The organism is Phycisphaerae bacterium (genome assembly GCA_028714855.1).
In the GTDB taxonomy this organism is placed as follows: Bacteria; Planctomycetota; Phycisphaerae; order Sedimentisphaerales; family Anaerobacaceae; genus CAIYOL01.
On sequence record JAQTLP010000002.1, the window covers coordinates 115,344 to 173,014 of the forward strand.

A 57,671-nucleotide genomic window follows, 5' to 3' on the forward strand; every position below is an offset into this window, starting at 1 on the left:
CACCCAAATATATGGTTTCAGCAAAGACAGTTTTGAGGCGAAGACAACGCCCCGGCGGGAGGCGTTTTGGCGTTTCGGGGCAACAGGTCGAAAATAGAGAAAGGAACTGAAAAATGAAAGTTCTGCTTTTGTATGATTACCCCCCTTCTCCAGCAGGTCTTGCCACTCAAGGGCAACTGTTACACAAGGGGCTCGAAGAGCTTGGGGTCGAGGTTTTTTCTGTTAATTTCGAATCGGCGCAGGAGAAGGAGTGGTATTACCGCTGGTTCGCACCTGATATTGTCGTAGGCGTCGGCTACTGGGGACATACGTCTCATTTAGTTCTCCACCCGCAAAGATACGGGGTAACGGCGATACCGTGGCTTGTGGCGGACGGTTATATGGCGAACTACGGGGAGATACTGGACAGACTGCCCTTGATACTGGTGACTTCGAACTGGGTAAAGAAGATATATATGCGTGACGGTCTGCACGGGAAGAATATAGAAGTTTTGCACGTCGGGTGTGATACAGACTCATTCAGGCCTCGTGACAGGAAAGACCCTAAAGTTTCGACGGTTCGTGAGGCATTGGGAGTATCTGAGGAGCAGATAATGATTTTGACTGTCGGCGGTGACGCGGCATCGAAAGGCGCGCAGGAGGTTATGCAGGCGCTGGCGATAAACGACCCGGAGGCGCCGGACTGGAAGTATGTTTGCAAGGTCTGGCCCCAGCCAAGAACGGAACAACAGAACATGGCAGATATGCAACTGGCCACACACTTGGGAATAGAAAAAAATGTAGTTTATACGAGCAGCAGGGTTTCGCGAAATTTCATGCCTTACTTATTGGCAGCGTGTGATATTTATGCGGCGCCATCCCGATTAGAGGGCTTCGGAATGATTCAGGTTGAGGCAAACGCGTGTGAAAAGCCGGTAATAGGAATAAAGGCGATGGGGATGCTTGATACGCTGGTGCACGGCAAGACGGCTTTTTTAGCGGATGTTGCCCAGGAAATTCGCCTTCGAGAGATGATTCTCGGAGACGAGTCCGGCTATGAAACAGGTCACAGGCACAGCTTTAAGAAGCCGAGGACAGTGGATTACCGGGCGAGCGTTCATGATATCGCCAATTATCTTATGCAGCTAATGAAAGACTCGGGCTTGAGAGAAAAAATGGGCAAAGAAGGAAGAAAACGAGTTGTCGAGAATTTCGACTATCGTGTTATAGCGAAGAAATTCGTCAAAATCGTTTCGAAGCGTTTGGGCATATCATAAATGGACAGACGTGAAAGAGAGCTAATAAACAGGGCCAGGGAAGCTGCGTTAGGAGTTCTGCTTCACAATAATCACGGTCCTTGCCGGGGTTTACCCCGAACCGCCGGCTGGGGGTATCCTGAGCCGTATACGAGGGACTTAATGATATGCTCGCTCGGGGTATTGACCACGGGGAACGAGAAACTACTTGAATCGCTGCGAAGAGTTCTTGAGACGCTGGCGAAGAACCAAACCGAACTGGGACATATTCCATCTTTAGTAAACGATCCTGATGACAGGGGCGCCAGTGATACGACGCCTTTGTTTCTTATGGCTGTAGGGCTTTACCGAAGGGTAATGGGAGAAAGGAAATTTCTCGAGGAAGCGGTCCAGAAATCCTTGACGTGGCTGAGATATCAAAGTCCGCCGAACCGATGCCTCGTAGCGCAGCAGCCGACAAGCGACTGGCGCGACGAGCAGTGGGTACTCGGATATGGTTTGTATGTTAATACTATTGTCTATACCTGCCTGTGCCTTTTCGGGCAGCACAAGCGTGCGACAGAGGCGAAGGAGGCAATGGAAAGGTTTACTGTTAAAGGCGAAAGGCAGAATCGGCACGTCCACGAAGGTTTGGTGCTGAGGCGGAAACCTTATTATGCTATGTGGTCATACAAGGTTTACCTGAGCGAGCGATTCGACCTCCTGGGCAACAGCATAGCAATTCTTAGCGGGATAGCATCGCCATCGAGGGCGAGGAAACTTGTTTCGTGGATAGAAAAGGAATGTGAAGCATTCAGGACAACCGGGGATCTTGTTGTAGATTTACCGCCGAACTTTTTCCCTTATATCTGGCCAAGTGACCCGGACTGGATGCCGCGTTATGAGAAATACAATCAGCCCGGGGAGTATCACAACGGGGGGATTTGGCCTTTTGTTTGCGGCTTTTATATAGCGGCGTTAGTAGCAGCCGGGAAATACAGGCTTGCTGAAAGAAAACTCATTGCTTTGACTGAACTTGTTCGAGCGGCGCGCGAAGCGGAGGTGGAATTCGGGTTTAATGAGTGGCACCGCGCTCAGGACGGCAAGCCGAGGGGGGAAGACTGGCAAAGCTGGTCTGCCGCGATGTATCTTTATGCCGCCGAATGCGTAGAACAAAAAAAGACGCCTTTTTTCGAAGAAATCAGGTAGAGCATAAAAGGGGGCTGGTAAATCCGCCATAGGCGGACAAGTTTTGCAGAAAACAAGGGGGTGTAGCCGATATAAAACTTGTAAGCAGGGGCGAGTGTCTAGATTGATAATAGTTTTTTTATCGGACATATGCGATTGAAAGAGAAGAAAAATTCATATGGCTCGACAAGGCTCACTACAGGCGAGGCTGCCTTAGAATGTCTTGGTATCGCCGTGGCGCTGGTGCTACTTTGTAGTTGTATTAGTTTCAATATTGGTGATTGGCCGAGCAGGTACGTATGGCCCACTAACACCCCTCCGGCCAACTGGTGCGGGATGATAGGAGCTTTTTGCGCGTATTATTTGTTGTATTACGTCGGGCCCGGGGTGTTCGTAATATTAATATCGGCGATATGCCTTTTGGGAGCGAGGCTGGCACGCCGAACCGTCGACCAAGGCATTTTGCGAACGATAGGCCTGCTGCTGGTGACCGCGGCGGCATCGAGCAGTTTTTATCTTCTTCTACCTCACGGAGTTTTTAGTTTTCCGATGGGTTCCGGCGGAGTTCTCGGGGTTGGAGCGGCGGAATTTTTGCGGAGCCATTTCGCCCTGCTCGGAACATTCATACTGATCACGGCAACGTGGGTTGTCGGGGTAGTTCTGTTAGCAGACACTTTTTTAACGGCGATATTCGGCGGGGTCGGTTTCGTATTCGGAAGGATGATCGGCGTAGCGTCTCCAATGTTGTCGATGGCTAGACACCAATCGCAGGCATTAGGCGAGATATGGCAGAAATTAAGCGAGCGGCAAAGACAGCTTTCAGAAGAAGCCGAGGAGGAAACGTCATTTGAGAGTTATATCGAAGAGGAAGAGGCGGAGGAAACAACGGCTGCTGTCGAGACAAGGGAGCCGAAACAATTAAGGCTGTCTCTTCCGGTGACGCACAAGCCGGCCAAGGCATACGTGCCAACGAGCTATGATGATTATAGACTGCCGCCAATGGAGCTACTGTGTGAGCCAGAGCGGACGTTCGCATCGATTCAGGAGAAGGTAATAAAGGCCAAGGCGAGTGCGCTGGAGAAACTGCTGACGGAATTCAATGTTAACGCACACGTGGTAGCGGCCGATACCGGGCCTGTTATAACGATGTTCGAGCTGGAGCTCGCGGCGGGCGTGAAGGTCAGCCAAATCAGTAATCTTTCCAATGATATGGCGAGGGCACTGGGAGTCGGCGCGGTCCGCGTAGTGGCGCCGCTTCCGGGCAAGCATACGATAGGAATTGAGGTTCCGAACAACGAGAAAGAAAAAGTCCGCATTAAAGACCTGATGCAATCGGCTGGGGACAGGCCGAGAGATATGGAGATACCGCTATTCCTGGGCAAGGATTCATCCGGAGAAGCGCTTGTTTCAGACCTGACGAGTATGCCACATCTGCTTATCGCGGGGACAACAGGCTCGGGCAAAAGCGTATGCATCAACAGCATTATCGCAGGGATACTGCTGACGAAACGGCCTGACGAAGTGAAGATGATATTGATAGACCCGAAGATGGTCGAGATGACGGCGTTTAATACTATACCGCATTTGATGAGCCCGATAGTGATTGAGACACAGCGCGCGGTGCAGATACTCGAATGGGCGACGGTGAAGATGGACGAGAGGTATGCGCTTTTCGCCGAGGCGAGGGTGAAGAACATCGCAGAGTATAACCGCCTCGGGGCCGAGGAGATTAACAAGCGATTCATGCCTGACAGCACCGAAGAGGAAGAGAAGATTGCAAAGAAGCTGCCTTATATCGTGATAATAATCGACGAGCTCGCGGATTTGATGATGACCGCCGCCAAGGAGATAGAAGCATATATAGTCCGTCTTGCACAGAAGAGCCGGGCGGTCGGCATTCATATCGTATTGGCGACGCAGCGTCCACAGGCGACGGTGGTGACAGGTTTGATAAAATCGAATATGCCAACGAGGATAGGATTCCGAGTCGCGGCGAGATTGGACAGCCGAATAGTGCTGGACCAAAACGGCGCGGAGGCGCTGCTCGGCCAAGGCGATATGCTGTTTTTGAAGCCCGGCTCAAGCGAGCTGGTGCGTGCGCAGGGGACGTTTATGGACGATGCGGAAATTCAGCGTATCGTCAAGTACCTAAAGGAAGTAGCTGAACCGCAGTTCCATCCGGAGCTTACGGAGCTAGGGCGGATAGATACTTCGGAGATGGCCAGAGATGAGCTGTTTGACGAGGCGGTACGGATTATTTTAGAGAGCCATCGCGGGAGTGTGTCACTGCTGCAGCGCAAACTCAGCATCGGCTACGCGCGTGCTTCGCGGATTATAGAGATGATGGCGAGCGCGGGCATCCTGGGCGAATACAAAGGCAGCCAGGCGAGAGAAGTACTGATGACGCTGAAAGATTATGAGAGGCTGCGAGAGAAGATGGAGGCGGAAGCAGAGGAAGCGGAGGACAGCGACGATGAGGATGAGGATTCATCCGGGCCGAATTATGTAAGCGAAGGCCAACGCGGCTACGTGGCGATTGACAATGATGCTGAATAAAACGATAGCAGTTATGTAGTTTCAGTCTTGTCTTTGCATTGCTGCAGAATCTTTTTTACGTGCCAACGGACGAAATGAGGGGCTCCACAGAGGAGGTAAACACCGCATATAAGCATAATTATCCAGGGCAACAAGTCTCGGGAGTTGAAGTGAGCATGGCTATAGATGGTGTGGGCATTCTCTTGAGCCTTGAAAAAGGCGAGTTGGTTTATGACGTAAGTTATATGCCACAGGACATTAGTAATGAAGTAGAGTCCAGCGGCGATACAGACGAGCCTCAGCGCCACTGGCAGCCATTGAATTTGTGAGTCGGGCTCGGGCAATTGTTCTGAGCCGACGATTATTCTTGCCAAGTTTTCATTCTTATAAAAGAAAAGGTACAACAACAGTGCAATAAGTCCTGCAGTCAGCAACAAAGAAAAGAGCGAAGACCCTGCGGTTTTCCAAGAGGGGTTTGAATAAAACCAAAAAATTGCAAGCGGCGATTGAGACAGCAAGCGAATGGAGAAAAAGATTCCTATTGCTGCGAGAGCGATTTTGGCAAGAGTGTGCATTTTATTCATTTTTAATTCCTTCTGTGTTTAATTTTTTGTCGAGGGAAGATTTTGATTTCCGGAGATTTAACTGGTAGCGGATAAACTGCGGCCAGCCGTAAAGCAAGTAAACTGCCAAGATTGCTTTGAGGAAATTGTATATCATAGAGGACCATTGGTAAGAGGTGAAAACAAGTGATTTAGGAAAGGCCCTAAAAGTGAATATCTCGTTTACCAGAGAACATATATACAGAGGCGAGACAAGTATATTAAGTATCGTTGGAATTGAAGTTGGGAGCAGTAGCAGGCCGTAGAAAATCGCAACCATCCGGAGCGAGCAAGCCAGCCAAATAGCTTCGCTTTCGGGGTCCAATTTTTCACCTGTCCCCGCTATTTTACAGGCCAGCCAATCATTTTTAAAGATAAGCAAATATACAATCGCTGTTAGTAAAATTATGACAACAGGCAAGGATAAGATGAACCTGAGGATGGATATATCCTGAGTCAGCGTCTCGGGTATTAGTATGCTGAACGGGGAACAGAAGTTTACTAATGCGCTTATTCCGAGGAAAGTGAGGAAGGCCTTGGCTATTATCTGCATTTTGGTCACGAAACTCCCTTTCACGCAACAAACCGACAGTTCTTATTATATTTATGAAGTTTGTGATGTCCAGCGGAATCAAAAAAGGCGGTTTTTAGTACTGAAAAGGGCGTTTTTAAGAAAAAAGGGAAAAAGATTGATTAGTAATTGCGAATAAGGTATATTTCCCCTTTTGAAAATGCCCTGTCGCATGGGGTAGCTAAGGCCGTGAAAACGGCCAATGGGGTCAGCAGTTTTCACGGCATGGCTGACTCAAGCCTCCGACAGGGCCAAATCGGCCGGGACAAGACGGTCTCCGTGACAAGACAAAGAGCACGAGTGGCAAGAGCAAAAGATATTTGCGATTTACGTACCTTTGGGTTTTTACGTGATTTACCCGGTGGTGTAATTGGCAACACATGGGCTTTTGGTGCCTACATTCTAGGTTCGAGTCCTAGCCGGGTAGTTTAAGAAAGTTAAAAGTTAAAGTTCAAAATTAAAAGTTAAGGAAGTATGGCAAAAAGAGCAGCGATAATTCTGGCAGCAGGGGTCAGCAGCAGGATGAAGACAAATACGCCGAAGGTTCTGCACGAGGTGTGTGGTCGGCCTATGCTGGCATACGTATTGAACGCCTGCAGGGGGGCGGGCGTCGAGAAGATATACGTCGTAGTGGGTTTCGGCGCCGAACTGGTAAAAAAGAGGTTCGAGGCTGATGAAGACGTAGTATGGGTCCGGCAGGAGCAGCAGAAAGGGACAGCACACGCGGTTTTGTGCTGCAAGGAACATCTTAACGGGTTTGACGGCGAGACGCTGGTGCTTTGCGGGGACGGGCCTTTGACTCGAGCCGAGACGCTAAGTAAAATCATAAAAAAGCACGAGGCTGAGAAAGCGGCGGCGACGCTGGCAACGGCAATCTTAGACGACCCGACTGGCTATGGGCGGGTATGCAGGGGCGCGGACGGCAATATCGCAGCGATAGTAGAGCATAACGACTGCACGAGCGAGCAGCTGAAGATTAAAGAGGTCAATCCAAGCTATTACGTGTTTGACAACCAGCTGCTCTTCGAAGCCGCGGTAAAGGTTCAGCCGAACAACGCCAAGAAAGAATACTATCTAACGGACGCGATTTCGATTCTCCTCGCGGGCGGACACAAGGTCGCTGCGATTGCAGCGTTGAGTCCTGAGGAGGCAATGAGCGTCAACACAATGGAACAGCTTCAGGCAGTAAGCAGGATTATGGAAAGCAGGCTCTCAAAAAAGGTAAACAAGGACGTTAAAGTAAAGGCGGGAAAACAATGCCACTAAATAATACTTTGAAGGTATTTTCCGGCAGCAGCAACCCGGCGTTAACAACGGCGGTTTGCAAGTATCTCGGGATTTCTCTCGGCCAGGCAAAGATAGACAGGTTTCCCGATGGCGAAAAAGTCATCCGGGTAGAGGATGATGTTCGCGGCAAGGATTGTTTTGTCGTGCAATCGACGTGCAAGCCGGTTGACGAACATTTAGTCGAGCTTTTAATCTATTTAGACTGCCTGCGAAGGGCCAGCGCCAGCCGAATTACCGCGGTCATACCTTACTTCGGTTACGCGCGGCAGGACAGAAAAGACGAAGGCCGAGTGCCAATTACCGCAAAACTGGCGGCCAATCTTATAACTTGCGCCGGGGCCAACAGGGTGCTGGCGATAGATTTACACGCACAGCAGCTTCAGGGTTTTTTTGATATACCTGTGGACCACCTGACGGGGGAACTGGTGCTGAGCAAGTATTTCAAGAAGAAGAAAATCAGCAATCTAACGGTAGTTTCGCCGGACGTCGGCAATATAAAGACAGCATCGCGATATACTTCTCACCTGGGCGGAGAGCTTGCAATCGTACACAAAAGACGAGTGAGCGGCAGCGAGGTGGAGGCGAGGGAAATCATCGGTGACGTGAAAGGCAGAAACATCTTAATGTGTGACGACATCATCGCAACCGCCGGGACGGTGTGCAGTGCGGCCAAGTTAATCAGGCAGCGCGGAGCCGAAAAGATATACGTCGGCGCCACGCACGGCGTGTTTGCAGGAGAAGCGCTGAAGCTTCTAAGCAAGGCACCGATTGACGAGGTGGTAGTCACCGATACCATACCACAGAACAAGGAAACCAAGAAGCTGCGTAATATCAGGGTTTTAACCGTTTCGGCAATGTTAGGTGAGGCAATAAAGAGAATTCACAAGAACGAATCAGTCAGCAACCTATTTGAAGTATTTTGAACTGAGATTTAAATTTAGACAGAGGCAATTATGGAAAAAAGTTTGTTGTTAAAGGCAGAAATTCGAGAACAGACCGGCTCAGGTCAGGCGGCGAAAGTACGTAAGGGCGGGCGGATACCTGCAATTGTGTACGGGCATAAGGAAGAGCCGATAGCTATTTCGCTTGATGCGCATAGTCTGGTAGAAGGGCTGCATCACGGACACCGGCTGATGGACGTGCAAATCGGCGAAAAGCAGGAGAAGATGCTTGTAAAGGAGCTGCAATACGACCATCTCGGAAGGAATATTATTCATGTGGACCTGATGAGGGTCGATGTAACCGAGACAATCAAGGTGGCAGTTCCTGTTGAGCTTAAGGGCATAGCTAAAGGCGCGCATGAGGGAGGCGTTGTTCAGCTACATACAAACCGTCTGGAAGTCGAGTGTAAAGTAACAGATATTCCTGAGGTTATTGTTATTAACGTGAAAGATGTAGGTGTTGGTGACACGCTGCATGCCAGCGACATAGAGCTTCCGAGCGGTGTCAAGCTGGAAAGCGTGCCGACAACGCTGCTGGTTACCTGCAGCGTGATTGCCGCTGCCAAGAGCACTGAAGAACTCGAGGCGGAAATGCCGGCTGCTCCAGAAGTCATCGGTGAGGTCAAAGAAGAAGAGGCAGAGGGAGAGGAAGCAGAAGAGAAGCCGGAAAAGAAATCAGAAAAGAAGGAAGAGACCAAATAGCGTCATTGGCGCCGAGAATAGATGGAAGTGCCTGAGATTAAAATGGTCGTTGGCCTGGGTAATCCGGGTAAAGAGTATGTTGGTACGCGGCACAATATCGGCTTTAGGGTAATAGATTCTCTGGCAGAGGCGCTAAAGATAGAGGTAAAAAAGAAAAGATTCAGTGCCTGCTTAGGAACAGGAGAATTTGCGGGCAAGAAAATGATGTTAGTAAAGCCGATGCGGTTTATGAATTGCAGCGGCCAGGTTGTCGCAACAGCGACGGGTTTTTATAAGCTCAAATTGAGCGATTTGCTTGTGATAACCGACGATATGGCGTTACCGGCAGGCAGGATCCGGGTAAGGATGAAAGGCTCGGCCGGCGGCCACAATGGTTTAGCTGACGTAATAGAAAAGCTCGGCACGGAGAATGTAAACCGATTACGAGTAGGTATCGGCCAAAGTGAAGAGGAAGACGCTCATGATTATGTTCTCGGTAAACCAAAAGCGGCAGATAGGCCGCTGCTGGATGAAGCGATTATCAAGGCGCGGGACGCCGTGCTTTGCTGGATTGAATATGGAATAAGAGCGACAATGAATAAGTTTAATCCGCCATAAGCCTGCTATGTCAGGCACTACTGAAGCGGGAAACAGGAGGTATTTGTTTTGGATACTGTTATTGAGAACGAGAAAGAGACCCCAACAGCAAAGGGGAAACCCAAATTGTACGAGGCGATGTTTCTTATCGATTCGGGCGAAGCGGCCACAGATTGGGACGGGATTAATGCGACCATCAAAAACATACTGGAAAAGGCAGGCGCCGAGATTGTTTCGATGCGAAAATGGGACGAACGGAAGCTCGCCTACACAATCAACGGCAAAGGCAAAGGGACGTACATCCTTTGTTACTTCAAAGCCGAGGGCGGCAAGCTGCAGGGCATCGAGAGGGACATTCAGCTCTCGGAACGGATTATGCGCGCTTTGATTCTGTGTGCCGAGGATAGACCAGTCGAAGAAATTGACAAAGTCGCTACTTCCCAAACAGCCGGCGAAACTGAAACCCCAAAACCTACAGATGAAAAACAGGGGAAGGAAGACGAGGAGCAAGAGCAGCCGAAAGCAGAAGATTCGGAACAGGCGAACTGAAATATCAATTATAAATGGGAGCCTAAAATGGCCAATTTCAATAAGGTTTTACTGATGGGTAATCTGACCCGCGACCCGCAGCTGTCTTACACTCCGAGCCAGACGGCGGTGGTTGATTTCGGTCTGGCGGTGAACCGGAAATGGAAAGGTCAGGACGGCGAAAACAAGGAAGAAACATGTTTCGTGGACTGCCGGGCATTCGGCCGAACGGCTGAGAACATAAACAAATACCTGACCAAAGGCAGACCTCTGTTTGTTGAAGGCAGGCTGACCTTCGACAGCTGGACGGCCCAGGACGGCACGAAGCGGAGCAAGCACCGCATTACAGTGGAAAACTTTCAATTTCTGGGCGCCCCCGGCGGGCAGGCAGGCGCAAACAGACCCGGGCAGGAAGTGAGCGAGAAAAGCCCCGAGGCGGGAGAAGGCGGCAATAGTACGGGGATAGATGATATACCGTTTTAATCTTGAGAAAAGAAAGGCAAATAGACAGGTAACAAATGGCAACACCAATAACAAAGAGAACAGACAATAATGAAGGAAAAATGCGTCATGCGGGTGTCCGGGAGCAGACACAATGCCGCTTTTGCAGAAGAGGCGAAAAATACGTTGATTATAAGGACATCGGGACTCTGGAAAGACTCCTGACCCATCGCGGCAAGATATATTCACGCAAGCGCAGCGGCAATTGCGCCGGCTGTCAAAGAAAAGTTAACACGGCAATTAAACGCGCCAGGTATATGGCACTATTGCCGTATAGTATTTAGCGGCGTAAGCTATCCCGGCGACAGCAGCTAATCCGCTGTCTGCCGCAGGTGCTGAGAAAGCCGTTAGAAGTTTTATATAACGATGAATAATGTAATTAAGGAGCGCTACGGTGCAAAAAAAAGAAAATTCCAATAAGGCAAGCACTTCTGACGCAGTGAAGGTTTTGCTTTGTGAGGATGTTAAAGATCTCGGCTGGTTCGGAGATGTTGTTGAAGTCAGTACGGGGTATGCGAGGAACTATCTGCTGCCGCAGAGGCTGGCTACTGTGCCAACCAAGGGGAATTTGCGTTCTCTGGCAAAAGAAACAGCCAAGCGGTCAGAACAAAGGAAGCTCGAAAGAAAGCGTCTTGAAGAAGTATCGGCGGCGGTTGAAGGGGCAGAAGCCGTTGTCGCCGCCAAGGCGAACGAGCAAGGAGTCCTGTTCGGTTCAATCGGAGCCGGGGAGATAGCAGAAAACCTTCGCGCACAGGGCTTTAAGATTACCGACGAGATGGTTCGTTTAACTGAACATATAAAGCAGGTTGGAACACACAAAGTAACGCTTAAATTCGATAAGGATTTAACGGCCACCGTTAACGTTACTATTGTCGCAGAATCGGCCGAGGGTGAAACGGCTCCGCCCGCAGGCGAAGCGAACAAGCCGCAGGATGAAAATAAGCCAGATGGCCAAAGCGAGTAAAGAAAAAGCCGTTACCGGCAAGAAAAGCACGATAGTCAATCTCCGTGCATCAAATACCGGTACGGAGTCAGCCGGCGGACTTAAGCACGGGGTGGACGCCCGCAGTATGCCGGAATCATTGGCGGCAGAGGCGGCGGTATTAGGCTCGATGATAATCGACCCTGTGTGTATCAGCGATGTCGTCGAGCATCTAAAGACAGAGGCCTTTTATCGAATCGAGCATCAAATGATATTTGACGCTTTGATTTCGCTTTACGAGAAAAACAGAGGCGATGCTATCGATGCGGTTCTGCTTCGCGATGAACTCGAGAAGCGCAGGCAGTTAGAAGATGTCGGCGGGGTAGAATATCTTGCGAAGGTTATGGACTCTGCGCCGTCGTCGGCCAATGCGATGTATTACGCCGGTATTGTCAAAGACAAGCAGTTGCTGCGGGAGCTTATTGCGGCAGCCGGTGAGATTTTGAATGATGCGTACAGCGGAAACGGCGAACCCAACGAGAAACTCGACGAGGCGGAGCGAAAGATTTTTTCCGTTACTGATAAAAATATAAGCGGCTCCGCCACCGGATTGAAGGATTTGGTTGCCCGTGCCTACGAGCTTATAGAGAAGCGCAAGGACAACCAAGTCACGGGTTTGGCGACCGGCTACTACGCTCTCGACGAGATGACCTGCGGTTTGCAGGAAGGAGAGATGATCATCATTGCCGGCAGACCGAGTATGGGAAAAACGAGCCTGGCACTAAATATTGCCGAGCATATCGGCGTGATAGAGAAGATGCCTGTTGCGATATTTTCATTAGAGACAGGCAAACAACAATTAGCCGAGAGATTTTTGTGCAGCAAGAGCGGAATTGATGCACAAAGAGTCAGGAAAGGTATGCTCGATACCGAACATTACGAGGGACTGGTCAAAGCGTGCGGCGAGTTAAGCGAGGCACCGATTTATATTGACGATACCTCATCGCTGACGCCGCTGGAACTTCGGGCAAAAGCGAGGAGATTGAAAAGTCAGCGCGGTATTCGATGCATCATGGTGGACTATCTGCAACTGATGCATTTGGGAACAAACAGGGTCGAATCGCGTCAGCAGGAAATCACGACGATTTCAAGATATATGAAGGCCCTGGCGAGAGAGTTGAGTGTTCCCGTTGTGATGCTGAGCCAGCTGAATCGTTCACCTGAGGGGCGGGAAGGCCATCGACCGAGGATGAGCGATTTACGTGAGAGCGGCAGTATCGAGCAGGATGCCGACGTTGTGATGCTGCTGCACCGTGAGGATTATTATCATCGCGGTGAAAAGGACTACGAGGACGATAACAAGGCAGAGCTGATAATAGCCAAGCAGCGTAACGGCCCGACAGGAAACGTCGAGCTGGTATTCAGGGAAAGATTTACCAAGTTTGAAAATGCCTCTTATGCGTCTGTTGAAGGTGAAACCAGGGAAGGCGCGCCGTTTTAAGAATTGATTTCCGCCTGGGGCGGATAAGATTGAAAGGAAGCATGGAAGCAATGAAAAAGTCTTATTACCCACTACTTACCATTTGCTGTTTGCTATTGCTCACCCCATCGTTATTGCTTTCGCAAGAAAACACCGAAGCGCCTTCGGCTGATAATAAGATGCTAATCAGCAGCATCAGCGCAACAGGCAATGTCAGCATTAACAGTGATGAGATTTTGTCGAAGGTCCGCAGCAGAGTGGGCCGGCAGTTTGACGCTGCTATCGCTGCTGAGGACGCCAAGCGTATAGCTGAATTGGCCGGCGTCGAATACAGCTATTATAACACCGCCGTTGTCGAAGGGAAAATCAAGCTGGCTTTCATTGTTATCGAGAGGAATATCGTCAGGTCGATTGTTTTTAATGGCAACCGCAAATATAAGGCCGGGACGCTGCGGGGCAAACTGGGCTTTAAGAAAGCCGATTACCTCGAACCAGTTATGGCCGAAGCTGGAAGAGCAACCATTGCTGAATTTTACCGGAAAAAAGGCTTTGCTTTTGCCCAGGTGAGCTTAGATGCCGAAAAGCTGTCCGTGGGAAATGTGATTTATACGATTGATGAAGGGCCAAGGGTCAAGATGGCAGCGGTGAGGTTCAGCGGCAATAATGCCCTGAAGACCAAGTCACTTAAAAAGGTCATAAAGACGAAGAAAACGAAATGGGTTTTTTTGTCGAGTTATTACACCGAAGAAAAAGTGTCTAAAGACGTTACAAAGCTGCAAAACATCTATTACAACAGGGGTTTTTTAGATGTCAGCATAACAGCAGGACGGGAATTCACCGAAGATAAGAGCAAAGTCCGTATCACTTTCGCAATTAGTGAGGGACATGCCTATGCTGTTGAGAACATTGCTCTCGCAGGAAATAAGAACTTCGATACAGAGCATTTGCTGTCAGGGCTGAAATTAAAACAGGGGCAAATCTATAATAAGCGTAAAGCCGATTCGGACGTTGACCAACTGCTTAAGCTCCACCGTGAAGAGGGCTTTATCGATGCGAAGGTTGAGCAGAGTATCAAGTTTATTTCCGAAGATAAAGTCGATGTTGAATTTGGCATAACAGAGGGAGAACGTTTTCGAATCGGGCGGATTAGTATAACCGGCAACGAACAAATACAAGACAAGGCCGTGCGGCAGGTGCTGAATGAATACGATTTCCTGCCTGGGCGGTGGTATAACGCCGATATAGCTCACGGGGACGGCAGCGGCGAACTGGAAAAAGAAGTGCGAAGAATGGTAGTGGCGGAATCAGCAACTATTACGCCGCGGGGAGAGACGGCCGGCCAGAAGGATGCAGATGTGAGCATTATCGAAGGCCAGACCGGTATGGTGATGCTGGGTGCAGGAGTAACGAGTGACAGCGGTGCCGTAGGCCAGGTGATTATTGAGCAGCGGAATTTCGACATCAGCGACCGCCCGGAGAGCTTTAGTGAGTTTATCACGGGAAAGGCTTTCAGGGGCGCGGGGCAAAGTATGAGAATTGCTCTACAGCCCGGGACAGAAGTCAGTGAATATTCGATTAATTTCACCGAGCCGTACTTTATGAACAAGCCTATCTCTCTTGATGTGGCCGGCTCGAGTTGGGAGAGATCGAGAGAAAGCTATGACGAAAACAGGCTGAAAGGATATGTGGGTTTCGACAAGCGATATAAAAACCACTGGCACAGGAGCCTCGGCATCAGGATGGAAAATGTTAACATTAACGACGTCGATTCTGATGCCCCAAGTGAAATCACTTCTGTTAAAGGAGATAACGTTCTTATGGGAGCCAGACTTGGCGTCGGAAGAAACCTCACCGACGACAGGTTTAATCCAACCAAGGGCTATAATTTTGAATTTGGTTACGAACAAGTTGCCGGCGACCACACTTTTGGAATATTGAGCGGCGTTTACAGACGGTATCAAGTGCTCTCTGAGGATTTGGCTGAGCGGAAGACCGTTCTGGCAACTAAACTGCTTGCGGCGAGCGTGATAGGCGACGCACCGCCTTTTGAGAAATTTTATGGCGGCGGCACGGGCACTTACGGTATCAGGGGTTTTGAATACCGAGGTGTAAGCACCAGAGGAGGCGTCGACAAGGACCCGATAGGCAGTGACTGGATAGTTCTGGCTAATGCTGAGGCAACGGTGCCTTTGGCGAGCGACACATTTTCGATATTGTTTTTCGTTGACAGCGGAATGATCGATACCGGCGGTTACCGTGCAGCGGTGGGGACAGGTATCCAAATATTAATACCTCAGTGGTTTGGACCTGTTCCGATGAGATTAGAGATTGCTGCGCCGTTGATGAAAGATGGTGATGACGAGACGCAGGTTTTCAGTTTTTCTGTAGGCAGACTGTTCTAAACATTCAACAAACAATCAAAGAAGTATAGAAAGGTTCAAGTTATGAAAAATAAGACTATTGTTTTAACAGCACTGATTTGCGTGGTAGTTTTGGCGATAGTCGTCTACAAGCACAGCATCTCCCAAATGGACGCTCAGCAAATACAGGAAATCACCGCCAAACAGGAGAGTGTTCTCCTTGATCTGGAAAAGCTCAACAAGGAAATGGAAAGCTTAAAAGCTGTAAGCACTCTTAAGCCGGGCGATGAGGATTACGCTAAAAATATGCGGGAAATGGCGGAAAAACTAGCTGAGCTTCAGACTAAAGAAGAACCCCCCCCGGCTGAAGTAAAACAATCCGGGGAAGGACTGAAGATTGCGGTTGTCAGCATTCGGAAAATCTTTCAGGATTGCAAGAAAAGCGTTGGCTACAGGGAAGAGGCCGCCGCCGAACAGAATAAAATTATTGCGGAGCTTGAGAAGCTTTCCGGGGAAATCGACGCTGAAAAAGCAGGGCTAAAAACATTAAAAGAAGGCAGCAGCGATTATATGACACGCGCAAAGGGGTTGTTCGAAAAACAGGCCAGCTATCAGGCCCGACAGGAATTCTACAAGCAGCAACTGGAACTGAAAGATAAAATGTGGACGAAGGAACTTTACCAGGACATTTTACGAACAGCCGGTGAGATTGCGAAAGAAAAGAGGCTGGACCTGGTGCTTAGAGAGGATGAAGTCGATTTTTCCGAGACAAATGCCAACGAACTCGGACTGGCCCTGAGGATGCAGAAGCTGCTGTATAGCGGCGGCTGTCTGGATATAACCGATGAAATAACAGCACGGCTGGATGCGGAAAAATAGTTCCGCCTGCGGCGGATAAAAGAGTTCCCCTTCGCTCTGGCTATGGTGGATAAATTTGGGATGAAATTGACGGTTGCACAATTGGCTGAACGGATTGGCGCAGAGTTAGTCGGCGACGGTTCAAGACAGATAATCGCCGTCGGTACGGTAGAATCGGCCGGCGAGAGTGATGTTACTTTTATCACGAACGACAAGCACATACCTCAACTTAAAAAGTCGCATGCAGGAGCGGTCATTGCCGGCAAGAATATTGAGGGGCTGGTTATGTCGCAATTGATAGTTAAAAACGTCGATGCGGCCCTGATAGAGACGTTGAAAATTTTTGCGCCAAAGCTGAAAGTCGCGGCCGAAGGAATTGACCCAACGGCGAAGGTCGGACAAAATGTAAAAATCGGCAAGGGTGTTTCCGTCGGGGCTGGCGCAGTAATTGACGACGGAGCCGCAATCGGCGACAACAGCGTAATCGCCAGCGGGTGCAAGATAGGTGAGAATTCGAAAATCGGCAAAAATTGCCGTCTCGACAGCAACGTCATTATTTATCACAACTGCACAATCGGCAATAATGTGATTATTCAGGCCAACAGCACCATCGGCTCAACTGGTTTTGGGTACTTATTTGTCGACGGCAGTCATAAACTTGTTCCGCACAACGGCGGAGTGGTGATAGAAGACTTTGTCGAGATAGGAGCTGCCTGCTGCGTTGACAGGGCGAAGTTCGGAAACACCATAATCGGAGCCGGGACAAAGATGGACAACCTCGTGCAAATCGCACATAACGTAGTAATCGGCAAATGCTGTCTGGTAGCGGCTCAGGTAGGTATCTCAGGCAGCTGCAGAATCGGCGACGGCGTTGTGTTAGCCGGGCAGGTGGGACTGGTGGATAATATAGAGATAGGAAACGGTACTATGATTGGCGCTCAGGCCGGCGTTATGAGCGGCACCGAAGCCGGCGCAAGATTGCTCGGTTCGCCGGCAATGGACCTTAGAGCTGCATTGAAGGTATTCGGTTTGATGAAGCGTTTGCCTGAAATGGCTGAGTCGCTTAAGCAACTGTGTAAAAAGGTAGAAAGACTTGAAACTTCAGAAGACGATAAAAAGTGAAGCAAGGGTATCCGGCAAAGGAATGTTTGGCGGTAAGGAGGCGAAAGTTGTCTTTCGTCCCGCCCCTGCCGATGCCGGAGTGGTTTTCGTGCGGACCGATGTTGCCGAGCCTGTGCGGATCAGCGCCATTGTTACAAATGTTGCTGAGCGAGGCCGGCGCACGTCATTAAAAAAAGGTCCTGTGAGCATAGAGACAGTTGAGCATTGTCTGGCTGCAGTCAGCGCCCTGGAGATAGATAATCTGGTTGTAGAAGTTGAAGGCCCGGAGCTACCAGCCCCAGACTGCAGCAGCGCCGAGTATTTCAATATACTCAAGAGGGCAGGGTTGGTTGAGCAGCCGGAGAACCGCAAAGAACTCGTCATTAGTGAACCGATCAGTATTACCTCCGGTGATGCCTCGATATACGCCCTGCCATACGCAGATGACGGTTTAAATATTACCTACGACCTCGATTACAGCGGCCATACCGGTATAGGCAGGCAGATTTTCAGCTGCCGGGTGATGCCGGAGAGTTTTGAAAAGCATCTGGCTCCGGCCCGAACTTTTTTGTTAGAAGCAGAGGCGCAGCAATTTCAAGCTCGTGGGGTAGGAGCACATCTTAGCCCCCGTGACATTCTGGTTGTCAGCTCAGACGGCCCGATTAAGAACAGTTTCAGATTTCCGAACGAGTGCGCCAGGCATAAAATCGTCGATTTGATCGGCGACCTTGCGCTGACCGGCCGGGCTGTTAAGGGAAGAGTGGTAGCCTATAAGAGCGGACATTCGTTAAACCAGCAGCTCGCAAGAAAGCTATATGAGGCAGCCGAGCAGCAAGACCGCATGGCAAAGTTCGGAACGGACGCCCTTCTGGACATTCGGCAGATTGCCAAGATTTTGCCGCACAGATACCCATTTTTGCTGGTAGACAAGGTGATCGAAATCGAAGGCGATACGCGAATAAAGGGGATAAAGAACGTAAGCTTCAATGAGCATTTTTTCCAGGGCCACTTTCCGGGCACACCTATTATGCCCGGCGTTCTTATCGTAGAGGCGATGGCGCAAATGTCCGGGCTGCTGTTCGCACAAAAACTGGAACACGCCGGCAAGCTGGCGATGCTTTTCAGTATGGATGATGTAAAATTGCGCAAGGCAGTTGTCCCCGGCGACCAGCTTATTCTTATCGCTGAGACAGTCAGAACAAGAAAAAGAACGGCGCAGTGCAAATGCAAGGCAATGGTAGGAAAAACGGTAGTTGCTGAAGCGCAAATAAAGTTTATGCTTGTAGATGAAGAGAAAATGTAAAAAATCTTGACCATAGCGATAGGCGGCGGGTAGCGAACAGAAGTGAGATAAGAAAATGATTCAAGTACATCCAAGTGCCGTAGTCAGCAAAGAGGCCCGGCTGGCTGATGGTGTTGTGATTGGGCCAAACTGTGTTATCGACAGCGGAGTCTCAATCGGCACCGGCACAGTGCTCGACGCTAACGTCGTTATCGGCAAGAACGTCGAGATCGGCCGGGGCAATCACTTTTATCCCAATTGCACGATAGGCGGCAGGCCGCAAATGCTGAATCTGAAGGCAGACAGCGAGATTGGAAAAATTGTCATAGGTGATAACAATACCATCCGGGAACAGGTAACTATTCATCCGAGTATTTACGCGGGCAAGTTTACGAAAGTAGGAAATGATAATCTCCTTATGATTGGAGTGCACATCGGACACGACTGCTTCCTCGAAGATAAGATTGTTCTCAGTAACTATGTGCAGATAAGCGGGCATTGCAAGATAGAAACGGGAGTCTGGCTCAGCGGCGTGGTTCTGGTGCATCAATTTATAACTATCGGCAAGTGGTGTTATGCTGCCGGGATGGCGGGGATCAATAAGGACGTTCCGCCATTTCTTATTGTCAGCGGTCATTATCCGCCGAAGGTCCGCGGCGTTAACAAGCGCGGGCTGGCCAGGGCCGGCCTGAACGAGCAGCAGCAGCAGAAAATAATGGAAGCCTATAGGAAGCTTTACCGCAAGAGCAGAACGCTGCTTGAGAATGCAAAAGCGATGGAGAAAGAGGACGGACTGGATGAGAACGTTCGGGCAATGCTTGAGTCGATAATCAGGAGCAGCGAGCAGCGGTTCGGCAGACACCTCGAGAAGTTTAGACATTGAAAAATCGCATCTGGTGAAGCGAGAAACAGGATACAAAATGCAAGATATAAAAATACGAACCGCTGTCATCGGCGCAGGCAAAATGGGGGAGATACATGCGAAGGTATACGACAGTCTCCCGCAAAGCGATTTAATGGCTGTAGTTGATACGGATACCGATAAAGCCAAAAAGCTCGCCAGAAAATACAAATGCTCTACGTTTACAGACATCTCTGGATTACTGGGTAAAGTTGATGCGGTGACGATAGCAACGCCGACAACCGCGCACTATGAGCTGGCAAAGCTTTTTATCGAAAACGGCGTGGCGGTGATGATTGAGAAGCCGCTGGCGTCTGATACAAGTCAAGGCTTGGAGATTGTGGAGCTTGCAAGAAGCCGGGGCGTTGTCGCCGCCGTCGGCCATTCCGAGCGGTGCAACCCCGTTGTTCAGGCGATGAAACGGCTTGAGATTTCGCCGAGGTTTATCGAATCCACACGAATTAGTCCGTACCCATTCCGCTCGACCGATATTGGTGTTGTGCTGGATGTAATGATTCACGACATCGATATTATTTTGTCTTTGGCGGCGAGTAAGGTGGAGAAGGTCGAAGCCGTCGGCATAGGCGTTATCGACCCGGACAAAGAGGACATCTGCAACGCGAGAATAGTTTTTGAAAACGGCTGTATCGCTAACGTCACCGCATCCCGGCTCGCGCTTAAAACCGAGCGAAAAGTTCGGGTCTTCAGCAGGCAGGCGTATCTGAGCCTGGATTATTTCGGGAAAACCGGCACAATTATAAAGGCCGATACAGACAACATCGAGCTGATAAATAAAATCCGCAAGATCAAACACGGCGGGATGTTTGATTTGCTGAAAACCGACTGGACGAAGCTGGTTCATTACGAGAAACTGCAGATAGACGACAAAGAGCCGCTGCGTCTCGAGCTGGAATCCTTCTTAAAGGCGGTGGCTGATAAGGGTTCAAGACCGGAAGTCAGCGTCGAAGAGGGCTTGGCGGCGCTTCAATGCGCCGAGATGATTCTCGATTCTATTAAAAAACACAAGTGGGATTAAAAACGTTCTTAATCATTACGGATAATTTATGACTTTTAAACTTTTTATTTTTGGAGGATTATTTTATGGTTCGCAGGATTTTGTTTATTTTGCTGCCGGTGATATTTTTAAATACCATTACCGCAAAAACTGAGGAGCCCAAGCAAATGGACGCAAAACTAAAGAAGGTAAAACTGGAAACAACCATGGGCGATATCGTCATCGAGCTTAATGAAAAGGCTGCACCGGTTACGGTCAAGAACTTCCTGGCATATACAGGGGAAGGTTTCTATGATGGAACGATATTTCACAGGGTAATACCGGGCTTTATGATACAGGGCGGCGGATTTACGTCTGATATGGTACAAAAGAAACCGCATGAGCCTATTGTCAACGAGGCCAGTAACGGGCTGAAAAATGACCGCGGCACTATCGCAATGGCACGAACAAATAATCCGAACAGCGCCACCTGCCAGTTCTTTATTAATCACAAAGACAACCCAAGCCTGAACTATGCCGGCGCCAACAATCCGGGGTACGCCGTATTTGGAAAAGTGGTCGAAGGCATGGAAACAGTGGATAAAATAGCGGCAGTCAAAACGACGCGAAAAGGCCCGCACGCTGATGTTCCTGTCGAGCCGGTAGTGATAAAATCAGCGAAAGTCGTTTCCGAAAAATAAAAACGAACAGTCTGTCTGAAGCACAGAACTTAATTCAGCTAAGTTTTCAGCTTTAGCATACTAACAAACTGATGCGCCAGGCGGGTTGGTTCGGGAATGCGGTATCTGGTCGTGCAATTGAGGATGATTTCAATCGCGTTTCTCAGCGAGCATTTGTTGCCTACAGAGACAAAGACCGGCTTGACATTTGTGCGTGTTCTAACGACTGCGCCGATAGTTTCCCGACCATCTTTAAGCAGACTGAAAGAACCCTTTTCAGGAGAAGGTTCCTCAAAGCTTCCGGTTAATCTACTTTTTGCACAGCCAACGGTTGGCTTATCGAAAAACAGACCCAGATGGCAGGCCAGTCCGAATCGGCGAGGGTGAGCAATACCCTGACCATCAATAATAAAAGCATCCGGCTGATGTTTTAATTTTTTGACAGCGGCGATACAGGCGGGCGCTTCACGGAAGGAAAGCAGGCCCGGAATGTAAGGAAAAGTAAGTTTCTGCACTGCGCCTGCCGTTTCAATTAGTTCAAAATCAGGCAACTTCAAAAGGACTACGCACGCAAAGATTTTTTTCTTATCCCCGCTAAAGGCACAATCAATGCCGGCAATGGTTTTCGGCTGTTTTCTCAATTCAATCCGCTGCACCTTCCCGCTCAAGCTTTTCTGTAAAGCTATTGCCTGTGGATAGGACAGATTCCAGTTATGTAAACTTTTTATCTTCATATTTGCTATGGCTTTACGCTTGCGCAACGAAAACATTTTACTTTCTTGAGGGGTTTTGTTACAATTATTAGTTTGTGTTATTGTGAATTTTTACAAGGCGGCTGCTTTTGACAGTAAAGAGATAATTATGGCAGGACGAGCGGAAAAAGTGATTAAGATTACGGGGGCGGCGGAGCACAACCTCAAGAACATCAACCTGAGTATCCCGCGGGACAAAATGGTGGTGATTACCGGCATTTCCGGCTCCGGCAAAAGCTCGCTGGCCTTCGATACTATTTACGCCGAGGGCAGGAGAAAGTACGTCGAATCGCTCAGCGCATACGCCCGCCAATTTCTTGAGCAGATGCAAAAGCCCGCTGTGGCTGATATTACGGGCCTGCCCCCTACTATTGCAATCGAGCAACGAAGCGCCAGCAGCAATCCTCGCTCGACGGTAGCCACTACAACCGAAATCTACGATTATTTCAGATTGCTTTTCGCCCGTGTCGGTCAGCCGCACTGCTGGGTCTGCGGCAAAGAGATTACAAGTCAGCATTCATCGCAGATAGTAGATTCGATACTCACCCGCCCGGAAGGCACGAAAATCCAGATTTGCGCCCCGCTGATTCGCGGCAAAAAAGGCGAGCATCGAGACATTTTGGCCGGCATACAACAGCAGGGCTTTGTGCGCGTGCGCGTTGACGGTGATATTTATGATTTGAAGAATGTCCCTGTTTTGGATAAAAACAAAAAGCACGATATCGCAGCAGTCGTCGACAGACTGATTATTAAGGATTCAGTCCGCATTCGACTGGCCGATTCAATTGAAACGGCGCTGAAGCTGGCTGATGGGATAGTGTTAGTGCTGATGCAGGCCCCTGATGCGGATTCGAAAAGCGGCGGAGGCAACAAATGGAAAGAGATTATCTACAGCGAAAAGTTTGCCTGCCCCAAACACCCGCAGGCATCTCTTGAGGAGCTGTCGCCGCGCCTGTTCAGCTTCAACAGCCCGTACGGCGCCTGCAAAAGCTGCGACGGCCTTGGGACAATTCTGGAATTCGACCCTGATTTAATCGTCCCCGACAAGAGTGTTTCGCTGGACCGAGGGGCGGTCGAGGCGTGGCGCAAGGGCGGCAAGCGAATGAACATTTACTATAACCGGCTTATTAAAAAATTCTGCAGGCATTCCGGCATCAGCAAATCGATTCCCTTCGAACAGATACCGAAAGAGATAAGAAGAATTCTGATGCACGGCACAACAGCGGCTGATACAAGAGATTACGGCTTTCGGTTCGAAGGCGTTATCCCGAATCTTACGCGGCGATGGAAAACAACCAGCAGCGAATACGTCAAGGCCAGGCTACACAGCTACTTCGGCGAACTGCCCTGCCAAAGCTGCAACGGGACACGGCTTCGGCCCGAGGCTGCCGCCGTAACACTAGGCGGCATAAACATACACCAATTGGCTTCATTGAGCATTGAGAAGGCACAGGAGTTTTTCAACAAACTCGTATTAAACGAGGAACAATCGCTGATTGCAGCCCAGATATTAAAAGAGATACATGCACGGCTGAAATTTATGGTCGATGTCGGGATTGGTTACCTGACGCTGGACAGAAAGAGCGGCACGCTTGCCGGCGGGGAATCGCAGCGGATTCGACTGGCCACACAGGTCGGCAGCGGCCTGGTCGGGGTCTGCTATGTGCTCGATGAGCCGACAATAGGTCTGCACAAGCGAGACAATAATCGGTTGTTAGGCATACTTAAGCGCCTAAGCAAGCTCGGCAATACGGTCCTGGTCGTTGAGCATGATGAGGATATTATCAAAAGCGCAGACCATATTATCGATATCGGCCCAGCGGCAGGTGCGCACGGCGGCGAACTTATCGTCCAGGGCAGTTACGAAACGGTTATCGGCTGTCACGAGTCGCTGACAGGTGACTATCTAAGCGGCAGGAAAAGAATAGCCCTGCCAATGAGGAGAAGGAGCTACAGCCTTGGAAGGTGCGTCGAGGTAAAAGGCGCCGCAGAGAACAATCTTAAAAATATCGATGTGAAATTTCCGCTGGGGGTATTCGTTTGTGTAACTGGCGTTTCCGGCTCCGGCAAGAGTACTCTGGTAAACCAGATTTTATTGCGGGCATTGAAGCACCGGCTCTACACATCCCGTGAAAAGCCGGGCAAACACAAGACCATTCTCGGAACCTCGCAAATAGACAAGGTCATAGAGATAGACCAGTCGCCGATTGGAAAGACGCCAAGGAGTAACCCGGCAACATATACCGGCGTGTTCGACCTGATAAGAAAACTGCTTTCGATGACACGAGAGGCGAAGATTCGCGGCTATAAGTCGGGCAGGTTCAGCTTCAACGTCAAAGGCGGACGATGTGAAGACTGCGGAGGACAAGGGACAAAGAAGATAGAGATGCATTTTCTGCCGGATGTTTATGTCACCTGCCAGGCGTGCCGAGGCAAGCGATATAATCCGGAGACGCTGCAGGTTACGTATAAAGGCAAGAACGTCGCCGATATACTCGATATGAGAATTGAAGAGGCGCTCGATTTCTTTGTTAATTTCCCAACGATTATGCGAGTACTGCGGACGCTCAACGATGTCGGGATGGGCTATATGCAATTAGGTCAGTCGTCAACGACACTTTCCGGCGGTGAGGCGCAGCGGGTAAAGCTTGCCGCTGAATTAGGCAAGGCCGCTACTGGGCGCACTTTGTATCTGCTTGATGAACCGACGACAGGGCTGCACTTTGCCGACATTCATAATCTGTTAAACGTGCTGGGCCGGCTGTGCGATATGGGCAATACCGTCGTGGTAATCGAGCATAATCTTGACGTTATCAAAATGGCGGACTATATAATAGACCTCGGCCCTGAGGGTGGAGATGCCGGCGGCGAAGTGGTCGCAACAGGCAAGCCCGAGGAGATCATCAAGAACGGTAAAAGTTATACGGCCAGATATTTAGAGGAAAAACTGAAAGCCGATAAGAAAAAGAGGTAAAAATTTTTCAGCGGGGTTTTTTATGATTGCAGCAACAGTTAAATGGATTGGCAGCGTTAACGGCTTTTTAGAGCTTATAGACCAGAGGAAACTGCCAGGCAAGCTTGTCAAACTGAAGTGCAGGGACATTAAACAACTCTACGAAGCAATTAAGACGCTTACTGTTCGCGGGGCACCGGCGATAGGAGTTGCGGGAGCTTATGGGCTGGTTCTGGCTGTGCGGAAGCTTAGTGGCCGATGCTCGATAGCTGAAGCGTTTGAACGTCTGAAAAAAGCCGCTGATTATCTTCGCCTCTCGCGTCCGACGGCGGTGAATTTATCCTGGGCGCTGGACAGGGTTATACTCACTGTTGAGAAATTCGCTGCTGAAAACCCCAAGACAACTTTACAATCGCTTCGGAAGATACTTCTGAAAGAAGCAAAGGCGATTCATCAGGAAGACGCAGAGATGTGCCGGAGTATCGGTAAAAACGGCCAAAAGTTTATCAAAAATGGTTCCGGTATTTTAACACATTGCAACGCTGGTGCCCTGGCGACAGCGGGACAGGGAACAGCCTTATCTGTAATGTTCGAGGCGCATAAAAAAGGAAAAAAGTTTAAAGTTTACGTCGACGAGACAAGACCGATACTGCAGGGCGCCCGATTGACGGCGTGGGAATTGAAACAGGCGAAAATTGACGCGGTGGTTATTTGCGACAATATGGCGGGATGGCTGATGAAGCAGGGCAAAATCAGCGCAGTGATTACAGGGGCCGACCGAATCGCAGCAAATGGAGACGCGGCAAATAAAATCGGCACTTACAGCCTGAGCATTCTGGCCAAAGAACACGGCATACCTTTTTATATAGCTGCACCATCAAGCACGTTTGACCTGAGCATCAAAAGCGGTAACCAGATACCTATCGAGCAAAGGTCGGCTGATGAAGTCAGGTTTTTGGGCAAGAAAAGAATCACGCCGGACGGAGTCGATATCTACAATCCTGCGTTTGACGTAACACCGGCAGAAAATATCACGGCAATTATCTCGGAAAAAGGTACAATACGGCAGCCAACTAAAAAGAAAATCAGACAAATGCTTGGACAAAAACCATGGCAGAGGAAAACCAGGAAAATATAAGTTCTTTTTCCGGATTACTGCGACAGGTTGATAATAAAGAGAAATATGCTGATATCTTCTTGTTCTTCCTGCTGCTGGCTTTCGGCATTTATCACGCCGTCATCTATTGGGGTCACCAGGTTGTGCCGCATTTTGACTTCGAGTGCTTTGCATCGCAGGGTCGGGAGATTTTATCCTTTAAATTGCCCACCGATTACAAACGGGTGCCTTTAGTTGGAATACTGCAGGTATTACTGGGGCATATTGCCGGCGGGGAATGCCCTGATTTTCACGGAGGATGGCTGCTCAACTCAATTCTTCATCCTTTGACTGCTGTTCTATTATGGCTGGCAGGACGAAAGGTTATCGGCAGAGCAGCTGTGTGGTTCGCAATCATAGCGATACTCAACCCCTGGGGGCTGCAGTTGCTGACCGAGGCCATTGCTGAGACTACACTGCTGTTTTTCATATGGGCCACTTTCTACCTTATATTCATAAGGTCAAAATGGGCTTATCTGCTCGCATCGCTTACAACGATGGTGCGATATGAAGGCGCTGCCCTTATACTCGGCGCTTTTGTTATGGATATGATTGACAGCAAAGATAAAAAACAACGCCTCACTGCCTTTGTTTATGCCGCTTTGGCATCTGTTCCCTTTGCTATGTGGATGCTCGGAACGATGCTAAACTGGCAGCTCGCAGGCCCTACCCACTATCTTAATATATTCAGAGATGCAAGTGCTTTGCACCCCGCAGAAGGCGGCAAAGAAATATTTGGTTTTGCCAGTCATGTCAAATTGTTGTGGGTGGTCGGGTTCTGCCATCTGTTTGTGCTGCCATCGTATGTAAACAACGTTTTCCTGCTGGGTGCAATCAAAATCCTCATTCTCGCCGGTTTTCTTTTTGGCTCTGTATATGGACTGTATAAGCGGCAATGGAAGGTTCTGGTCCTACTCCTGTTCTTTGTACCTTACTTTTGGATTCACGTCGAATACCCATACTTCGTTGACAGGTATTATGCAACCATCTTTGCGATAGTCATGCTTATTTGCATATACGGCTTGTGCAGCTCCTGGAAACTGATAAAAGGCAAACTGCCGGAACGGGTAATAATTACACTTCAGGTTATTGCATTGATAATAGCCTGCATCTGGGCCTCTACACTATTCGTCGATATACTGAAGATAAAAGCGATGAGCAAAGTCAGCACTTCTCTGCCGTATATTGCAATATCGATAACCCTTGCCGCACTTATTGCAGGACGTTTTACCCATAATAGAAAATTGCTTACAGATTTTGTCCTCCTGGCTTTTATGATACAAATGATAGTCTCAAATCAATTTGGTGTTTGTGCCGTAGTGAGAAACGGCAGGAGAGATATAGAATTTAAATACCTGCTCGACTGGTATAAAGATAACGCGAAAAAAGGCGAGAAACTCGTAACTACAGTTCCATCTATCCTGCAGATTATGGCGCCGCAATATAAGGACTGCTTTATTCATACGAACACCTTCGATGCAAATAATCCGGCCGAGTTTTCCACTGAATGCTACAAAAGAAATATCTCTTATGTAGCATGGGATTCGAGGGTAGGATTTACACCGACAGTCCCTTATTATAAATACTGGAAAGTGGCTAACATCTCGCCGCTGGCGGTCGGCAAAGATGTAGGGCCCTATCAGTTTATCACGCAGCTAAAAGCCAACAAGGAACGCTATGTAAATCTTTATCGCCTGAAACCTCTGCCAATGAAAGATACGAAATGATTTTTCATGAAAAAACCGAACAGTTGCAGCAAGTTGACAGCAGGGAAAAGCATGCTGACATTTTTCTGTTCTTCCTGCTGCTGGCTTTCGGCATTTATCACGCCGTCATCTATTGGGGTCACCAGGTTGTGCCGCATTTTGACTTCGAGTGCTTTGCATCGCAGGGTCGGGAGATTTTATCCTTTAAATTGCCCACCGATTACAAACGGGTGCCTTTAGTTGGAATACTGCAGGTATTACTGGGGCATATTGCCGGCGGGGAATGCCCTGATTTTCACGGAGGATGGCTGCTCAACTCAATTCTTCATCCTTTGACTGCTGTTCTATTATGGCTGGCAGGACGAAAGGTTATCGGCAGAGCAGCTGTGTGGTTCGCAATCATAGCGATACTCAACCCCTGGGGGCTGCAGTTGCTGACCGAGGCCATTGCTGAGACTACACTGCTGTTTTTCATATGGGCCACTTTCTACCTTATATTCATAAGGTCAAAATGGGCTTATCTGCTCGCATCGCTTACAACGATGGTGCGATATGAAGGCGCTGCCCTTATACTCGGCGCTTTTGTTGTGGATATGATTGACAGCAAAGATAAAAAACAACGCCTCACTGCCTTTGTTTATGCCGCTTTGGCATCCGTTCCTCTTGCCCTGTGGCTGGTCAGAACGGTGCTAAACATAGAGGCCATTGGCCCAACGCACTATCTTAATATATTCAGCAAGGGATACATATCTCAGTTTATCGAAGGGGGTGGAAAAAGAACTGGTTTTGTGAGAAACGCCAACATGTTGTGGAGCACTGGGTTTTCCTATCTGCTTACACCAGTAGCAAAAACAGAGAATAGTTTCACTGCGATCGTTTTTAATGCAAACAAAATTCTTGTTTTTGTCAGTTTCTTGTTTGGCTGCGTATATGGACTGTATAAGCGGCAGTGGAAGATTCTGGTTTTGCTGATATTCCTTTTGCCATACTTCTGGGTTCATGCCAAATACCCATATGTCCTACATAGATATTATGCGACCATTGCCGCGATTGTTATGCTGATATGCGTTTACGGATTATGCAGCTTCTGGAAGCTGATAAAAGACAAATTACCGGAACCGGTGTTAGTGATATCCAAAATTATAGCGATAATGGCAGCTTTAGTCTGGGCCTTTATACTATTCGGCGAGCTTTCTAAGGTAAGGATTTTAGAGATGAGCAGAGCCAGCGCTTCTCTACTTTATATCGCAATATTAGTAGCCTGTCTTGTGCTTATTGCAGAACGTTTTGCCCGTAAGAGAAAATGGTTTACGGATTTCATCATCCTGGCATTGATGACACTGATGATAGCCTCAAATCAGTGGGGTATTGTAATCGCAATGGAAAATGGCGAAAGAGACATAGAATTTAAATACCTCCTCGACTGGTATAAAACTAATGCGAAAAAAGGCGAGAAACTCGTAACTACAGCCCCTTCTATTCTGCAGATTATGGCTCCGCAGTATAAGGATTGCTTTATTCATACGAATACCTTTGATGCAAATAACCCAACTGACTTTGCTGCTGAATGCTACAAAAGAAATATTACTTATGTAGCGTGGGATTGGAGAATGGGACATGCAACAAGAGCCCCTTATTACAAATACTGGAAGATGGTGAACATCGCGCCGCTTGCGGTCGGTAAAGACATCGGGCCTTATCAATTTATCACGCAGCTAAAAGCTGACCGGGAACGGTATATAAATCTTTATCGCCTGAAACCTCTGCCAATGAAAGATACGAAATGATTTTTCAGGAAAAAACCGAACAGTTGCAGCAAGTTGACAGCAGGGAAAAGCATGCTGACATTTTTCTGTTCTTCCTGCTGCTGGCGTTTGGTATTTACCAGTCCGTTACCTACTGGGGTCACCAGGTTGTGCCGCATTTTGACTTCGAGTGCTTTGCGGAACAGGGCCGGCAGCTGCTATCCTTTAAATTACCCGCCGATTACAAACGGGTGCCTTTAGTTGGAATACTGCAGGTATTACTGGGGCATATTGCCGGCGGGGAATGCCCTGATTTTCACGGAGGATGGCTGCTCAACTCGATAGTTCATCCCTTAACAGCCGTGCTATTATGGCTGGCAGGACGAAAGGTTATCGGCAGAACGGCGGTGTGGTTCGCAATCATAGCGATACTCAACCCCTGGGGGCTGAATCTGCTGACTGAGGCCATCGCTGAGACTACACTGCTGTTTTTTATATGGGCCACTTTCTACCTTATATTCATAAGGTCAAAATGGGCATATCTGCTCGCATCGCTTACAACGATGGTGCGATACGAAGGCGCAGCTCTTATACTCGGCGCTTTTGTTATGGATATGATTGACAGCAAAGATAGGAAACAACGCCTCACTGCCTTTGTTTATGCCGCTTTCGCGTCTGTTCCACTTGCTATGTGGATGCTCGGAACGGTACTAAACATACAGACCCTTGGTTCAACGCACTATCTTAATATATTCGGCGAGGAGTACACCTCTCAGTTTGTCGAAGGAGTAGAAAAAAGAACCGGTTTTGTGAGAAACGCAGACATATTGTGGGAGGTTGGGTTCTATCATCTGTTTCTGCTGGTTCCGAACACAAAGGGCACCTTCGCTGAGGTCGTTCCAAATGTAAGCAAAATTCTTGTTCTTGCCAGCTTCCTGTTCGGCTGCGTACATGGACTGTATAAACGGCAGTGGAAGATACTGGTTTTGCTGATATTTCTTGTGCCATATTTTGCGGTTCATGCTAAATACCCATATCCCATCGCCAGATTCCACGCAACCATTGCCGCGATTGTTATGCTGATATGCATTTACGGATTATGCAGTTTCTGGAAACTGATAAAAGACAAATTGCCGGAACGGGTGATAGTTACCTCTAAAATTATAATGTTAATAGCAGCTCTTATCTTGGCCATTATACTATTCGGCGAACTGTCGAAGATAGCAAAGCTGAACAGGGTCAGCATCTCCCTGCTTTATATCGCGATATTGGCAGCTTTTATAGCGATTATCGCTGAACATTTTGCCTGTAAGAGAAAATGGCTTACGGCTTTTGTCATACTGGCGTTAATGATACTGATGATAACCTCAAATCAGTTCGGCATTGCCGGTACGGTGGGAAACGTCAAAAGAGATATAGAATTTAAATACCTGCTCGACTGGTATAAAGCTAACGCAAAAAAAGGCGAGAAACTCGTAACCACGGTCCCTTCTATCCTGGCGATTATGGCACCGCAATATAAGGATTGCTTTATTCATACGAATAGTTTCGATGCAAATAACCCGACCGATTTTGCCATCGAATGCTACAAAAGAAATATCACCTATGTAGCATGGGATTCAAAAGAGGGCCTTTCGCCTGCAGACCCTTATTACAAATACTGGAAGGTGGCAAACATCGCGCCGCTGGTCGCGGGAAAGGATGTTGGGCCATATCAATTTATTGCGCAAATAGCGGTAGTAAATCAGAAACGGTATATAAATATTTATCGCCTTCGCCCCCTGCCGACGGGAAGGGAAGTAACCGGTAATTAATCTTCTACGGCGATAACTTCGTTGACTTCGGGGACTTTTTCTTTGAGGATTTTTTCGATACCCGCCCTCATTGTCATCGCAGCACCCGGGCAGCCGCAGCAGGCACCTATAAGGCGCAAGCTGACGTTATTTTTATCGTCTATTTCCACCAGTTCGACATCGCCGCGATGGCCCTTCAAGGCAGGCCTGATAATGGAGTCAAGCACGTCTTTGACCTTTTGCTCGAAGGTTTGTTCGGTGTTGGATTGGCCGCAGCCGCATTTATCACACATAAAAATCTCCTATTTTTGTTCATTGTTCATAGTTCGTGGTTCATCGACGATGAGCATAATTATTATAACAGCGACTTTGGCCTTAAGCCAGCTACTTTTTGTACGTTCCGAAATTGGCTTTGTTTGGGTTCGTTTGGGTTCGTTTTGACCAGGTGTCCAATTTGCATTTCTTGTCGTAATCCATTGTATTTATTGGGTTTATAAACATTTGACTTTTTGGAAAATTGGGTTCGTTTTGCATAATTTATTCATTTTGATTGAAATTTCCACTCAGCGCAGACAATCATCGCTTCCGCCATCGCTGAAACTATGGCGGACAATACATACCTCCCTCCAAAATTGGACGAACTTGCGCGTTTGATGCGAAAAATATGCCTGTTTGAGAAGTGTGGTTTCAGCTAAGTCGTTATAGATAAAGGGGTAAAAAAATTTTTAGAAAAATGGATTTTTGCTATTAGCTACCCGCGCTTTTGATTGATTCTTTCTCTCAGCCCACTCCGGAAACGTAGCAATTTAGAGGTGGCCTCGGACGATATATCCCTAGTGTAAATCATTTCCTGCTAGCTGGGAGTTTGTATAGAGCATCTATAACAATGATTTCTGGAAGATTTTTGTTTTTATCAACTACAGAGTTTCGCAACTTAATAAGTTTATTAATTTGGCTTTCTGATCTCGTTACTCTTATCACGACATAAAACCCCCTCATTACATTCTCACTCTTTTGATAAGCTGGTAATTGTTTTTGGAAACCATGAATTAGTCTTGTATTAGATGATAGCTTTATTTCTACCAAAACTCTGAAGCGACGACCATAGCTTAATTTGAAATCTACAGGGCCACTTCCTGCATTTGGTTCTCTACTCAAATCAAGATTGTTAGCCTCGCAATAAGTATCAGCAGTTGCGTAGAACAGCCTTTGGCTGAATCTTTCGTGTCTCGGTTTCAATCTAAATCCTTCTTTTGTGTAAAGAAGCTCATTTAAACCGTTTACCTCAATATTTCTTTTAAATTGATTTATAAGTTCTCTAACAACTTTTTCTAAGTCTTCGACATATGCCTTTCTTGGGATCTGGAGATGAAAAGGATTATTAAGTGCAAACCTCTCCCCTATACTATACCAGCTCACTTCTCCTGCAGGGTCTTTTTCAAAATCATAAGCTCTCGTTGTACTTTTTTTGTAAGCCTCAACTAGAGTTTTGATATTAGTTTTATCTGTTAATATAAGATTGCGAAGATCTCTCTTCTTAATTTTATTCTTCCAGACCCTCCCAATTAACCTATTTAATTTTTCCCTCAACGCACTATTAGTAGCCACAACATGATCTATACCTTCCCATGTTAATGCAACGGGTAGATCACGGAGTAATCCCTCAGGCAAAAGTAACAGCGGTTTGTTCGCGTAGGGGTGTTTGGGTACGATATAAGTTTTATCTAGCAGTTCCAAATTGGTGACATCGGTTATGCCAAGTTTCTTTGTAATTCTCTGAGTATATTTACAAACATCTTTTTTAATGATAGCTATAGCCATATCACTTAAACGATCTGCCCCGAAATCTTCTTCAAAAAGCCCTATCAATTCAAATATTTCTGGATCACGGATTCCCATATTAATAATTTCCGTTGCCGTGTTAATAAGGCGTCTTGCTAATCCCGGACCTATAGCATTGCCATCACCACCATGAACACCATATCCAATAAAAACTCCTTTCGTCTCTTTAAACTTTAGTCTTTTGAACGCCTCTTTCCATGCTCGATCATTCCTTTCTCTGTGGGCTAAGAGTAAACGAATAATATCCTCATAATATTTTTTAATTTTCTTTCGTGAATTTTTAAATTCTTTGATTCTGCTGTTTTTAAGAAGATGAGGATCAAGAAAAAGACGGGTATCAACCCCAATAACCGGATTGAAAACACCAAGTTTCTTAAGTTTCTTACTGTCTATGTCAAAATATGAGCTGAAAAGCGTTGCCATTTTTCATTTCCCTCGCCAATTCTTATTTTATTCACCACATGGGCAATTGGTTCCTCACACTACTATGCTAAGAACGCTTAGCTTTCTTCACCAATTTTTTAGTTTTCTTCTTAATAAGCTTCTTCTTGATGGGGACGGGCTTCCTTTCTGCAAGATATCTTCTTACATTGTGCGACATGAACATCGGTAATTCGTGCAACAGCATCCGACTTTCTTTTGAGAACATACCCAATTCTTCAGCCATAGGCCCATGCATAAAGATATCTGTGAGGTGTTGAAACACTCGCAATGATTCCTCTATTTCTTCTCTCGTACCACTCTTCACTACCCGATATAATTCCATTGCAACCTCGGATAACAAAGGGATTTCTTCACGAAGGAGACCGGCAAGCAGCAAAATTGCTATCGGCTGTCGAGATTCACGCGTCACCATGTGCGTAATGTCCTCGATCATCATTGGATGAATTCTCCGAAACTTCCGCTTATGAACAGGTTCACCCCTTTCGAGAAATCTCTGTTCGATGCGTGATGGCAGGTCGGTTAATGCAGCCATGATATCAGCGAGCGAACGCTGTTCAGGATCATCACTTTTTCGCAATAGCTGAAGGTCAAGTGATACGGATATTGGTGTCTCTATTTGGCTTGCATCCTCCTCTAATGTTTTAATCTGACTTTTTATCTCATTTTTTGCTTGGCCCACACTATCAAGGTCACGATGATCTATATAGATTGTGCGCGTCCCTGCTATATCAAAGGGAATGCGTTCGCCCTTTTGAATTATCTGGATAAATGGCTTACGAATTGCATGGCGGATTGCAAGTTCATAAAAGACGTTTGGATTTCGCCCTGTTAGGTCAGCTATTACAAGAGGATCCTCTACTACATGTTGTATGACTTGACTTGTTATCACTCCTGGCTTCTCGATCTTGTCTGCTCTCACAGCTTTATAACCACATTCATCCAATGGAGGTGATATCACATGTTTCAATATCTGATCTGAGCGTTTTCTTGTTTCAGATTCATCATCTCCTATTGGAGCTATAACAAAACAGGTTTTTTTCTTTGCCATCGTTTGCTCCTTGATTTTACCCGTAGTTCCCGCCAATTAAATTCGTATGTCGTATCTCGTGTTGATTCCGCTCCCGGATGCATGTAGTATATCTATTTAAGCTTTTGCTTCATAGGCTTCCAGTTGTCTAAGAAGGAGGTTAGATTTCTATCTGCACATTTAAATCTATTGTTTGCAATCAATATTTTTTCTGCTTTGTTAAGCCCTCTGGTTTCCCAGCATTTATTATTACAGCCAACCCACATATAAGTCTGAAACAGCTTTTTGTTTCCATGTATCCTCTTTAAGGTCTTGAGCAAAGTAAGTGGCGAAAGAACTACACATTCAATTGTTTTTTCAACAAAACTCTGCATCACAAAAACCCATAAGTCAGCTTTTGATTTCTTGATTCTATCCCTATTGAGAGTCCACCACCCCCAAGCCCTTAATTTATTTTGATATTCAGGTTCCGTATGGGTTATTACATAGTCCTTTGAATACTTGACTTGCAAAGAAACAGCTTTATTGTTCTTGGAGTTGGTTACAAGAAGGTCAATGCCGGTATCCTTTGAAGGAACCCATACATTATAATTTTTGAAGTTTTCTTCAATATATGAGCCTATTAAGTATTCGCCAGCATGAATAGTAAACATTTGCTGCATAATTTACAATTCCCGCCAAATAAATTCTAACGACTAACCCTGCGATGCTTCCTCTCCAAAGGTGCAGAACAGATTGTACGCCCGAATCGACCAGTTTACAACGGCAAAAATTAAAGCGTTCCTCGCGCCTGCAACCCACGGCAATAAACCCTGCCATCAAGATGGCAGGGCTAACCGATAGGGCGGAATTTACCGCTCCATCATTGTCGCGGCTCTGTAACCCACGCAAAAATCGCTATTGGCGTGCCGGCAAAATGCCGAAAAATGGTTGACAGGCAGAGATTATATTTGTATAATCCTGCTGTATTTGTGTGAAAACCACGCAAATACGAGCCTGAAACGCCCCGCGTAGCGGGGTGATTACGGAATTACAGCAGGGCTTAAAACTTCGGGATTATCGGTCGTTTTCTGGTGAAAACGTCTGGTTTCCCGTGGCAGCCCAATAAAGCTGTGATGGCCCTATTTTGCAGGGCAGGCCGGAATAACAATAAAGTTTATCAGGAAAGGTGTAAAAATGAGCCCCAAGTCTCGTTCTGCGGCGGTTTCCGCCGACAAATCAACATCCAAAGCAGGCGCCCAGATAATCGTCGATACGCTTATCGATTTAGGCGTCGATACGATGTTCGGCTACTGCGGCGGGGTGGTATTGCCCTTATTCGACAGGTTATATGATGCTCCGATTCGAGTTATTGTTCCGCGCCACGAGCAAGGCGGCTGTCACATGGCCGATGGTTACGCCCGCGCCAGCGGGAAGGTCGGCGTAGTTATTGCGACCAGCGGGCCGGGCGCGTGTAATCTTGTTACAGGCCTTGCCACGGCACTGATGGATTCTGTCCCTTTGGTCGCCCTTACGGGACAGGTTCGCACAGAGCTTATCGGCAACGACGCGTTTCAGGAGGCCGACACGACCGGCATCACGCGATCTGTTACAAAATACAACAGTATTGTTAAGGACATTAAAGACCTGTCCCGTGTCATTCATGAGGCATTTTATATTGCTTCTACGTCCCGGCCCGGGCCGGTGCTCGTCGATATACCGGTTGATATTCAGGTCGCCAGATACGAGGCGGACGGGCCGGTCAAGATGGACCTGCCCGGCTATAAAGTTCAGACCAAGGGACATACGAGGCAGATATCAGCGACAGCGGCGGCGATAAACAAGTCGGAAAAGCCGGTGCTTTACGTCGGCGGCGGAGTTGTAACAGCCAACGCAAGCGAGGAATTAAGGGCGCTGGCACAGAAGGCGCATCTGCCGGTAACGATGACGCTCATGGGATTGGGCGCCTTTGACCAGAACAGCCCTGAGTCGCTGGATATGCTGGGGATGCACGGCTCGGCTTACGCTAATTACGCCGTTCAAGAATGCGATCTGCTGATCGCCATAGGCGCCCGTTTCGACGACAGGGTTACCGGAAAAGTCAAAACCTTTGCCCCGAACGCGAAGATAATCCATATCGATATCGACCCGACGAGCATTTCGAAGAATGTCATTGTGGACATTCCCGTCGTAGGCGATGCGAAATATATACTGACCGAGCTTCTCAAGGAAGTCGAGTTCCGCGAGAGGGCTGCGTGGTTTAAAAGAATAGCCGAGTGGAAGAAAAAGCTTCCCTTTACCTACGACAAGAAAGTATCAACGATTAAGCCGCAGTATGTTATCGAGGAGCTTTGCCGTCAGACTAAAGGCGAAGCGATTGTAACCACCGGCGTCGGACAAAATCAGATGTGGGCGGCCCAATTTTTCAAATTCAGCAGGCCTCGCCAATTCATAAGCTCCGGCGGTCTGGGGACAATGGGTTATGGTCTGCCTGCGGCAATAGGCGCCCAGATAGCGAGGCCGGACGCGACCGTTATCGATATCGACGGCGACCACAGTTTTAATATGACGATGACGGAATTGGCGACGGCGGTCGAGCACAAGCTGCCCATTAAGGTTTGCATACTGAATAACGGGTATATGGGTATGCCGCGTCAGTGGCAGGAGCTTTTCTACGGCAAGAGGTATTCGTGCAGCTGCCTGCAGAATCCCAATTACGCAGACGTTGCGAAAGCACTCGGTGCAGCCGGAGAGACTGTCGAGAAAAAGGCGGACGTTCCGAAGGCCATCGAGAAGCTGCTCGCGGAAAAGCGGCCCTGCGTTTTTGACTTTAGAATCGAGCGAGAGGAAAATGTTTGGCCGATGGTTGCGGCCGGTAAAAGCCTGAACGAGATGGACGGGCTTGATATACTGGAAAGTATGGCTTAAACGATTGATGATTGATTATTGAAGATGATGCGTGAGGCGCAAGTATGAAACACATAATAAGTGCACTGGTTGAAAATAAGCCCGGCGTTTTGGCGCACGTTGCGGGTATGTTCGCCGCACGGGCGTTCAATATCGATTCACTTGTCGTCGGCCGAACCGAGGACCCGAAGCTGAGCCGAATGACGATTGTTGTTGTCGGCGACGACAGGGTCGTAGAGCAGGTCAGAAAACAACTGGCCAAGATTGTTCCTGTTGTTAAGGTCCAGGATTTTGCCGGTCAGCCGATGGTGGCCCGCGACCTGATGCTTATAACAATCTCTGCGCCGGCGGACAAACGACCGGAAATTTTATCTTTGATAGAAATGTTCAAGGGCAGGGTGGTTGACATCAGCACCAAGCAGTTAATGGTGGAGGTCAGCGGCCCTGAGAGCAAGATTGAGGCCTTCATTGATGCGTGCAAACCATACGGCATCAAAAATGTGGCAAGAACCGGAACAATCGCGATGCCGCGGCAGGGACAGGCGGAAGTGAAATCTTAGCGCCGGCTTTTTTATTGATTGCCCTCAGACCGGTGATTATGATGTTTGCGTATGAGAGTTCCGTTGACTAAATACGGCTGGCCGGAGGTGGTCATTTACCCGGCGATAATACTTGGGGGGATGATTCTTGTCTCCAGTCTCCCTTGCCTTACTCCTCGTTTGAGTATCTGGGCTGTCATCTCTATAGAAGTCGTTCTGGTCGCCCTGCTGGTGTGGGTTTTATCGTTCTTCCGGGACCCTTACAGGGTTTGTCCGAAAGAAACGAGCCTGCTGCTTTCACCGGCTGACGGCAGAGTAACCGATGTCGAGATTGTCGAAGAAAATGACTTCATCTGCGGGCGCGCCGTCAAAATCGGAATATTTTTGAGTATTTTTAATGTGCACATTAATCGCTCGCCTTGCAATGCAAAAGTTGCGAGAATCCGCCATAAAAAAGGGCGATATAAAAACGCCGCCAGAGCGGAATCAGGGCAGGTTAATGAGTCCAACAGCCTTTATATAATCAGGACCAACAGCCCTGAAGACAAGCTGATTGTGCGGCAAATCAGCGGCGCAATAGCCCGTCGAATCGTATGTGCCGCAAAAGAGGGGCAAGAATTAAGTGGCGGTGAGAAATTCGGGATGATAAAATTCGGCTCCAGAACGGAACTGTATGTGCCCGCCCGTGGAAATATAAAGTGTCTGGTTGAACCAGGCGATAAAGTCAAGGCCGGGCTGACGCCGCTTATAAGGTATGAAGGGGCCCCGTCTTAGGGGAAACCAATTTATGACCCGATTAAAAACTCAGGCTGCCAAAGAAAGTTTGCTTCGGCGGGTGCGCAGACAGAGACTGAAATACATCACCGTCCTGCCGTCGCTGGTAACAATTCTAAACGGCGTATGCGGCTTTGCGGCCATTGTTTTTGCCAGCAAGGGTGTTTCCGCCGGCATTAACCATTTTTCCTATCACAGGATTACGCTGCCGTATTTTGCCATGTCTGGTTATATGATACTGCTGGCGATGATCGCCGATGTTCTGGACGGGCGTCTGGCCCGAATGAGCAAGAACACATCCAGCTTCGGCGGCCAGCTCGACAGCCTCTGTGACATAATCAGCTTCGGGGTGGCACCGGCATTTTTGATGCTAAAAGTTCTCGAATATAAATTGGGAAGTTTTGCCGTGTACAATCCGGGCTTTGTGAATTTTCTGCAGCGTTTCATCTGGCTGGTGGCAGCGTCATATATAAGCTGCGCAACCATTCGACTGGCCAGGTTCAATGTGGAGAACGAGGAGGACGAATCCGCCCACATGAGTTTCATAGGCCTGCCGACCCCTGCTGCTGCCGGGGTGGTAGTGAGTATAGTACTATTCCATCAGGAAACACTACTGGAGCTTTCAGCCGGAAACAGCATGGCTTATGCTATCTGTGAAGACGCTATTCTTTACGCCCTGCCGCTGCTGGTTCTTGGGGTGGCGGCGCTGATGGTCAGCAGGATTCGATATCCGCATATCCTGAACCAATATATAAAGGGCAAAAAACCTTTCGCACATTTTATCAGAGCGCTGTTGTTTCTCGGTTTGATTATCTGGAGCAGGCAGGCGGCCCTGGTATTGATTTTCTGCAGTTTTGCAGCAAGCGGTTTTCTGAAATGGTTTTATTGCAGAGTAATCCGCAGGAAAAGTTATTCGGCCTTGTCGGCCGAACCGCCCGCTATGATGGCTGCCAGCCGAGGCCCAAAGTCTGCGGGGGACGGTAGTGATTAGCCGGCATTAGCAGCGGGTACAAACTTCTAACGAGGTGAACCTACTATCTGGAAATCCCGCCCCTCAGGGGTACCTTGGTTTATCTGATAATAATACTCCGCAACACTGCAGAGCCGCCGCAAAACCTGCCGGCCTTCAGGGCTTGCTTCCAGGCCGACAATCCTCAGGCCAAGACATATACTATTCCCGCCTGCCGTCGGCAGGATGCTCCTAATCTGGGCATTGAACATCAACGGCATTTCATAGGGCATAGGCGTAAATCGCAGCCCGATAAACTGCCCTCTTTTGAAGTCTGGTTTTTGCCCGGCGTCAACTAAAATCTGCAGGCCGCCGGCAGAGATGTCCATAAGCTTACCCTGCCAATACATCCGGCAAGAATCTGAGGTCTGGGTTGCCCCCTTGTCTTCTGTTGAAGACACAAGAGAGGACTGCGTTTCGGCCATCGCTCCGTCGCCATAACTTGGGAGCGTCGGCGACTCCTCCGTATAGCGGCAATGCCACAGCATCACTTTCACCTTCAAAGAACTGGGCACACCAACACGGAAATAACTTCTTCTCTGTATCAGCTCAATTCGCTCCGGCAGCACAAGCGCTATCGTCGGCCCGCTTGCCGGTTCTGTTGAGGGCCGGACAGCCACCACAGTTGTCTCGAAAATGAACTTGCCGTATCCATACTTCAGCGATATACCGACCGGCTGATGAACCTGGATGTTTATCGAAGGCGGTTTCTGGGTCGGCATTAGGCGAGACTTCCGCAAAATGGAACCTATTTTCCTTGGCGAGACCTGGACATCCAGATTGTTTTCTCCAAGGCTGGTCAGCAACACCTTCGCAACATGCCATTTATCTTTGGACAGGTATGACAGAACGGCAGGAGTTTTTTTCTCGATTACTGTCCGCAAAATTTCCCTCGGTTCAGCTCTACTTAGGATTGCTAGTTCGTTCATATAGGCCCCCCTATTGAAACGTTTTAAGAATCTGGTTTCGTCGTTAAACAAGGGCTTTTTTAGAATTCCAACAACCATATTGGACGTAAGCTCCCTTTTTGAATTATATATATAAATCGGCAATAAACCGCTTTGGTTTTAGACAAAATGCAGCATCTTTCCACCGGCTGGGATAAATTTGCCTATATTGGCAGTTGTCCGTGGACAGTAGGTCGTTGCAAAATGCTTCTTAGTCGTATATGCTTGCTCTATCTATGAACGGAACTTATGAAACAAGAAGACATTTGGTGCAAAAAATGGTGTTTTTTGGCCTTTTTATTGCGGTTCTGCTGATAGCCTACTTTATAGTCATCTGGCGGTCTGCCATTGTGCTCTCGGAACCGATAGAATTAAATTGTGCCAGTTTATCGGTCTGTATCCCGGCAGGGAACGGCTGGCGAAGCGAAAAACAATGGAAATATCAGCAAAATACCTTCGCTTTGGATAGTTTTTTCAACCCCAGCCCCGGCAGCATAACCGCCATAGTCTCCTGCCGATACACCCTGGCAGCTATGGAGACTACTCCGGAGGCGCTGTTTGAGGAAAAGGTTTCTGCGATTAGCGGGTCAAAAATCGTAAAAACAGGCCGAATCGAAACGGGCAACCCGACGGGTTCCTCCGCTGCAAAAGACCAGCAAAACAGGAGCTTGCCCATTATTGAATGGGCGCATATAGAAGGGTCAAAAGCGTCATTCGATATGTTTTTCGGCACCGTGCAGCTGCCAAACAACCGCCGGCTTGATATCGAAGTGTATCAAGATATGGGTGACATAGGCTTGGCCGAGGATATTTTCAAATCCGTCACTGAGAGTTTAAAACTCACGGATAACCAGCTGCTCGAAGCAGGCAGCAAAATTATCGCAGAAATTAAAAGTAAGGGACTCGACAGTTTTTCGGCTTATGCCGGTAAAAAACAGAAGGACCAGGAAAACTTCTTTCTTGTTAAGGACGCCGGAGGTCGCGCCGTCGGATTTATAATGGAGGCGATGGGCCCTAACAAACAAAAACAGTTCGCAGCGTGGAGTTATTACTACATTCGCGGGCGGTACGAATATAAGCAGATAACATTTTTTCAAAGCGGAAACAATCTTGATGAGTTCGCCTGGAAAAGCGAGACCAGCGGTCCGGGCGGAAGAAGAGGCGCCGAAGTAGTCCTGGATAAAGACGGGATTATGACCGTTAGTGAATTCGGCCTGCGGGCCGAAGAGAGCAATTACCAAATCGGCCCTGCGGCGATACCGGATGTCCTGGATAAGTTTCTCTTCAGCCAAATGCTCGACAGTGACCAGAAAGAAATCTCTGTGGATATAATTGAGGCCGATGGTAAAATTACACCGGTGCTTATTTCCAGAATAGAAGCGGGACCTTCCGCTGCTTCGCCTGCAGCATCGGCTCGCGCCAATAAAGGCGGAGGCGGGAAAAATCGAAGCAGCGGAGTTGATGCTGCCCTGGAAGAAGCCGCCTATGTATTCAGGATGGACCTCTTGGACGGCCGGGGCTTTTACCAGCAAGTGTATCTTGACGACCAGAGGCAAATTTCGAGAATATTATTGCAGCAGGAAAGCACCTATACTTTTGAACGCACCGATGCTGAAAATATACTGAGCGAATTCCCTGAACAGGGCCATATTTTACAAAAGAAGGACAAAATACTGGAGCAGAGCCAGCTGCAGGAAAACGGCGAACAGCAGCCGGCTGCCAGTTATTGAAAGGTATTTTCTATGTCGGAGCGTTATGATTGCATCATAATAGGAGCGGGCCCGGCAGGCCTGAGCGCGGCGCTTTATGCCGCCCGCGACAGATTGAAAACGTTAGTGCTCGAAAAGCTTGTCCCCGGCGGGCAAATCAACACCACCGACAGGATAGAAAACTATCCCGGCATCGAACGCATAGACGGCCCGGGTTTGATTGAACAAATGCAGAAGCAGGCCGTGACCTTCGGAGCGGAAATAAAAACCAGCAGCGAAGTTACCTCTTTGAAAAAATTGAATGACGGCAATATCGAGATTAGCTGCGACAGAGATAAGTTCATAACAAGGGCCGTCATTCTGACGCCCGGCAGCGATTATCGCAGGCTCGGCGTTCCAGGCGAAGAGGAATTCCGCAACGCCGGTGCAGGCGTCAGCTATTGCGGGACATGTGATGCCCCGTTCTTTAAAGAAAAGCAGGTTGTTTCCATCGGAGGGGGCAATACCGCGCTTGAAGAAACGCTGCACCTGACCAAATTCGCCGCCAAGGTAACGCTGATACACCGCAGGAACGAGTTCAGGGCGACCAAAGTTTTGCAGGAAGAAATCCAGGCCAAAGCGAACGAGCCGAATTCCAATTTGATTATAAAATACAGCACCGTCGCAACCGCTATCGAGGGCAAAGGAAAAGTCCAGTCAATCAGGCTCAAAAATACAAAAGCCGGCGAAGAAGAAAATTATAGCTGTGACGGCGTATTCATATTTGTGGGTATGGTGCCGAACACAAGCTTTCTTAAAGGCTTTGTGGAGCTGACCGGGAACGGGTTTATTAAGTGTGACTGCGCCTATCTCCGCACAAACGTGCCCGGCGTATTCGCTGCCGGCGACTGCAGAGTCGGAGCGGCTATGCAGTTAGCTACAGCGGTCGGCGACGGAGTCCTTACGGCAATGATGCTGAAACAATATTTCAGAGACCCTAAATGGTGGAACGAAACCGTCAGCGATGTGCTTCAGCCGGGCGGATGGTAAGCGATGGATTATATTGCTCTGGGAATGATTTGGTATGTAGTTTTCATAATTTCCGTGACTTTTCACGAGGCGTGTCACGGGTTTGCCGCCATAAAGCTGGGCGACCCCACAGCTTATCATCACGGTTTGGTCACCACAGACCCTGTACCGCATATTAAAAGAAGCCCTTTCGGCATGATAATCGTTCCGATACTCTCATTTTTGCTTTCCGGCTGGATGATAGGCTGGGCCAGCACGCCGGTCGACCCATACTGGGTGCGGAACAACAGGCGGAAGGCGGCCCTGATGTCCCTGGCCGGTCCGGCCGCGAATTTGATTCTTGTTTTTATGGCGGCAGCGATAATCCACGGCGGTATCTATCTTGGCTTTTTTCACGCCCCCGAATCAATTACTTTCACGCATGTTACCGAAGCGGAGACCGCAGGGTGGGCAAACTCCGCGGCGATAGTAGTAAGCATTCTCTTTTCGCTAAACCTGATTTTGCTGGTTTTCAACCTGATTCCATTACCGCCCCTTGACGGAAGTAATGTGCTTTTGTTTTTTCTAAGCAACGAGGCCGCGGAACGCTATGAAAGCCTTCTGCATCATCCGACGTACGGAGTGATTGGGCTGATCATTGCCTGGCAGGTTTTTGGCTCTGTCTTTGTCCCGATACATACACTGGCTCTAAATATACTCTATCCAGGAGCATGGTATCATTAGGCTGGTGCGTGCAATCTTTTAAATCGCCGGCGGAAAACATAAAAGTGTTGATAAAAGCTCGAAACCGCAATATGCTATTTTGATAAAAGTGGGAGCTTTTCGTAAGTCTGGTTATGCAAAAACGGCAATTGGGATATACCGATTTGAAACTGACGACCGTCGGGTTAGGCACCTGGGCGATGGGCGGCCCATGGCAGTTCGGATGGGGACCGCAGGACGACGGCGAAGCAATTGCCGCAATCCTGGCTGCTATGGAGAAGGGAATTAACTGGATAGATACCGCACCTGCCTACGGCTGCGGCCATTCCGAGGAGCTTGTCGGAAAAGCCCTCAAGCAAATTAAAACTAAACCTCTGGTCGCAACAAAGTGCGGCCTGCTCTGGAACGAAAAAAGAGAAAAAGTCGGCTGTCTGAAAGCAAAAAGTATTCGCCGGGAATGCGAGGACAGCCTGAAACGCCTCGGTATCGATGTGATTGACTTGTACCAGATGCACTGGCCCGACCCGGATGAAGACGTCGAGCGGGCGTGGGAAGAAATGGCCCGATTGGTCAAAGAGGGAAAGGTGCGATACATAGGCGTATCGAATTTTAACGTCGGGCAAATCAAACGTGTCCAGAAAATTGCCCCCGTTGCCTCGCTTCAGCCGCCATACAGCATGCTCCATCGTGAAGCCGAAGATGAGCTGCTCGAGTTTTGCGCAGCGAACAATATCGGTGTTGTCGCATACAGTCCGATGCAAAGAGGGCTGCTCACTGGCAAATTCAGCAAGGAGCATCTTTCGTGTTTGCCTTTGGATGACCATCGAAGAAGAATGCCTGATTTCCAGGAGCCGCGGTTTTCCGCAACTCTGCAGCTTGTCGACCAGCTTCGGCCAATCGCAAATCGAAACGGCAGGACGCTGGCTCAACTGGCAATCAGCTGGGTCCTTCGCCGAAACGAAATTACTGCTGCCATCGTCGGCGCACGAAGGCCTTCACAAATCAAGGAAACCGCCCCTGCTGCCGACTGGAAGCTGGCCGCGGAAGATATAGAACAAATTGAACAACTGTTAAAAGAACGACAGGAAAAAATAAATGGCAAACGATAAAACTATATATGCAAGTCCGCTTGTCGAAAGAAACGCTTCGAAGGAAATGGCCGAGCTTTTTGGTGCGCAAAAAAAGTTCAGCACGTGGCGCCGAGTCTGGCTGGCCCTCGCAAAGGCACAAAGGAAACTCGGCCTGAAAATCAGCCAGGCGCAAATAAGCGAGATGGCCAGACATCTTGATGATGTTAATTTTAACAAGGCCGCCGCTTACGAAAAGAAATTCCGGCACGACGTGATGGCGCACATCCACACCTTTGCCGATGCTGCGCCGAAGGCGGCGCCGATAATTCACCTCGGCGCAACAAGCTGTGACATCACCGACAACACTGACTTGATTATCATCCGCGACGCCCTGCAAATCACAGCAGGCAAACTCGCGGCCGTTATAAATTTACTTGCGCTCTTTGCAAAAAAACACCGCTCGCTGCCGACACTGGGCTTTACGCACTATCAGCCGGCACAGTTGACTACCGTCGGCAAAAGAGCAACATTATGGAGCTATGAATTCGCACTCGACCTCAATGAAGTCGAGCGCCGACTCGATACGCTGCCGTTTAGAGGCATCAAAGGCACTACGGGGACACAGGCGTCATTCCTCGCTTTATTTGACGGCAGCCATAAAAAAGTCGAGCGGTTGGACAAAATGGTCGCCGCCACCTTTGGGTTCAAAAACATCTGCGCCGTAACAGGCCAGACATACCAGCGAAAATTTGATACGCTCGTCGTAAATACCCTTGCGTCGATAGCGCAGTCGGCCCACAAACTATGCAACGACCTTCGGCTGCTCGCGAACTTAAAAGAGGTCGAAGAGCCGTTCGAAAAATCACAGGTCGGCTCAAGCGCGATGGCGTATAAGAGAAACCCGATGCGGTGCGAGAGGGTAACGGCTCTTAGCAGACTGGTGTTGAGCCTGGCCTCCAGTCCACACATGACTGCCTCTGAGCAGTGGCTTGAGCGAACGCTCGATGACTCGGCTAACAGAAGAGTTGTTGTTCCAGAGGCGTTTTTGGCCGTCGATGGTATTCTGGAAATCCTTATTAATGTTCTCGATGGACTCGTCGTTTATCCGAAGGTGATAGCGGCACATGTCGAGGCGGAACTGCCCTTTATGGCTACCGAAAATATCCTGATGGCCGCAGTAAAAGCAGGCGGCAACAGACAGAAGCTTCACGAAAGAATCAGAGTTCATTCTCAGGCCGCCGCCGAGCAGGTCAAAAAGCTCGGCAAGCCGAACGATTTAATAGAGCGGCTTAAAAGTGATTCCGCTTTTGCGAAAGTGGATTTCAAAAAGGTCTTGAATCCGAAGGATTACATCGGCAGGACGCCGCAGCAGGTCGATGAATTCATAAGAGTTGTCGCGGCGCCGATAAGAAGAAAATACCGCAGTGCTCTTGGCAGAAAAGTTGCATTGAAAGTATAAAGGATTTTTCATCGTGACCAGAGAAGAGTTAATCAAGCGTATTAAGGAAGCGGCGTATCTGGAAGGCGACTTCACCCTTCGCAGCGGAAAGAAAAGCAAATACTATCTCGATAAATACCTTTTCGAGACCTGCCCTGATATTCTAAAAGCCCTCAGTGAAGAATTCGCAAAATATGTAACCAGCGATGTTACCTTGATAGCCGGCGCTGAATTAGGCGGCGTGGCTTTGGCGGCGGCAACAGCGATGCAAACAAACAAAAACTGGATAATAGTCCGCAACAGCAAAAAGGGCTACGGCACAGGAAAATTGATTGAAGGCGTTTTGAAAAAAGGCGATGTAGTTCTGCTCGTTGAGGACATCGCCACCACCGGCGGGCAGGTCCTTGAAGCAGCCAAAGTCATCACCGAAGCAGGCGCAGCGGTCAAAAAAATCGTCGCTTGTATAGACCGCAAACAGGGAGCGGGCGAAAACATAACAAACGCAGGTTATAAATTCGAAAGCATCCTCACCAAAACCGACCTCGGAATAAAAGATTGAGTTTTACCGCAGCAAAATATGAAAATCAGAAGAGGCCAGCTGCCGATACTAATTGTTAATCTTTGTGCTATTTTATCTTTTGGCATATATTTTATCAGGAATTTCAACTATGAATTTGTCATTTATGTCGGGGTGATAGCGATCTTTCTCGTAATTTTTGTACTTATCAACGATAAAGTTTATTTTCCAAATTATGTGTTGTGGTTGCTGACTCTTTGGGCACTGATGCATATGGCCGGCGGCTCAGTTCATATAAACGGGACACTTTTATATAAGCTTATGCTGGTGCCTCTTTCGAAGACTATTCCGATATTTTGTTACGACCAGCTCGTTCATATTATAGGTTTTGGCACAGCAACGGTTGCGATGTATTATCTCTTAAGGCCGCTGTTGAGGCCTGATATAAACGGCTGGTGGTCATTATCGATAATTTTAATTTTAGCCGGCCTTGGCGCCGGCGCTTTTAACGAGACTGTAGAGTTTCTCATAACCCTTTGTGTTCGGGAAACGAAAGTCGGGGGATATATGAACACGTCTTTGGATCTGGTTTCGAATTTTATCGGTTCTATAGCCGCTCTTTTGTTTATAAGACTGAAGGACGCGGCATATCCTGTTAGCCGGTAGCTGTCGGCTTGTGGATATTTTCGATTATACGGATTACTCGCTCTGCAACTGCCAGCTTGGATTGTCTCTTTATTTTCAGCCAACTTCCATTCAGAACTTTTATGTCAACATCAGTTCCATCAGCGCCGATAGCAGATAGGCTGTTGGCGATTATCATATCAAGATTCTTTTCTTTCAACTTCTTCTCGGCGCCGGTTCGGGCAGCTTTGTCCTCCAGAGCAAAGCCGGCAACGATTTGGCCTTTTCTTTTGTGCTTTCCAGCCCACTTTAGGATATCGATTGTCGGTTTTAATTTTATTATCAGCTTTTTGCCTGATTTCTTAATTTTTGTTTTTGATTTCTTAATCGGCGTGTAGTCTGCAACCGCAGCAGCCATAATCAGACAATCGCATTTCGCGAAGGACTTTCTCACGGCTGCAAACATCTCGGCGGCGCTGTCAACGCCGACAAAATCTACTCCCACTGGCGGCTGCAAATCCGAAGCGCTGACAAGCGTAACGTTATGACCCGCTTTAGCTGCCGCCAGCGCAAGGGCATAACCCATTTTGCCGCTGCTTGCATTGGAAATGAAACGAACGGGGTCGATATATTCGCGAGTTCCGCCTGCTGTTATTAGAAAGTGCATTTTGCCGAATGGTTTATCTTTTTCTGTGTTTAATTTTCGAGGCGATTTTTTCGATTGCCTCCAGAATATCCTGTGGCTCCGACATTCTCCCGATGCCTTCTGTGCCGCAGGCAAGCCGGCCCTCTTCAGGGCCTATCAACTGAAAACCCATCTCCATCGCCATTACGATATTGCGCTGCACGGCGGGGCTATCCCACATATTATTGTTCATTGCCGGAGCTAAAAGAGTCGCCCCTGATTTAATCAGCGGCCAGCAGACGCAAATGGTCGTGCTAAGCAAGTCATCACATATGCCGTTTGCAATTTTGCCTATAATATTCGCCGTTGCCGGCGCAACGACAACGATGTCCGCCCAGTCAGCCATGCTGACATGACCTATCTGGAACTGTTCATCGGCCTGCCACATATTCGTATAAACCGGTTGCCCCGTTACCGCCTCGAAGCTTTTCGGGCAGATGAGCTGACAGGCGTTTTCCGTCATTATCGTTTTCACCACAGCGCCGGCTGCGGTCAGCTTGCTGGCCAAATCGACCGCCTTATATGCAGCAACCCCGCCGCTGACACCCAGTAATATATTGGGCGCCATTTTACTCCACGCCGCAAAACGGGAGCCTTTCAGATGACCACGATTTGATTTTTTTTCGGGCATCGTCGCCTCAATTACTCTCCCGGTTTGTTAATACTGCCGGACTCGTAGTCGATGGCAATCTTATCCTGCAGGATTTCCTGAACAACGATTTCCAGTTGTGTTTTGCCTTTGGCATCCTCAATCAGCGGCCGAGCCCCTTCCATCAGCTCATCCAGCCGTTTTTGAATCAGCGCCGTTAGTCTGTATCTGCCGCCGACTTTGTTGACTATGTCAGTGCTTTTCAGATCCTCTATCATTCTTTTTCTCCAATGCTCTGCTTAATAATTTGCACTATTTCTTTTACCGCCTGTTCCAAATCGTCATTTATAACCATATGTTCATAGTATTGCCACGCAGCGGCGATTTCAATGCCTGCTCCGTTCAATCTTTTTTCAGCCGTTTGAACATCTTCTCTGCCGCGATTGTTCATTCGTTCGGCCAATTTCTTCGGTGTCGGCGGCAGAACAAAAATCATCACGGCAGCCGGGTATTTTGCTTTTATCTGTTTGGCGCCCTGAACGTCGATTTCCAAAATAATGGTTTCACCGGCCCGCAGCGCATCCGCCACCTTGTCCTTCGGTGTTCCATAAAAATTACCGAAGACCTCTGCGTGCTCCAACAATAAACCCTCATTTACACGTTGCTGGAACTGCTCCTTCGATATAAACCAGTAGTCCCTGCCGTCCACTTCATTCTCGCTTTTAGGCCTGGTGGTAACGGAGATGCTAAGATGAGCGTTTTTTAACTGTTTAATTACCTCTTTGCAAATCGTGCTTTTGCCCACGCCGGAGGGGCCGCTCACTATTACCAGTTTGCCGATGCCGTCTTTAGTTTTGAGTTTTGAGTTTTGAGTTATCATTAGGGTCAAGGTTTCTATTTTACGGGTTTCCCTTATTCTATATTCTGAACCTGCTCTTTAATCCGGTCTATCCAGCACTTTATATCAACCACGCAGCGAACAACCTCAGTGTCATAGGCCTTGCTGGCGATGGTGTTGGCCTCCCTGAGCATCTCCTGACTGATAAAGTCCAGCCTGCGCCCCGCCTGGGCATCCGACTCGCAGCTCTCAGCGAACTGCTGCAGATGCGAATCCAGCCGGGCAATCTCCTCGGATATATCCGACCTGTCGGCAAAAATCGCCACTTCCCTGGCAAGGGTTTCTTTGTCCAATTTAAGTTTTGCGTCCGCAAGAAGCTCATCGACCCTCTTTCTCAGTTTCTTCTGATATTCCTGCAAAAGAGTCCCGCTGTTAGCACGTATCTGTTCGAGGTTCTGTTTTATAGCTTTGCAGTGACTACCCAACTCGGCCGCAAGGGCAGTACCCTCTGCAGCACGCATTTGCTTGAGCTGGTCTATCGCCTTTTGCGCAATATTTAAAACTTCTTTTTTTATTTGCTTGGCCTTTTCTTCATCCGGCATCGCCGGCCGAACAATCCCAGGCAGAGTCAGCAGCCCGCCTATATCGATTGAGCTTTTAGTATCAACCGAAGAGGCAATCCGGCTCAGCTTCTCCATATATGCCCGCAGGGCCGTCCCGTCGATATCAAAGAGTACATTTGCCGGCGCATTTTTCAGGCGCAGCACGCAGCTTACCATCCCGCGTGAGAGGTTTTTTCGCAGAAGCTTGTCAATATCTTCTTCGAGAAACGCCGCCGTCTCAGGCAGTCTTAAACTGTTCTTTAAATAACGATTATTGACCGTCCTGATTTCCACGATGTAGGTTACGCTGTTAATTTCGCCCTGTGCTTCACCAAATCCGGTCATACTATTTATCATGGCACTGCACTTTCAATTTGTATTGCGTATTTCTTTCAGCACGGCGCATAAGGCACGGCTGTATTATCTGCCGAGCGAATTTGCATCGGCGCTTTCGCCGCCTGTCTGGACAGGAGCCAACGGCGGCTCTGAACCTTGCGGCTGCTGTTGAACCGGCGGTTGTTGAGCCGGCTGCTGCTGGGCCGGCATTTGTTGAGTCTGTTGAGGCTGGCCCGCGCCGAAGCCGCCGATACCCGGTTTGTAGTATTTGGCCATTGCCACAGCGAGCGCCAAAAACACACCCGCCGCCACTATTGTAACCCAGGTCAGGAAATCGCCGGTTTTGGAACCTAAAAGTCCGCTTGCCAGGCCGCCGCCGAAAGCAGCTCCCAGGCCACCGCCTTTGCCTTTCTGAACCAGAATGATTAAAATCAGTATCACCGCGCAAATAATAAAGGCAATAGCAACTAAATTCATAAAAAAACTTGCCGCCAACATCGGAAAAGCCATCATATTTATTTCCTTTACAAATATCGAACAGGGAAAATTAATCATTTACGCTAATTACACTGCCGTCTGAATTATCGCGACGAAATCATCTGCTTTCAGACTTGCTCCGCCTACGAGCAGGCCGTCTATATCATCCTGGTGCATCAACTCTGCCGCGTTGCCTGGTTTTACCGACCCGCCGTAGAGAATACGGGTTTCAGCAGCTACTTTGGCATCATATATTTGCTCAAGCAGCTTCCTTATTAAGGAATGCACCTCTTGTGCCTGCTGCGGCGTTGCTGTTAAACCTGTTCCAATCGCCCAGACTGGCTCATAAGCTACGGTTATCGCGGAAACCTTCTCTGCGCTCAAGCCGGCCAGCCCCTTCTTTATCTGCCGGGTTACTACTTCTTCTGTCTTCGATGCTTTGCGCTCTTCAAGCAACTCGCCTACACAGAATATCGGCAAAAGCCCGCCAAGTATAGCAGCGGTGACTTTCTTATTTATCAGCTCGTCTGTTTCGCCAATCACGTGCCTGCGTTCCGAATGACCGCACAAAACATAAGTGCAGCCGATGTCTTTCAGCATGGCCGTGCTTATCTCGCCGGTAAATGCCCCGTCTTTCTCATAGTAAACGTCCTGAGCACCGACGGCAACGCCTGACTGACGAAGGACGCCGATTACGCTCGGCAGATAAACAAAAGGCGGACAAACCGCCACGTGGACGCCTTTTTTTGCCGCCGCTGATGTCCCTGAGACAATCGCCTCGGCCAACTCCACGCTGCTGCTGCTGTTCGTATTCATCTTCCAGTTGCCTGCTATGAATGGCTTTCTCATAAAACTCAAGTGACTTTCTCCTAACTAACTGCCTGCCAAATTCAATTACAATAATTCTGTTGCCTTCGGAAAGCTGCCCAACACAGAAAGCTGCAGGCAATGCTTGCCGGCCTCGGCCAATCCTTTTTTAACGTGCTCATCCGTTCTGTGGCCGAGGAAATCCATAAAGAAGTAGTATTCCCACTGTCTTTTTTTGCTCGGCCTGGATTCTATGTTCGTCAGGTTGATACCGTATTTCTTGAAGACATCAAGCACATCCGCCAGAGCGCCGGCCTTGTGGGAGGTGCTGAACAGGATAGCGGTTTTGTCCTCGCCGGTTGGTTTCGCATCTTCTTTACAGATTACCAGGAACCGCGTTATATTGTTGGCGTTGTCCTCGATATTTTCACAAACAACCTTCAGCCCGTAAAGCTCTGCCGCGATGGCGGAGCCAATAGCTGCGGCTTTCGGCTCTTCCGCCGCCATTTGTGCGGCCTTGGCGCTGGAGGCAACGGCTACAGTCTGGGCCTCTTTAAAAGTCGCGCTCAGCCAGTTCCGGCACTGGGTAAAAACTTCCGGCTTAGAATAAATCTTCTCTACCTGGTTCAGCGGACAATTAGCCAATAGACTGTGGTGAATCGCCATCAAAACCTCGGCGCAGATTTTCACGTCGGACTCTATCAGGGCGTCGAGCGTTTCTATCACGCCGCCGCCGGTGGTATTTTCTATCGGTGCAAGGCCCAAATCGCAATGACCCTTGCTGACTTCTCCGAAGATGCTTGTAATATCCGCCAGCGATTCGTATTCGACGCTCTGGCCGAACTTAAGCATCGCCGCGCTGTGGCTGAAGCTGCCGCCGGGGCCGAGGTAACCGATACGCAAAGGCCTTTCCAAGGCGAAAGAGCCGCTCATCAGTTCGCGCCAAATAGCCGTCAGGCACTTGTCCGGCAGCGGGCCTTTGTTTGCCTTGGCAACCATATCAAGAACCTCTTTTTCCCTGTCCGGCGAGTAAACGGGTTTGCCGGTCTTGTTCTTCAACTTGCCTATCTCCACGACAATGCGCGCACGCTCATTAAGCAGCTCTACGAGCTGGAGGTCAAGTTTGTTAATTTGATTTCTCAGTTCTTCAAGAGACATAAGCCGACGCCGAAATGAAGGATAAAATTACAAGCGAATCTCCGGTAACTCAGCCGTTTTTCCTAAAACTACTACTTTTAACAAAATTTTGCTCTTGCGTCAATGAATTTGGCATATTTAGATATGAATTGAGCGTTAAAAGCTAAAAAAATGCAAAAAACGATAAAATATACGATTTTCAAGACAAAACGAGGCTATTTCGGCCTTGGGGGGCTTGAAAAACAGCTTTCTGCTTGACTTTCCGGCCTGTTTAGCCTATTGTCAGGGTGTATCTTCTGATTGGAGTTCAGCTAAAGAGAAACACACAGGTTTTTATAAGGAGGATGGTAAAATGGGTAAGATTAACAACTCTACAAGCTTAATTTTTGCACTGCTGGTCTTGACTGCTTTTTCTGCAAATGTCTATGCCCTTTCCGGCAACGGTACAGAAAGCGACCCGTGGCTTATCAAGTCGCTGGCAGATTTCGAGGATTTTGTCGCTGATGCGAATTACTGGGATGATTACACGCGCCTTGATGCTGACATTAATTTGACAGGGATAACTTACAGCACCGCACCCATCTCGCCGGACACTATAAATTCCTCGACTTTTCAGGGCACAGCCTTTACGGGAGCTTTCGACGGCAATGGGCATATGATACTCAATCTTACTATTGATGCAATAACCGGCAATGACTATCTCGGTTTGTTCGGTCAGACAGGCAGCACGGCTGAAATTAAAAATCTTGGAATCGAAGATTGCAACATAATCGGCGGAACCGGTTCTGAGAGAGCCGGAACACTGGTGGGATTTAACTACGGGACTATCAAAGAATGTTACACCACAGGAACTCTTGTTGCAGGCGACCGTATCGGCGGGCTGGCAGGATATAACAGCGGCGGAGTTGTCAGTAATTGTTATGCAATGGTAAGTGTAACGGGCGATGATGTTGTTGCCGGGCTGATAGGAACCTGTTTTAGCAGCACTGTCAGCTATTGTTATGCAACGGGAGCTGTCAGCGGCGACCTCGACGTTGGCGGGCTGATGGGTACAAGCAGCAGCGATACTGTCACAGCCTGTTTCTGGGACACCGATATAGGCGGGCCTGACAATGGTATTGGAACAGGCAAAACCACCGCCGAGATGCAGACTAAAAGCACGTTTACCGATACCGGCTGGGATTTTATTGGTGAAACTGACAACGGCACAGATAATATATGGACAATAGACGAAAATAACAATTACCCGCGATACTGGCAGGGGATTTTAAACGGCAGCGGCAGCGAGGCAGACCCGTTTGTTATAGAATCACTGGCCGATTTTAATGAATTCAGTTCCAATGATTTATACTGGGGCGCCGGCTTATATACTCGTCTCGAAACAGATATTAATCTTTCAGGCACAACATACACAACCGCTGTTATTTCAGCCGATACTTCGCCTGATTCAGATTTTCAGGGTATGCCGTTTTCAGGATATTTCGATGGCAACCGTCATATGATATCCAATCTTCAAATCAATGTGGGTGCGGGAAATTATTATCTCGGTTTGTTCGGTTATATCGATAATGAAGCAGAGATTAAAAATCTCTATATAGAAAACTGTAATATCACTGATGGGGATGCTGTCGGCGATATTGGCTGTCTGGCAGGGGCAAATAACGGGACGGTCATCAATTGCTGTGCCAGTGGAAGCATAACCAGCGAAAGGCCTATTTGGCTGGTCGGAGGGCTGATTGGATACAACGTTGGTAACGCCGCGGTAATCGGCTGTCATGCGGCGGTGACTGTCAACACAACGGCAACTACCCTCGGCGGAAGTGATATTGGCGGACTGATAGGAAGAAATTTCAGCGATAATATTATCAGCAAATGTTATTCAACCGGAGATGTCTACGGCAAACAGAGTGTCGGCGGACTGATCGGAGGCAATATGGGATATCTTGTCAGCGACTGCTATGCAACGGGCAATGCCAGCGGTATCGTTAGCGTCGGCGGACTGGTCGGGTCTAATAATATAGGCGACAGTGAAATCAGCAATTCCTATTCGACCGGAGCCGTCAGCGGAAGCAGCAATGCCAAAGGGCTGGTGGGATACAATGTCGGCACTGTTACGAACAGCTTCTGGGATATCGAAACAAGCGGCAAGTTAACAAGCGCCGGCGGAACAGGCAAAACAACAGCAGAAATGAGAACAGCGAGCACATTTTTAGATGCCGGCTGGGATATGGTAGCGGTTTGGAATATCGAGGAGGACCAGATCTATCCGCTTTTGAGAAAATACTTGGCAGTCGACACCAATTATGACGGCATGGTTAATATGATAGATTTTGCTGCCTTTGCCAATCACTGGCTTGAAGGCGTTGAATAAAATCAAAAAATCCGTGCAGTCTGTGGAATCCGCGGTTAAAAATACCAAAGTGATAAAGTATACAATTTTAAAGACTAAGTGGGGTTATTTCGGCCTTGCCGCTACTGATAATGGGCTTTTGCGAAGTTATCTGCCATTAGCCAAGCGCGAAAGTGTCAAATCACAGCTATTACGGAATTTCCCAAATTCCAGATATGATAACAGCCTTTTTAAAAAGACCCAGCAGCAGATAATCGCTTATTTCAATGGTGTTCGCGTAGACTTCAGAAACGTCCCTGTTGAGTTGTCCGGATTGGGCTTATTCGCAAAGCAGGTTTTGAAAGCTTGCAGGGGTATAAGATTTGGTCAGATAGTTACCTATGGCCGATTGGCCGAAATGGCCGGCAAACCCGGCACCGCCAGAGCTGTCGGCGGAGTAATGGCCATAAACCCCCTGCCGTTGATAATTCCCTGCCATCGCGTAATCCGTGCTGACGGCTGCCTCGGCGGATTCTCCGCCCACGGCGGCGTCTATCTGAAAAAAAAGATGCTGAATTTAGAGGCTGTTTAGCATAGGGTTTCTTTGCCGGGCGTTTTATTTGACTTGAAGAATTCGCTAAAGTAAGCTATTTCCTTGTTGTCTTTGACCAAGCGTATGAGCGGATTTTTGTGCCCCTATAACAGAACTGCGCTGGGACATTTGAAATGTTGCTTTATGTAAATATCCAATTTTTATTAATGAACCCCTTTGTGGTCTTTGTTTTCGCGCCTGTTGCGATAATTATTGGAATATTTCTCGCTGTGTTTTGGTGGGTTCGTTTCGGCTCCAGAAACGCCATAGCGATAAAAACCGGCATAGTAACCTCCGCGATAGTTGGCATAGCTTTCACGCTTTGGGCTTTTTACGCTATCAGGACATCATGCTCTTCTACTGCCGCGATAGGATATCTCTTTCTGCCGTACTATATATTTCTGTTATGTTCGGCGGCGTATTTGATTGGCTGGTCGATTGCCACAATTATTCGGGCCTTCTATGTCATATCGCACAAAACACGCCAAACCTCACTAAGGAAATGGCCTGTTTATATTGCGATGGCTGTCTTGGTTTTATTCGGCCTTTTGGCATTCAACTTTTCCGCTCGAAAACTTTTGCTCAAGAAGGCATACGTCTCTGCATCCGAATCTGAATTGGATGCGCTCTATGACAAAGCGGTGTCGAGTAAGGATATCGACCTCCTGGCAAAACTTGCGAAAAACCCGAGTACATCGCAGGACCTTCTCAGGCAAATTTACTCTTCTATCCCGGCCTCCACATTCAAGTATCCCGGCTCGAATTACAGTCCCGTCTTTGCAGAATTGGCCAGGAACAAAAAGACCCCCTCCGACATATTAAAATCTCTCAGTGAAAAAAGAGCAGGTGAAAGGCTCTTTATTGCGGCAAACCCAAATACGCCCGCGGATGTTCTCGAACAATTGGCCCGGGACAAAGATTCTCTGGTCCGGACGCAGCTTACCACCAACCCTAATGTTACAAAAGAAATTTTAATAGAGCTGAAAAACGACCCCGACAAGGTTGTCAGAAGTTACGCAAACACTTATTGGCAGCGTCGCGGCTTCTCGGATAATTAGCCCCAACCCAAAGCCTTCGCCGCCGGCTTCTATAAACTTGACCGATTGAAATACTTCAATTACTCAACAACCCCACAATATGTGGTATTAGCACATAGTAAACTGTAATCTTCTAACAACTATAATTGTATGCAGTATACTGCTTCTAAATGCCCCCGCGGCGATTGAGCGGGATGCTTCAACCAAAAACGTTAGTAGTTAGACACCTAAAATCCATTTTTTCAAATTTCTTCTATCTCTTTAATTGCAACGACTTAGCCAAAACCGCACCTCGTAGTATAACGAAGACCCCAGAATGGTTTTATCTGGGGTCCATTATACTTCGAAGCGCAGCACAGATACCCGAGAGATACTACC

Annotated in this window: 55 protein-coding genes and 1 tRNA gene (1 of these 56 only partly in view); 40 read left to right on the forward strand and 16 right to left on the reverse strand. The window is 48.3% G+C overall.

The window, feature by feature from the left end; genetic code table 11:
* The 4 genes from PHG53_02240 to PHG53_02255 form a co-directional block, all read left to right on the forward strand.
* On the forward strand, positions 1 to 97 hold the final stretch of the coding sequence (locus PHG53_02240; GenBank protein MDD5380445.1) for a PIG-L family deacetylase. The gene continues 524 nt to the left of window position 1, outside the view; only the last 97 of its 621 coding nucleotides appear in the window; its start codon lies off the left edge, out of view; the stop codon is at positions 95 to 97.
* 16 nt (positions 98 to 113) lie between these two features.
* A complete protein-coding gene (locus PHG53_02245) occupies positions 114 to 1,256 on the forward strand; it encodes a glycosyltransferase family 4 protein (GenBank protein MDD5380446.1) in 1,143 nt (380 codons plus the stop codon).
* Complete coding sequence (locus tag PHG53_02250) at positions 1,257 to 2,423, forward strand: glycoside hydrolase 100 family protein (GenBank protein ID MDD5380447.1); 1,167 nt, start codon at positions 1,257 to 1,259, stop codon at positions 2,421 to 2,423.
* Positions 2,424 to 2,558: 135 nt separating this feature from the next.
* Entirely contained in the window at positions 2,559 to 4,958 is a 2,400-nt protein-coding gene (locus PHG53_02255) for a DNA translocase FtsK 4TM domain-containing protein (GenBank protein MDD5380448.1), read from the forward strand.
* Between the two features lie 11 nt (positions 4,959 to 4,969).
* On the opposite strand, the gene PHG53_02260 is transcribed toward PHG53_02255, so the two are convergent.
* Positions 4,970 to 5,521 carry a hypothetical protein gene (locus PHG53_02260; protein ID MDD5380449.1) on the reverse strand — a complete coding sequence of 184 codons (552 nt, stop codon included), beginning with the start codon at positions 5,519 to 5,521 and terminating at the stop codon, positions 4,970 to 4,972.
* On the reverse strand, positions 5,514 to 6,092 hold the full coding sequence (locus PHG53_02265; protein ID MDD5380450.1) for a hypothetical protein: 579 nt from the start codon (positions 6,090 to 6,092) through the stop codon (positions 5,514 to 5,516). Before PHG53_02265 ends, PHG53_02260 begins: the two co-directional genes overlap by 8 nt.
* Positions 6,093 to 6,465: 373 nt before the next feature.
* Between PHG53_02265 and PHG53_02270 the strand changes: the two genes are divergently transcribed.
* The 17 genes from PHG53_02270 to PHG53_02350 all read left to right on the forward strand — a co-directional run bounded on the left by PHG53_02270 (position 6,466) and on the right by PHG53_02350 (position 21,244).
* Positions 6,466 to 6,537 (forward strand) — tRNA-Gln (locus tag PHG53_02270).
* A 47-nt stretch (positions 6,538 to 6,584) separates the two neighbouring features.
* Positions 6,585 to 7,376 (forward strand): NTP transferase domain-containing protein, encoded by a 792-nt coding sequence (locus PHG53_02275; GenBank protein MDD5380451.1) that lies wholly within the window; start codon positions 6,585 to 6,587, stop codon positions 7,374 to 7,376.
* Positions 7,367 to 8,320: a ribose-phosphate pyrophosphokinase gene (locus tag PHG53_02280; GenBank protein MDD5380452.1), complete on the forward strand. Its 954-nt coding sequence runs from the start codon at positions 7,367 to 7,369 to the stop codon at positions 8,318 to 8,320. Before PHG53_02275 ends, PHG53_02280 begins: the two co-directional genes overlap by 10 nt.
* 30 nt (positions 8,321 to 8,350) lie before the next feature.
* Positions 8,351 to 9,040, forward strand: a complete 690-nt coding sequence (locus PHG53_02285; protein ID MDD5380453.1) for a 50S ribosomal protein L25 — start codon at positions 8,351 to 8,353, stop codon at positions 9,038 to 9,040.
* Between the two features lie 21 nt (positions 9,041 to 9,061).
* The gene (gene pth / locus PHG53_02290) at positions 9,062 to 9,637 is read left to right on the forward strand and encodes an aminoacyl-tRNA hydrolase (protein MDD5380454.1); all 576 of its coding nucleotides are present in this window, start codon (positions 9,062 to 9,064) and stop codon (positions 9,635 to 9,637) included.
* Positions 9,638 to 9,685: 48 nt separating this feature from the next.
* Positions 9,686 to 10,165, forward strand: a complete 480-nt coding sequence (gene rpsF, locus PHG53_02295; protein MDD5380455.1) for a 30S ribosomal protein S6 — start codon at positions 9,686 to 9,688, stop codon at positions 10,163 to 10,165.
* Positions 10,166 to 10,192: 27 nt separating this feature from the next.
* Positions 10,193 to 10,627: a single-stranded DNA-binding protein gene (gene ssb / locus PHG53_02300; GenBank protein MDD5380456.1), complete on the forward strand. Its 435-nt coding sequence runs from the start codon at positions 10,193 to 10,195 to the stop codon at positions 10,625 to 10,627.
* 80 nt (positions 10,628 to 10,707) lie between these two features.
* Positions 10,708 to 10,929 carry a 30S ribosomal protein S18 gene (rpsR, locus tag PHG53_02305; protein ID MDD5380457.1) on the forward strand — a complete coding sequence of 74 codons (222 nt, stop codon included), beginning with the start codon at positions 10,708 to 10,710 and terminating at the stop codon, positions 10,927 to 10,929.
* 110 nt (positions 10,930 to 11,039) lie between these two features.
* Positions 11,040 to 11,609: a 50S ribosomal protein L9 gene (rplI, locus tag PHG53_02310; GenBank protein MDD5380458.1), complete on the forward strand. Its 570-nt coding sequence runs from the start codon at positions 11,040 to 11,042 to the stop codon at positions 11,607 to 11,609.
* Complete coding sequence (gene dnaB, locus PHG53_02315; GenBank protein ID MDD5380459.1) at positions 11,593 to 13,068, forward strand: replicative DNA helicase; 1,476 nt, start codon at positions 11,593 to 11,595, stop codon at positions 13,066 to 13,068. The genes rplI and dnaB overlap by 17 nt, the downstream gene beginning before the upstream one ends.
* Before the next feature lie 50 nt (positions 13,069 to 13,118).
* Positions 13,119 to 15,449 (forward strand): POTRA domain-containing protein, encoded by a 2,331-nt coding sequence (locus tag PHG53_02320; protein ID MDD5380460.1) that lies wholly within the window; start codon positions 13,119 to 13,121, stop codon positions 15,447 to 15,449.
* A gap of 42 nt (positions 15,450 to 15,491) precedes the next feature.
* The gene (locus tag PHG53_02325) at positions 15,492 to 16,286 is read left to right on the forward strand and encodes an OmpH family outer membrane protein (GenBank protein ID MDD5380461.1); all 795 of its coding nucleotides are present in this window, start codon (positions 15,492 to 15,494) and stop codon (positions 16,284 to 16,286) included.
* 60 nt (positions 16,287 to 16,346) lie between these two features.
* Positions 16,347 to 17,387, forward strand: coding sequence for a UDP-3-O-(3-hydroxymyristoyl)glucosamine N-acyltransferase (lpxD, locus tag PHG53_02330; GenBank protein MDD5380462.1), 1,041 nt, complete (start codon positions 16,347 to 16,349; stop codon positions 17,385 to 17,387).
* On the forward strand, positions 17,359 to 18,669 hold the full coding sequence (gene lpxC / locus PHG53_02335) for a UDP-3-O-acyl-N-acetylglucosamine deacetylase (protein ID MDD5380463.1): 1,311 nt from the start codon (positions 17,359 to 17,361) through the stop codon (positions 18,667 to 18,669). The genes lpxD and lpxC overlap by 29 nt, the downstream gene beginning before the upstream one ends.
* 55 nt (positions 18,670 to 18,724) lie before the next feature.
* Positions 18,725 to 19,531: an acyl-ACP--UDP-N-acetylglucosamine O-acyltransferase gene (gene lpxA, locus PHG53_02340; GenBank protein MDD5380464.1), complete on the forward strand. Its 807-nt coding sequence runs from the start codon at positions 18,725 to 18,727 to the stop codon at positions 19,529 to 19,531.
* A gap of 37 nt (positions 19,532 to 19,568) precedes the next feature.
* Positions 19,569 to 20,585, forward strand: coding sequence for a Gfo/Idh/MocA family oxidoreductase (locus PHG53_02345; protein ID MDD5380465.1), 1,017 nt, complete (start codon positions 19,569 to 19,571; stop codon positions 20,583 to 20,585).
* 146 nt (positions 20,586 to 20,731) lie between these two features.
* Entirely contained in the window at positions 20,732 to 21,244 is a 513-nt protein-coding gene (locus PHG53_02350) for a peptidylprolyl isomerase (protein ID MDD5380466.1), read from the forward strand.
* A 38-nt stretch (positions 21,245 to 21,282) separates the two neighbouring features.
* Here PHG53_02350 and nfi read toward each other — a convergent pair whose 3' ends face one another.
* Positions 21,283 to 21,957: a deoxyribonuclease V gene (nfi, locus tag PHG53_02355; protein MDD5380467.1), complete on the reverse strand. Its 675-nt coding sequence runs from the start codon at positions 21,955 to 21,957 to the stop codon at positions 21,283 to 21,285.
* Positions 21,958 to 22,084: 127 nt separating this feature from the next.
* On the opposite strand from nfi, the gene uvrA reads away from it, so the two are divergent.
* The 5 genes from uvrA to PHG53_02380 are packed head-to-tail and all read left to right on the forward strand — an operon-like array spanning position 22,085 to position 31,349.
* Complete coding sequence (uvrA, locus tag PHG53_02360; protein MDD5380468.1) at positions 22,085 to 24,949, forward strand: excinuclease ABC subunit UvrA; 2,865 nt, start codon at positions 22,085 to 22,087, stop codon at positions 24,947 to 24,949.
* 22 nt (positions 24,950 to 24,971) lie between these two features.
* Entirely contained in the window at positions 24,972 to 26,066 is a 1,095-nt protein-coding gene (gene mtnA, locus PHG53_02365; protein ID MDD5380469.1) for an S-methyl-5-thioribose-1-phosphate isomerase, read from the forward strand.
* Positions 26,039 to 27,811: a hypothetical protein gene (locus PHG53_02370; protein MDD5380470.1), complete on the forward strand. Its 1,773-nt coding sequence runs from the start codon at positions 26,039 to 26,041 to the stop codon at positions 27,809 to 27,811. Before mtnA ends, PHG53_02370 begins: the two co-directional genes overlap by 28 nt.
* Complete coding sequence (locus PHG53_02375) at positions 27,808 to 29,577, forward strand: hypothetical protein (protein MDD5380471.1); 1,770 nt, start codon at positions 27,808 to 27,810, stop codon at positions 29,575 to 29,577. The genes PHG53_02370 and PHG53_02375 overlap by 4 nt, the downstream gene beginning before the upstream one ends.
* The gene (locus tag PHG53_02380; protein ID MDD5380472.1) at positions 29,574 to 31,349 is read left to right on the forward strand and encodes a hypothetical protein; all 1,776 of its coding nucleotides are present in this window, start codon (positions 29,574 to 29,576) and stop codon (positions 31,347 to 31,349) included. Before PHG53_02375 ends, PHG53_02380 begins: the two co-directional genes overlap by 4 nt.
* On the opposite strand, the gene PHG53_02385 is transcribed toward PHG53_02380, so the two are convergent.
* The 4 genes from PHG53_02385 to PHG53_02400 form a co-directional block, all read right to left on the reverse strand.
* Complete coding sequence (locus PHG53_02385; GenBank protein MDD5380473.1) at positions 31,346 to 31,621, reverse strand: NifU family protein; 276 nt, start codon at positions 31,619 to 31,621, stop codon at positions 31,346 to 31,348. The genes PHG53_02380 and PHG53_02385 overlap by 4 nt on opposite strands.
* 550 nt (positions 31,622 to 32,171) lie before the next feature.
* Positions 32,172 to 33,593, reverse strand: a complete 1,422-nt coding sequence (locus tag PHG53_02390) for a hypothetical protein (protein MDD5380474.1) — start codon at positions 33,591 to 33,593, stop codon at positions 32,172 to 32,174.
* A gap of 67 nt (positions 33,594 to 33,660) precedes the next feature.
* Entirely contained in the window at positions 33,661 to 34,662 is a 1,002-nt protein-coding gene (locus PHG53_02395) for a hypothetical protein (protein ID MDD5380475.1), read from the reverse strand.
* A gap of 92 nt (positions 34,663 to 34,754) precedes the next feature.
* Positions 34,755 to 35,303: a hypothetical protein gene (locus PHG53_02400; protein MDD5380476.1), complete on the reverse strand. Its 549-nt coding sequence runs from the start codon at positions 35,301 to 35,303 to the stop codon at positions 34,755 to 34,757.
* Between the two features lie 514 nt (positions 35,304 to 35,817).
* On the opposite strand from PHG53_02400, the gene ilvB reads away from it, so the two are divergent.
* From ilvB to PHG53_02420, 4 genes are read left to right on the forward strand one after another with little or no spacing between them, the layout of a single operon-like run.
* Complete coding sequence (ilvB, locus tag PHG53_02405; GenBank protein ID MDD5380477.1) at positions 35,818 to 37,548, forward strand: biosynthetic-type acetolactate synthase large subunit; 1,731 nt, start codon at positions 35,818 to 35,820, stop codon at positions 37,546 to 37,548.
* A 44-nt stretch (positions 37,549 to 37,592) separates the two neighbouring features.
* A complete protein-coding gene (gene ilvN / locus PHG53_02410; protein ID MDD5380478.1) occupies positions 37,593 to 38,087 on the forward strand; it encodes an acetolactate synthase small subunit in 495 nt (164 codons plus the stop codon).
* 51 nt (positions 38,088 to 38,138) lie between these two features.
* Positions 38,139 to 38,840, forward strand: coding sequence for a phosphatidylserine decarboxylase (locus tag PHG53_02415; protein MDD5380479.1), 702 nt, complete (start codon positions 38,139 to 38,141; stop codon positions 38,838 to 38,840).
* A 13-nt stretch (positions 38,841 to 38,853) separates the two neighbouring features.
* Positions 38,854 to 39,831 carry a CDP-alcohol phosphatidyltransferase family protein gene (locus PHG53_02420; GenBank protein ID MDD5380480.1) on the forward strand — a complete coding sequence of 326 codons (978 nt, stop codon included), beginning with the start codon at positions 38,854 to 38,856 and terminating at the stop codon, positions 39,829 to 39,831.
* A 26-nt stretch (positions 39,832 to 39,857) separates the two neighbouring features.
* Here PHG53_02420 and PHG53_02425 read toward each other — a convergent pair whose 3' ends face one another.
* The gene (locus PHG53_02425; GenBank protein MDD5380481.1) at positions 39,858 to 40,778 is read right to left on the reverse strand and encodes a PilZ domain-containing protein; all 921 of its coding nucleotides are present in this window, start codon (positions 40,776 to 40,778) and stop codon (positions 39,858 to 39,860) included.
* Positions 40,779 to 41,074: 296 nt separating this feature from the next.
* Between PHG53_02425 and PHG53_02430 the strand changes: the two genes are divergently transcribed.
* The 7 genes from PHG53_02430 (at position 41,075) to PHG53_02460 (ending at position 47,906) form a co-directional block, all read left to right on the forward strand.
* Positions 41,075 to 42,526 carry a hypothetical protein gene (locus PHG53_02430; protein MDD5380482.1) on the forward strand — a complete coding sequence of 484 codons (1,452 nt, stop codon included), beginning with the start codon at positions 41,075 to 41,077 and terminating at the stop codon, positions 42,524 to 42,526.
* A 12-nt stretch (positions 42,527 to 42,538) separates the two neighbouring features.
* Positions 42,539 to 43,534: an FAD-dependent oxidoreductase gene (locus PHG53_02435; protein ID MDD5380483.1), complete on the forward strand. Its 996-nt coding sequence runs from the start codon at positions 42,539 to 42,541 to the stop codon at positions 43,532 to 43,534.
* Positions 43,535 to 43,537: 3 nt separating this feature from the next.
* Complete coding sequence (locus PHG53_02440; protein ID MDD5380484.1) at positions 43,538 to 44,236, forward strand: site-2 protease family protein; 699 nt, start codon at positions 43,538 to 43,540, stop codon at positions 44,234 to 44,236.
* Positions 44,237 to 44,349: 113 nt separating this feature from the next.
* The gene (locus tag PHG53_02445; protein MDD5380485.1) at positions 44,350 to 45,324 is read left to right on the forward strand and encodes an aldo/keto reductase; all 975 of its coding nucleotides are present in this window, start codon (positions 44,350 to 44,352) and stop codon (positions 45,322 to 45,324) included.
* A complete protein-coding gene (purB, locus tag PHG53_02450) occupies positions 45,311 to 46,744 on the forward strand; it encodes an adenylosuccinate lyase (protein MDD5380486.1) in 1,434 nt (477 codons plus the stop codon). The genes PHG53_02445 and purB overlap by 14 nt, the downstream gene beginning before the upstream one ends.
* A gap of 13 nt (positions 46,745 to 46,757) precedes the next feature.
* Positions 46,758 to 47,282: an orotate phosphoribosyltransferase gene (gene pyrE, locus PHG53_02455; protein MDD5380487.1), complete on the forward strand. Its 525-nt coding sequence runs from the start codon at positions 46,758 to 46,760 to the stop codon at positions 47,280 to 47,282.
* Positions 47,283 to 47,300: 18 nt separating this feature from the next.
* Positions 47,301 to 47,906 carry a DUF2238 domain-containing protein gene (locus PHG53_02460; GenBank protein ID MDD5380488.1) on the forward strand — a complete coding sequence of 202 codons (606 nt, stop codon included), beginning with the start codon at positions 47,301 to 47,303 and terminating at the stop codon, positions 47,904 to 47,906.
* Here PHG53_02460 and PHG53_02465 read toward each other — a convergent pair.
* The 8 genes from PHG53_02465 to pheA all read right to left on the reverse strand — a co-directional run bounded on the left by PHG53_02465 (position 47,896) and on the right by pheA (position 53,356).
* Positions 47,896 to 48,531, reverse strand: a complete 636-nt coding sequence (locus PHG53_02465) for a phosphopantothenoylcysteine decarboxylase (protein MDD5380489.1) — start codon at positions 48,529 to 48,531, stop codon at positions 47,896 to 47,898. The two genes, PHG53_02460 and PHG53_02465, sit on opposite strands and share 11 nt — an antisense overlap.
* Before the next feature lie 13 nt (positions 48,532 to 48,544).
* Positions 48,545 to 49,117, reverse strand: a complete 573-nt coding sequence (locus tag PHG53_02470) for a flavoprotein (GenBank protein MDD5380490.1) — start codon at positions 49,115 to 49,117, stop codon at positions 48,545 to 48,547.
* A gap of 74 nt (positions 49,118 to 49,191) precedes the next feature.
* A complete protein-coding gene (locus tag PHG53_02475; protein MDD5380491.1) occupies positions 49,192 to 49,416 on the reverse strand; it encodes a DNA-directed RNA polymerase subunit omega in 225 nt (74 codons plus the stop codon).
* The gene (gene gmk, locus PHG53_02480; GenBank protein MDD5380492.1) at positions 49,413 to 50,018 is read right to left on the reverse strand and encodes a guanylate kinase; all 606 of its coding nucleotides are present in this window, start codon (positions 50,016 to 50,018) and stop codon (positions 49,413 to 49,415) included. Before gmk ends, PHG53_02475 begins: the two co-directional genes overlap by 4 nt.
* A 32-nt stretch (positions 50,019 to 50,050) precedes the next feature.
* On the reverse strand, positions 50,051 to 50,935 hold the full coding sequence (locus PHG53_02485) for a YicC family protein (GenBank protein ID MDD5380493.1): 885 nt from the start codon (positions 50,933 to 50,935) through the stop codon (positions 50,051 to 50,053).
* 63 nt (positions 50,936 to 50,998) lie between these two features.
* Positions 50,999 to 51,427 (reverse strand): preprotein translocase subunit SecG, encoded by a 429-nt coding sequence (gene secG, locus PHG53_02490; protein ID MDD5380494.1) that lies wholly within the window; start codon positions 51,425 to 51,427, stop codon positions 50,999 to 51,001.
* Between the two features lie 51 nt (positions 51,428 to 51,478).
* Positions 51,479 to 52,240 carry a triose-phosphate isomerase gene (gene tpiA, locus PHG53_02495; protein MDD5380495.1) on the reverse strand — a complete coding sequence of 254 codons (762 nt, stop codon included), beginning with the start codon at positions 52,238 to 52,240 and terminating at the stop codon, positions 51,479 to 51,481.
* 45 nt (positions 52,241 to 52,285) lie between these two features.
* Positions 52,286 to 53,356 carry a prephenate dehydratase gene (gene pheA, locus PHG53_02500; GenBank protein ID MDD5380496.1) on the reverse strand — a complete coding sequence of 357 codons (1,071 nt, stop codon included), beginning with the start codon at positions 53,354 to 53,356 and terminating at the stop codon, positions 52,286 to 52,288.
* Positions 53,357 to 53,687: 331 nt separating this feature from the next.
* Here pheA and PHG53_02505 point away from each other — a divergent pair, with 331 nt between their 5' ends.
* The 3 genes from PHG53_02505 (at position 53,688) to PHG53_02515 (ending at position 57,314) form a co-directional block, all read left to right on the forward strand.
* A complete protein-coding gene (locus tag PHG53_02505) occupies positions 53,688 to 55,706 on the forward strand; it encodes a GLUG motif-containing protein (protein MDD5380497.1) in 2,019 nt (672 codons plus the stop codon).
* Positions 55,707 to 55,755: 49 nt separating this feature from the next.
* Positions 55,756 to 56,256 (forward strand): methylated-DNA--[protein]-cysteine S-methyltransferase, encoded by a 501-nt coding sequence (locus tag PHG53_02510; GenBank protein ID MDD5380498.1) that lies wholly within the window; start codon positions 55,756 to 55,758, stop codon positions 56,254 to 56,256.
* Between the two features lie 134 nt (positions 56,257 to 56,390).
* Complete coding sequence (locus tag PHG53_02515; protein MDD5380499.1) at positions 56,391 to 57,314, forward strand: hypothetical protein; 924 nt, start codon at positions 56,391 to 56,393, stop codon at positions 57,312 to 57,314.
* Positions 57,315 to 57,671 lie beyond the last annotated feature (357 nt).

Bases quoted from the DNA above. Each gene is read 5' to 3' on its own strand.
- PHG53_02245 (MDD5380446.1), top strand. From the start codon at position 114: ATGAAAGTTCTGCTTTTGTATGATTACCCCCCTTCTCCAGCAGGTCTT.
- PHG53_02250 (MDD5380447.1), top strand. From the start codon at position 1,257: ATGGACAGACGTGAAAGAGAGCTAATAAACAGGGCCAGGGAAGCTGCG.
- PHG53_02260 (MDD5380449.1), bottom strand. From the start codon at position 5,521: ATGAATAAAATGCACACTCTTGCCAAAATCGCTCTCGCAGCAATAGGA.
- PHG53_02265 (MDD5380450.1), bottom strand. From the start codon at position 6,092: ATGCAGATAATAGCCAAGGCCTTCCTCACTTTCCTCGGAATAAGCGCA.
- PHG53_02275 (MDD5380451.1), top strand. From the start codon at position 6,585: ATGGCAAAAAGAGCAGCGATAATTCTGGCAGCAGGGGTCAGCAGCAGG.
- PHG53_02280 (MDD5380452.1), top strand. From the start codon at position 7,367: ATGCCACTAAATAATACTTTGAAGGTATTTTCCGGCAGCAGCAACCCG.
- PHG53_02285 (MDD5380453.1), top strand. From the start codon at position 8,351: ATGGAAAAAAGTTTGTTGTTAAAGGCAGAAATTCGAGAACAGACCGGC.
- pth (MDD5380454.1), top strand. From the start codon at position 9,062: ATGGAAGTGCCTGAGATTAAAATGGTCGTTGGCCTGGGTAATCCGGGT.
- ssb (MDD5380456.1), top strand. From the start codon at position 10,193: ATGGCCAATTTCAATAAGGTTTTACTGATGGGTAATCTGACCCGCGAC.
- rpsR (MDD5380457.1), top strand. From the start codon at position 10,708: ATGCGTCATGCGGGTGTCCGGGAGCAGACACAATGCCGCTTTTGCAGA.
- dnaB (MDD5380459.1), top strand. From the start codon at position 11,593: ATGGCCAAAGCGAGTAAAGAAAAAGCCGTTACCGGCAAGAAAAGCACG.
- PHG53_02320 (MDD5380460.1), top strand. From the start codon at position 13,119: ATGAAAAAGTCTTATTACCCACTACTTACCATTTGCTGTTTGCTATTG.
- PHG53_02325 (MDD5380461.1), top strand. From the start codon at position 15,492: ATGAAAAATAAGACTATTGTTTTAACAGCACTGATTTGCGTGGTAGTT.
- lpxD (MDD5380462.1), top strand. From the start codon at position 16,347: ATGAAATTGACGGTTGCACAATTGGCTGAACGGATTGGCGCAGAGTTA.
- lpxA (MDD5380464.1), top strand. From the start codon at position 18,725: ATGATTCAAGTACATCCAAGTGCCGTAGTCAGCAAAGAGGCCCGGCTG.
- PHG53_02345 (MDD5380465.1), top strand. From the start codon at position 19,569: ATGCAAGATATAAAAATACGAACCGCTGTCATCGGCGCAGGCAAAATG.
- PHG53_02350 (MDD5380466.1), top strand. From the start codon at position 20,732: ATGGACGCAAAACTAAAGAAGGTAAAACTGGAAACAACCATGGGCGAT.
- nfi (MDD5380467.1), bottom strand. From the start codon at position 21,957: ATGAAGATAAAAAGTTTACATAACTGGAATCTGTCCTATCCACAGGCA.
- uvrA (MDD5380468.1), top strand. From the start codon at position 22,085: ATGGCAGGACGAGCGGAAAAAGTGATTAAGATTACGGGGGCGGCGGAG.
- mtnA (MDD5380469.1), top strand. From the start codon at position 24,972: ATGATTGCAGCAACAGTTAAATGGATTGGCAGCGTTAACGGCTTTTTA.
- PHG53_02370 (MDD5380470.1), top strand. From the start codon at position 26,039: ATGGCAGAGGAAAACCAGGAAAATATAAGTTCTTTTTCCGGATTACTG.
- PHG53_02375 (MDD5380471.1), top strand. From the start codon at position 27,808: ATGATTTTTCATGAAAAAACCGAACAGTTGCAGCAAGTTGACAGCAGG.
- PHG53_02380 (MDD5380472.1), top strand. From the start codon at position 29,574: ATGATTTTTCAGGAAAAAACCGAACAGTTGCAGCAAGTTGACAGCAGG.
- PHG53_02385 (MDD5380473.1), bottom strand. From the start codon at position 31,621: ATGTGTGATAAATGCGGCTGCGGCCAATCCAACACCGAACAAACCTTC.
- PHG53_02390 (MDD5380474.1), bottom strand. From the start codon at position 33,593: ATGGCAACGCTTTTCAGCTCATATTTTGACATAGACAGTAAGAAACTT.
- PHG53_02395 (MDD5380475.1), bottom strand. From the start codon at position 34,662: ATGGCAAAGAAAAAAACCTGTTTTGTTATAGCTCCAATAGGAGATGAT.
- PHG53_02400 (MDD5380476.1), bottom strand. From the start codon at position 35,303: ATGCAGCAAATGTTTACTATTCATGCTGGCGAATACTTAATAGGCTCA.
- ilvB (MDD5380477.1), top strand. From the start codon at position 35,818: ATGAGCCCCAAGTCTCGTTCTGCGGCGGTTTCCGCCGACAAATCAACA.
- ilvN (MDD5380478.1), top strand. From the start codon at position 37,593: ATGAAACACATAATAAGTGCACTGGTTGAAAATAAGCCCGGCGTTTTG.
- PHG53_02415 (MDD5380479.1), top strand. From the start codon at position 38,139: ATGAGAGTTCCGTTGACTAAATACGGCTGGCCGGAGGTGGTCATTTAC.
- PHG53_02420 (MDD5380480.1), top strand. From the start codon at position 38,854: ATGACCCGATTAAAAACTCAGGCTGCCAAAGAAAGTTTGCTTCGGCGG.
- PHG53_02425 (MDD5380481.1), bottom strand. From the start codon at position 40,778: ATGAACGAACTAGCAATCCTAAGTAGAGCTGAACCGAGGGAAATTTTG.
- PHG53_02430 (MDD5380482.1), top strand. From the start codon at position 41,075: ATGGTGTTTTTTGGCCTTTTTATTGCGGTTCTGCTGATAGCCTACTTT.
- PHG53_02435 (MDD5380483.1), top strand. From the start codon at position 42,539: ATGTCGGAGCGTTATGATTGCATCATAATAGGAGCGGGCCCGGCAGGC.
- PHG53_02440 (MDD5380484.1), top strand. From the start codon at position 43,538: ATGGATTATATTGCTCTGGGAATGATTTGGTATGTAGTTTTCATAATT.
- PHG53_02445 (MDD5380485.1), top strand. From the start codon at position 44,350: ATGCAAAAACGGCAATTGGGATATACCGATTTGAAACTGACGACCGTC.
- purB (MDD5380486.1), top strand. From the start codon at position 45,311: ATGGCAAACGATAAAACTATATATGCAAGTCCGCTTGTCGAAAGAAAC.
- PHG53_02460 (MDD5380488.1), top strand. From the start codon at position 47,301: ATGAAAATCAGAAGAGGCCAGCTGCCGATACTAATTGTTAATCTTTGT.
- PHG53_02465 (MDD5380489.1), bottom strand. From the start codon at position 48,531: ATGCACTTTCTAATAACAGCAGGCGGAACTCGCGAATATATCGACCCC.
- PHG53_02470 (MDD5380490.1), bottom strand. From the start codon at position 49,117: ATGGCGCCCAATATATTACTGGGTGTCAGCGGCGGGGTTGCTGCATAT.
- PHG53_02475 (MDD5380491.1), bottom strand. From the start codon at position 49,416: ATGATAGAGGATCTGAAAAGCACTGACATAGTCAACAAAGTCGGCGGC.
- gmk (MDD5380492.1), bottom strand. From the start codon at position 50,018: ATGATAACTCAAAACTCAAAACTCAAAACTAAAGACGGCATCGGCAAA.
- PHG53_02485 (MDD5380493.1), bottom strand. From the start codon at position 50,935: ATGATAAATAGTATGACCGGATTTGGTGAAGCACAGGGCGAAATTAAC.
- secG (MDD5380494.1), bottom strand. From the start codon at position 51,427: ATGATGGCTTTTCCGATGTTGGCGGCAAGTTTTTTTATGAATTTAGTT.
- tpiA (MDD5380495.1), bottom strand. From the start codon at position 52,240: ATGAGAAAGCCATTCATAGCAGGCAACTGGAAGATGAATACGAACAGC.
- pheA (MDD5380496.1), bottom strand. From the start codon at position 53,356: ATGTCTCTTGAAGAACTGAGAAATCAAATTAACAAACTTGACCTCCAG.
- PHG53_02505 (MDD5380497.1), top strand. From the start codon at position 53,688: ATGGGTAAGATTAACAACTCTACAAGCTTAATTTTTGCACTGCTGGTC.
- PHG53_02515 (MDD5380499.1), top strand. From the start codon at position 56,391: ATGTTGCTTTATGTAAATATCCAATTTTTATTAATGAACCCCTTTGTG.